Origin of the sequence: Paenibacillus zeirhizosphaerae (assembly GCF_030705605.1) — a bacterium.
Lineage (GTDB): Bacteria > Bacillota > Bacilli > Paenibacillales > Paenibacillaceae > Paenibacillus > Paenibacillus zeirhizosphaerae.
Genome location: NZ_JAPCKK010000006.1, coordinates 1 through 57,671, shown reverse-complemented (window position 1 = coordinate 57,671; position 57,671 = coordinate 1). Strand labels below are relative to the sequence as shown.

At 50.3% G+C, this 57,671-nt stretch carries 55 protein-coding genes, 2 rRNA genes, 2 pseudogenes and 1 riboswitch (1 of these 60 running past the window's edge); of the genes and pseudogenes, 16 read left to right on the top strand and 43 right to left on the bottom strand.

Annotation, left to right across the window (positions count from 1 at the left end; genetic code table 11):
* Positions 1 to 422 carry the beginning of an ATP-binding protein gene (locus OIN60_RS03115; protein ID WP_305753417.1) on the bottom strand. The gene continues 1,174 nt to the left of window position 1, outside the view, so the window shows 422 of its 1,596 coding nt (coding positions 1–422); the start codon lies at positions 420 to 422; the stop codon falls past the left edge of the window.
* 80 nt (positions 423 to 502) lie between these two features.
* A complete protein-coding gene (locus OIN60_RS03110) occupies positions 503 to 1,819 on the bottom strand; it encodes a DNA cytosine methyltransferase (RefSeq protein ID WP_305753416.1) in 1,317 nt (438 codons plus the stop codon).
* Between the two features lie 596 nt (positions 1,820 to 2,415).
* Here OIN60_RS03110 and OIN60_RS03105 point away from each other — a divergent pair.
* Positions 2,416 to 3,689 (top strand): annotated as a pseudogene (locus tag OIN60_RS03105) (IS1380 family transposase).
* A 182-nt stretch (positions 3,690 to 3,871) separates the two neighbouring features.
* Here OIN60_RS03105 and OIN60_RS03100 read toward each other — a convergent pair.
* Positions 3,872 to 5,001: pseudogene (locus tag OIN60_RS03100) on the bottom strand (IS3 family transposase).
* A 584-nt stretch (positions 5,002 to 5,585) separates the two neighbouring features.
* On the opposite strand from OIN60_RS03100, the gene OIN60_RS03095 reads away from it, so the two are divergent.
* Positions 5,586 to 6,035: a hypothetical protein gene (locus OIN60_RS03095; protein WP_305753415.1), complete on the top strand. Its 450-nt coding sequence runs from the start codon at positions 5,586 to 5,588 to the stop codon at positions 6,033 to 6,035.
* Between the two features lie 12 nt (positions 6,036 to 6,047).
* A complete protein-coding gene (locus OIN60_RS03090) occupies positions 6,048 to 7,208 on the top strand; it encodes a hypothetical protein (protein ID WP_305753414.1) in 1,161 nt (386 codons plus the stop codon).
* A 9-nt stretch (positions 7,209 to 7,217) separates the two neighbouring features.
* Here OIN60_RS03090 and rlmD read toward each other — a convergent pair whose 3' ends face one another.
* From rlmD to OIN60_RS03070, 4 genes are all read right to left on the bottom strand, one after another.
* Entirely contained in the window at positions 7,218 to 8,648 is a 1,431-nt protein-coding gene (gene rlmD / locus OIN60_RS03085) for a 23S rRNA (uracil(1939)-C(5))-methyltransferase RlmD (protein WP_370872358.1), read from the bottom strand.
* Between the two features lie 411 nt (positions 8,649 to 9,059).
* Positions 9,060 to 9,944, bottom strand: coding sequence for a diacylglycerol kinase (locus OIN60_RS03080; RefSeq protein ID WP_305753412.1), 885 nt, complete (start codon positions 9,942 to 9,944; stop codon positions 9,060 to 9,062).
* Between the two features lie 174 nt (positions 9,945 to 10,118).
* Positions 10,119 to 10,895, bottom strand: coding sequence for a sirohydrochlorin chelatase (locus OIN60_RS03075; protein ID WP_305753411.1), 777 nt, complete (start codon positions 10,893 to 10,895; stop codon positions 10,119 to 10,121).
* Position 10,896: 1 nt separating this feature from the next.
* Positions 10,897 to 11,187: a YerC/YecD family TrpR-related protein gene (locus OIN60_RS03070; protein ID WP_018885361.1), complete on the bottom strand. Its 291-nt coding sequence runs from the start codon at positions 11,185 to 11,187 to the stop codon at positions 10,897 to 10,899.
* Positions 11,188 to 11,402: 215 nt separating this feature from the next.
* Between OIN60_RS03070 and OIN60_RS03065 the strand changes: the two genes are divergently transcribed.
* A complete protein-coding gene (locus OIN60_RS03065) occupies positions 11,403 to 11,921 on the top strand; it encodes a tyrosine protein kinase (RefSeq protein ID WP_305753410.1) in 519 nt (172 codons plus the stop codon).
* Between the two features lie 14 nt (positions 11,922 to 11,935).
* Here OIN60_RS03065 and corA read toward each other — a convergent pair whose 3' ends face one another.
* From corA to OIN60_RS03045, 4 genes are all read right to left on the bottom strand, one after another.
* Positions 11,936 to 12,895: a magnesium/cobalt transporter CorA gene (gene corA, locus OIN60_RS03060; protein ID WP_305753409.1), complete on the bottom strand. Its 960-nt coding sequence runs from the start codon at positions 12,893 to 12,895 to the stop codon at positions 11,936 to 11,938.
* A gap of 139 nt (positions 12,896 to 13,034) precedes the next feature.
* On the bottom strand, positions 13,035 to 14,024 hold the full coding sequence (locus OIN60_RS03055; protein WP_305753408.1) for an inorganic phosphate transporter: 990 nt from the start codon (positions 14,022 to 14,024) through the stop codon (positions 13,035 to 13,037).
* Between the two features lie 14 nt (positions 14,025 to 14,038).
* Positions 14,039 to 14,653: a DUF47 domain-containing protein gene (locus OIN60_RS03050; protein WP_305753407.1), complete on the bottom strand. Its 615-nt coding sequence runs from the start codon at positions 14,651 to 14,653 to the stop codon at positions 14,039 to 14,041.
* 159 nt (positions 14,654 to 14,812) lie between these two features.
* Positions 14,813 to 15,916: a DUF3048 domain-containing protein gene (locus OIN60_RS03045; protein ID WP_305753406.1), complete on the bottom strand. Its 1,104-nt coding sequence runs from the start codon at positions 15,914 to 15,916 to the stop codon at positions 14,813 to 14,815.
* 195 nt (positions 15,917 to 16,111) lie between these two features.
* Between OIN60_RS03045 and OIN60_RS03040 the strand changes: the two genes are divergently transcribed.
* A complete protein-coding gene (locus OIN60_RS03040; RefSeq protein WP_305753405.1) occupies positions 16,112 to 16,621 on the top strand; it encodes a DoxX family membrane protein in 510 nt (169 codons plus the stop codon).
* A 189-nt stretch (positions 16,622 to 16,810) separates the two neighbouring features.
* Positions 16,811 to 17,434: a DedA family protein gene (locus OIN60_RS03035; RefSeq protein ID WP_305753404.1), complete on the top strand. Its 624-nt coding sequence runs from the start codon at positions 16,811 to 16,813 to the stop codon at positions 17,432 to 17,434.
* 71 nt (positions 17,435 to 17,505) lie between these two features.
* Here OIN60_RS03035 and OIN60_RS03030 read toward each other — a convergent pair whose 3' ends face one another.
* The 3 genes from OIN60_RS03030 to OIN60_RS03020 form a co-directional block, all read right to left on the bottom strand.
* Positions 17,506 to 18,288, bottom strand: a complete 783-nt coding sequence (locus tag OIN60_RS03030; protein ID WP_305753403.1) for a DODA-type extradiol aromatic ring-opening family dioxygenase — start codon at positions 18,286 to 18,288, stop codon at positions 17,506 to 17,508.
* A gap of 76 nt (positions 18,289 to 18,364) precedes the next feature.
* Positions 18,365 to 19,189 (bottom strand): alpha/beta hydrolase, encoded by an 825-nt coding sequence (locus tag OIN60_RS03025; protein ID WP_305753402.1) that lies wholly within the window; start codon positions 19,187 to 19,189, stop codon positions 18,365 to 18,367.
* 204 nt (positions 19,190 to 19,393) lie between these two features.
* The gene (locus OIN60_RS03020; RefSeq protein ID WP_305753401.1) at positions 19,394 to 19,600 is read right to left on the bottom strand and encodes a hypothetical protein; all 207 of its coding nucleotides are present in this window, start codon (positions 19,598 to 19,600) and stop codon (positions 19,394 to 19,396) included.
* Positions 19,601 to 19,782: 182 nt separating this feature from the next.
* Between OIN60_RS03020 and OIN60_RS03015 the strand changes: the two genes are divergently transcribed.
* Positions 19,783 to 20,280 (top strand): hypothetical protein, encoded by a 498-nt coding sequence (locus OIN60_RS03015; protein WP_305753400.1) that lies wholly within the window; start codon positions 19,783 to 19,785, stop codon positions 20,278 to 20,280.
* A 76-nt stretch (positions 20,281 to 20,356) separates the two neighbouring features.
* Here OIN60_RS03015 and ilvA read toward each other — a convergent pair whose 3' ends face one another.
* Positions 20,357 to 21,631, bottom strand: a complete 1,275-nt coding sequence (ilvA, locus tag OIN60_RS03010) for a threonine ammonia-lyase IlvA (RefSeq protein WP_305753399.1) — start codon at positions 21,629 to 21,631, stop codon at positions 20,357 to 20,359.
* A gap of 256 nt (positions 21,632 to 21,887) precedes the next feature.
* Positions 21,888 to 22,499 carry an alpha/beta hydrolase gene (locus tag OIN60_RS03005; RefSeq protein ID WP_305753398.1) on the bottom strand — a complete coding sequence of 204 codons (612 nt, stop codon included), beginning with the start codon at positions 22,497 to 22,499 and terminating at the stop codon, positions 21,888 to 21,890.
* 426 nt (positions 22,500 to 22,925) lie between these two features.
* Here OIN60_RS03005 and OIN60_RS03000 point away from each other — a divergent pair, with 426 nt between their 5' ends.
* Positions 22,926 to 23,924, top strand: coding sequence for an aldo/keto reductase (locus OIN60_RS03000; RefSeq protein WP_305753397.1), 999 nt, complete (start codon positions 22,926 to 22,928; stop codon positions 23,922 to 23,924).
* Positions 23,925 to 23,934: 10 nt separating this feature from the next.
* Here the strand turns inward: OIN60_RS03000 and OIN60_RS02995 are convergent, their stop codons facing one another.
* The 15 genes from OIN60_RS02995 to OIN60_RS02925 all read right to left on the bottom strand — a co-directional run bounded on the left by OIN60_RS02995 (position 23,935) and on the right by OIN60_RS02925 (position 38,809).
* Positions 23,935 to 24,120 carry a winged helix-turn-helix transcriptional regulator gene (locus OIN60_RS02995; protein ID WP_305753396.1) on the bottom strand — a complete coding sequence of 62 codons (186 nt, stop codon included), beginning with the start codon at positions 24,118 to 24,120 and terminating at the stop codon, positions 23,935 to 23,937.
* Positions 24,121 to 24,172: 52 nt separating this feature from the next.
* Positions 24,173 to 25,438, bottom strand: coding sequence for a phosphoribosylamine--glycine ligase (gene purD, locus OIN60_RS02990; RefSeq protein ID WP_305753395.1), 1,266 nt, complete (start codon positions 25,436 to 25,438; stop codon positions 24,173 to 24,175).
* A 25-nt stretch (positions 25,439 to 25,463) separates the two neighbouring features.
* Entirely contained in the window at positions 25,464 to 27,011 is a 1,548-nt protein-coding gene (purH, locus tag OIN60_RS02985; RefSeq protein ID WP_305753540.1) for a bifunctional phosphoribosylaminoimidazolecarboxamide formyltransferase/IMP cyclohydrolase, read from the bottom strand.
* A gap of 271 nt (positions 27,012 to 27,282) precedes the next feature.
* A complete protein-coding gene (purN, locus tag OIN60_RS02980; protein ID WP_305753394.1) occupies positions 27,283 to 27,900 on the bottom strand; it encodes a phosphoribosylglycinamide formyltransferase in 618 nt (205 codons plus the stop codon).
* Positions 27,900 to 28,940: a phosphoribosylformylglycinamidine cyclo-ligase gene (purM, locus tag OIN60_RS02975; protein ID WP_305753393.1), complete on the bottom strand. Its 1,041-nt coding sequence runs from the start codon at positions 28,938 to 28,940 to the stop codon at positions 27,900 to 27,902. Before purM ends, purN begins: the two co-directional genes overlap by 1 nt.
* A 52-nt stretch (positions 28,941 to 28,992) precedes the next feature.
* Positions 28,993 to 30,474 (bottom strand): amidophosphoribosyltransferase, encoded by a 1,482-nt coding sequence (purF, locus tag OIN60_RS02970; protein ID WP_305753392.1) that lies wholly within the window; start codon positions 30,472 to 30,474, stop codon positions 28,993 to 28,995.
* Positions 30,459 to 32,702: a phosphoribosylformylglycinamidine synthase subunit PurL gene (purL, locus tag OIN60_RS02965; RefSeq protein ID WP_305753391.1), complete on the bottom strand. Its 2,244-nt coding sequence runs from the start codon at positions 32,700 to 32,702 to the stop codon at positions 30,459 to 30,461. Before purL ends, purF begins: the two co-directional genes overlap by 16 nt.
* Positions 32,680 to 33,369: a phosphoribosylformylglycinamidine synthase subunit PurQ gene (purQ, locus tag OIN60_RS02960; protein ID WP_305753390.1), complete on the bottom strand. Its 690-nt coding sequence runs from the start codon at positions 33,367 to 33,369 to the stop codon at positions 32,680 to 32,682. The genes purL and purQ overlap by 23 nt, the downstream gene beginning before the upstream one ends.
* Before the next feature lie 4 nt (positions 33,370 to 33,373).
* Positions 33,374 to 33,619 (bottom strand): phosphoribosylformylglycinamidine synthase subunit PurS, encoded by a 246-nt coding sequence (gene purS / locus OIN60_RS02955; RefSeq protein WP_305753389.1) that lies wholly within the window; start codon positions 33,617 to 33,619, stop codon positions 33,374 to 33,376.
* Positions 33,620 to 33,684: 65 nt separating this feature from the next.
* Positions 33,685 to 34,563 carry a phosphoribosylaminoimidazolesuccinocarboxamide synthase gene (locus OIN60_RS02950; protein WP_305753388.1) on the bottom strand — a complete coding sequence of 293 codons (879 nt, stop codon included), beginning with the start codon at positions 34,561 to 34,563 and terminating at the stop codon, positions 33,685 to 33,687.
* Between the two features lie 52 nt (positions 34,564 to 34,615).
* A complete protein-coding gene (purB, locus tag OIN60_RS02945; protein ID WP_305753387.1) occupies positions 34,616 to 35,911 on the bottom strand; it encodes an adenylosuccinate lyase in 1,296 nt (431 codons plus the stop codon).
* The gene (gene purK, locus OIN60_RS02940; protein WP_305753386.1) at positions 35,908 to 37,071 is read right to left on the bottom strand and encodes a 5-(carboxyamino)imidazole ribonucleotide synthase; all 1,164 of its coding nucleotides are present in this window, start codon (positions 37,069 to 37,071) and stop codon (positions 35,908 to 35,910) included. The genes purB and purK overlap by 4 nt, the downstream gene beginning before the upstream one ends.
* Positions 37,068 to 37,553, bottom strand: coding sequence for a 5-(carboxyamino)imidazole ribonucleotide mutase (gene purE / locus OIN60_RS02935; protein ID WP_305753385.1), 486 nt, complete (start codon positions 37,551 to 37,553; stop codon positions 37,068 to 37,070). Before purE ends, purK begins: the two co-directional genes overlap by 4 nt.
* 162 nt (positions 37,554 to 37,715) lie before the next feature.
* A riboswitch (purine riboswitch) is annotated at positions 37,716 to 37,817 on the bottom strand.
* Between the two features lie 182 nt (positions 37,818 to 37,999).
* On the bottom strand, positions 38,000 to 38,431 hold the full coding sequence (locus OIN60_RS02930; protein ID WP_305753384.1) for a universal stress protein: 432 nt from the start codon (positions 38,429 to 38,431) through the stop codon (positions 38,000 to 38,002).
* 114 nt (positions 38,432 to 38,545) lie between these two features.
* On the bottom strand, positions 38,546 to 38,809 hold the full coding sequence (locus OIN60_RS02925; RefSeq protein WP_305753383.1) for a DUF1294 domain-containing protein: 264 nt from the start codon (positions 38,807 to 38,809) through the stop codon (positions 38,546 to 38,548).
* Positions 38,810 to 38,979: 170 nt separating this feature from the next.
* Between OIN60_RS02925 and OIN60_RS02920 the strand changes: the two genes are divergently transcribed.
* Positions 38,980 to 39,108: a DUF4023 family protein gene (locus tag OIN60_RS02920; protein WP_305753382.1), complete on the top strand. Its 129-nt coding sequence runs from the start codon at positions 38,980 to 38,982 to the stop codon at positions 39,106 to 39,108.
* A gap of 272 nt (positions 39,109 to 39,380) precedes the next feature.
* On the opposite strand, the gene OIN60_RS02915 is transcribed toward OIN60_RS02920, so the two are convergent.
* Positions 39,381 to 39,518 carry a hypothetical protein gene (locus tag OIN60_RS02915; protein WP_305753381.1) on the bottom strand — a complete coding sequence of 46 codons (138 nt, stop codon included), beginning with the start codon at positions 39,516 to 39,518 and terminating at the stop codon, positions 39,381 to 39,383.
* Positions 39,519 to 39,606: 88 nt separating this feature from the next.
* Positions 39,607 to 41,745 (bottom strand): DNA topoisomerase III, encoded by a 2,139-nt coding sequence (locus OIN60_RS02910; protein ID WP_305753380.1) that lies wholly within the window; start codon positions 41,743 to 41,745, stop codon positions 39,607 to 39,609.
* Between the two features lie 255 nt (positions 41,746 to 42,000).
* Between OIN60_RS02910 and OIN60_RS02905 the strand changes: the two genes are divergently transcribed.
* Complete coding sequence (locus OIN60_RS02905) at positions 42,001 to 43,590, top strand: amidase family protein (RefSeq protein ID WP_370872356.1); 1,590 nt, start codon at positions 42,001 to 42,003, stop codon at positions 43,588 to 43,590.
* Between the two features lie 74 nt (positions 43,591 to 43,664).
* Here OIN60_RS02905 and OIN60_RS02900 read toward each other — a convergent pair whose 3' ends face one another.
* Complete coding sequence (locus OIN60_RS02900; protein ID WP_305753379.1) at positions 43,665 to 44,660, bottom strand: ketoacyl-ACP synthase III; 996 nt, start codon at positions 44,658 to 44,660, stop codon at positions 43,665 to 43,667.
* Positions 44,661 to 44,887: 227 nt separating this feature from the next.
* The gene (locus OIN60_RS02895; RefSeq protein WP_305753378.1) at positions 44,888 to 45,859 is read right to left on the bottom strand and encodes an aldo/keto reductase; all 972 of its coding nucleotides are present in this window, start codon (positions 45,857 to 45,859) and stop codon (positions 44,888 to 44,890) included.
* Between the two features lie 325 nt (positions 45,860 to 46,184).
* Between OIN60_RS02895 and OIN60_RS02890 the strand changes: the two genes are divergently transcribed.
* From OIN60_RS02890 to OIN60_RS02875, 4 genes are all read left to right on the top strand, one after another.
* Positions 46,185 to 46,466, top strand: a complete 282-nt coding sequence (locus tag OIN60_RS02890) for a hypothetical protein (RefSeq protein ID WP_305753377.1) — start codon at positions 46,185 to 46,187, stop codon at positions 46,464 to 46,466.
* 239 nt (positions 46,467 to 46,705) lie between these two features.
* On the top strand, positions 46,706 to 46,993 hold the full coding sequence (locus tag OIN60_RS02885) for a hypothetical protein (protein ID WP_305753376.1): 288 nt from the start codon (positions 46,706 to 46,708) through the stop codon (positions 46,991 to 46,993).
* 29 nt (positions 46,994 to 47,022) lie between these two features.
* Positions 47,023 to 47,913: a Tle-like phospholipase domain-containing protein gene (locus OIN60_RS02880; RefSeq protein WP_305753375.1), complete on the top strand. Its 891-nt coding sequence runs from the start codon at positions 47,023 to 47,025 to the stop codon at positions 47,911 to 47,913.
* A complete protein-coding gene (locus OIN60_RS02875; protein ID WP_305753374.1) occupies positions 47,891 to 48,163 on the top strand; it encodes a hypothetical protein in 273 nt (90 codons plus the stop codon). Before OIN60_RS02880 ends, OIN60_RS02875 begins: the two co-directional genes overlap by 23 nt.
* Positions 48,164 to 48,288: 125 nt before the next feature.
* Here the strand turns inward: OIN60_RS02875 and OIN60_RS02870 are convergent, their stop codons facing one another.
* From OIN60_RS02870 to OIN60_RS02845, 6 genes are all read right to left on the bottom strand, one after another.
* Entirely contained in the window at positions 48,289 to 48,834 is a 546-nt protein-coding gene (locus tag OIN60_RS02870) for a GrpB family protein (RefSeq protein ID WP_305753373.1), read from the bottom strand.
* A 28-nt stretch (positions 48,835 to 48,862) separates the two neighbouring features.
* Positions 48,863 to 49,357 carry a DUF6933 domain-containing protein gene (locus tag OIN60_RS02865; RefSeq protein WP_305753372.1) on the bottom strand — a complete coding sequence of 165 codons (495 nt, stop codon included), beginning with the start codon at positions 49,355 to 49,357 and terminating at the stop codon, positions 48,863 to 48,865.
* A gap of 544 nt (positions 49,358 to 49,901) precedes the next feature.
* On the bottom strand, positions 49,902 to 51,227 hold the full coding sequence (locus OIN60_RS02860) for an MBL fold metallo-hydrolase (protein ID WP_305753538.1): 1,326 nt from the start codon (positions 51,225 to 51,227) through the stop codon (positions 49,902 to 49,904).
* Positions 51,227 to 52,849 (bottom strand): ABC transporter permease, encoded by a 1,623-nt coding sequence (locus OIN60_RS02855; RefSeq protein ID WP_305753537.1) that lies wholly within the window; start codon positions 52,847 to 52,849, stop codon positions 51,227 to 51,229. The genes OIN60_RS02860 and OIN60_RS02855 overlap by 1 nt, the downstream gene beginning before the upstream one ends.
* A gap of 104 nt (positions 52,850 to 52,953) precedes the next feature.
* A complete protein-coding gene (locus tag OIN60_RS02850) occupies positions 52,954 to 54,018 on the bottom strand; it encodes an ABC transporter substrate-binding protein (protein ID WP_305753371.1) in 1,065 nt (354 codons plus the stop codon).
* A 21-nt stretch (positions 54,019 to 54,039) separates the two neighbouring features.
* Positions 54,040 to 55,068, bottom strand: coding sequence for an ABC transporter ATP-binding protein (locus OIN60_RS02845; RefSeq protein ID WP_305753370.1), 1,029 nt, complete (start codon positions 55,066 to 55,068; stop codon positions 54,040 to 54,042).
* 183 nt (positions 55,069 to 55,251) lie between these two features.
* Between OIN60_RS02845 and OIN60_RS02840 the strand changes: the two genes are divergently transcribed.
* Entirely contained in the window at positions 55,252 to 56,139 is an 888-nt protein-coding gene (locus tag OIN60_RS02840) for a LysR family transcriptional regulator (RefSeq protein WP_305753536.1), read from the top strand.
* Between the two features lie 120 nt (positions 56,140 to 56,259).
* Positions 56,260 to 57,120, top strand: a complete 861-nt coding sequence (locus OIN60_RS02835) for a hypothetical protein (RefSeq protein ID WP_305753369.1) — start codon at positions 56,260 to 56,262, stop codon at positions 57,118 to 57,120.
* Between the two features lie 155 nt (positions 57,121 to 57,275).
* Here OIN60_RS02835 and rrf read toward each other — a convergent pair.
* Positions 57,276 to 57,392 (bottom strand): 5S ribosomal RNA (rrf, locus tag OIN60_RS02830).
* A 196-nt stretch (positions 57,393 to 57,588) separates the two neighbouring features.
* Positions 57,589 to 57,671 (bottom strand): 23S ribosomal RNA (locus OIN60_RS02825); the annotation flags it as partial.

The following is a 57,671-nucleotide window of genomic DNA, read 5'->3' as shown; positions in this document are numbered from 1 at the left end:
TTTAATTTCTCTACATCAACAGTAGCACTATATGCAAACTCTGATCCTAATTGGGTCGAAATAACACTCCACTTCTTCCCAAACCAACATGCAGCAGTTTTTAATCCCATTCCAAATTCATTACGACCGTCTCTATTTTGGGGCGCCTTATCCAATATAATGGCTCTTTCAAAATCTTCCCATTCCATTCCGTACGCAGTGTCTGTAATCGTTAGAACATCATTACCATCTATATTGTTTTCATATGAAATATTAATTACTAATTTTTTGAAGTCTGGTAATGAAAGCAACTCTTCTCTATGGTCAAAATAACTCTGTGTAGAATTATCTACAAATTCTGCAATAGCTGTCCAAGGCTGATAGCTTAGCCGTTTATAAGTTGCATACACAGCGCTTGAGGGACGAATATTTATCTTCGCCATAATTAAGATTCCCTTCTCTCTACATTACAAAATAAAAAAGCAACACACTTTTCAAATAATAATGCTAATTTCAAAGATGTTTATACTACCTCTACTTCATGCTCTAGCTTCGGAGTTTTATTTTCGTTCTTCTCGTCAATTATCAATGATTGAGCGATTCTATTAACGATTTCAACATTCAATGCATTACCTAATGCCTTGTATGCCGAAGTCAGCCCTTCGGGTAAACATCGTAAGGTGTCCATACTTTGAAGCCGTGCGCATTCTCTTGGAGTCATGTATCTATTTTCCCAAGTAATAATAGGGACTTGCGTTGCAGTCATTGCAACTAGCGATGGAGAGGTAGTCGGCCACTTAGCCCTAAGCCCAGATGCTCTACATTGTAAAACTAATTTAGTTAAATTCCTCTCTGCCCCTTTACAGTTCCATTCAAACTTTTGAAAACTAGATGGGAAGCTTAAAATATTGGGCAACCACTCATCAATCCATTCTTTATTATCTTCATAAAGCTTTCTGTTTTGTTTAATGAATCTTATTTTCCAATCAGGAAATTTATCTTCTTTGGTTCTTGCATAAGATGGAAGAGCTAAAAAGAGTTCTTCGTCCGTTAAATTTTCTAGAGATTTACCATGAGAGCCCAAATACTTCCTAAGTTTTTCAGGGCCAATTTTCCAAGGAGTCTCTTCCTCAAAAGGATAAGTTGCTCCAAATTCCATAGACCAGATAGGGAACGAGGGGAGGTTCATGTCCTCAGGGTAATTATCAAGAAATAGCTGCCAAGCATCAATACAATTAACCACCTGCTCCGATAAATATCTGGCGTCATCAGGAAACCGATCTAGTACTGAAGTTATAGACATATCCCCATTTACTAACTGCTTTTCTGGCCATTTAAAATGAGCAAGCCCCTTCCTACTACCTACTATAAAAACGCGTTCACGTATTTGAGGTATTCCAAACCAGTGAGGTGATAATTTTTTTATATCCACTTCGTAACCTAAATCAGTCAGTATATTTTTGGCTATCCTCCAAGTTCTTCCATCATCATGTCTTTCAAAGTTTGCTACATTCTCAAGCATAATAAACGTTGGCTTATGTAGTCTTAATATCTTAATGATATGATAGAACAGATCTCCTGACTTTTCATCTTTAAAGCCATTTTGTTCCCCTGCCTTTGAAAAAGGCTGACAAGGAAAACCACCGCATAAAATATCATGTTCGGGTACTTCCTTAGCTTTTATAGCTCTAATGTCACCCTGGGGTAATAAACCATGGTTTTGCAAATAAATTTTTCTTAAACCTGCATCTATCTCTGACGCAAATACGCATTCATGCCCATTACGAGTAAGCGCTAAGTTGAATCCTCCCAAACCTGCAAACAAATCTATAAATTTCATTTATTTCCCCCACCACTAATTAATTTCGGAACAAGTTAAATATAAATTAACCTTTTTTTCTCTTACTCAAAAAAACAGGTCGGAAGTATGGAAATGAATAACTATACCTTTCTACATATTTCGTCAAAACCCTGTGTGATTATTAAACTTTTTTATCCTAATATTTGAATCCACATATTCCGAACTTAAGTTCGTGTGTTTTATTTTATAAAACAATTCAATTACAATCAATTAATTATATAAAAAAGGAGAATAGGCACTGAAATACCTGTGTCCAACGTCTGTTCACCAACTTTAGCAGAGCAAAAATTAATTCAAAACTTTGTAGTAACTGGGGGCTGAAGGATCAAATACCCTTCTTGCAAAATAGAAAAACACCATTTCGTTTGGCAAAGTGAGAGTGTCGAGCAATCACTACCAGACAAAGAGGTGCCTTCTATCATGATAGATCATCAACCCGACCTAAATCAACGGCCGAAAGAATTGAACCTAAATTTCGAAAGTACAATCCTCTAAAAACGTGAAAAGGGCTCCGAATCTCTGGTAGAATGGTGTTTGTCAGAACAACATCACCCAGAGAGAGGAGCACCTTTTCGGTGAAGTCTACCACATCTATCAGTAAAATCAAGCCTGAATTTTCCTTGCAATATGCCACGAGCTTTGGCGGCATCAAAATCTTTCTGACCTATCTCGAAAAAAATCAAGCTATCGGAGGCCATGCTAGGCCTCTCCGGTGGCAAAGCGCACAATGCGCTCTTCCCTCTGTATCGCATTCTGCTGTATCTCATGGTCGGCTGGATGCTTGGTTGCGAGCGGATTTTTCATTTTCGCTAGTTGCAACATGACGCCCTCCTGAAACGATTCCTTGGCGGTCGCTGTCCACATCATACGTTGCTGTATAAAGAACTGGGTAGGCTCAACTCTCGACCTGAACTGGTTAGCGGTCTACGGACGCTGAACCATGAAATCCTCCGGCCCTGTTTGCCGACGGATCTGATTCTCGACCTGGATTCCACCGTGGAGACCGTATACGGAAATCCGTCCGGCGCGGCCAAAGGAGTGAATTCACATAAGCCTGGACGCAAAAGTTACCATCCCCTGCTGGCCTTTGAAGGTAAGACCCGCTTGAATCTGAATGCAGCGCTCCGGCCGGGCAACACGCATTCTTCCACGGATTCCATCGCCTTCCTGCAGCAAACGTTTGAACCTCTCGGCAAACGCCAGGTGAAGTACGCCCGGTTCGACAAGAGCTTTGGCGGCGAAGAGTTCTACAGTCTCTGGGAAAGCAAGAGGATCGGTTATGTTGGCAAGATGAAATGGACTCAGCGGCTAGCTCAAGAAGTCCAGACCTGCCGTTATTGGACGCGATCCGTCGACGAAGACCGGATCATCGAAGGGATTACTTTGATCTACCAAGCAACGTCCTGGAAGAAGTCGCGTCGCGTGGTCGTTATTCGCAAAGCGCAAGTGTTCGATGACGGCCAGGGCCGGATCGTGTTCGATACCGACTGGCAATACGAAGCCATCGTCACGAGTTTGACATGGGAGCCCATCGATCTGTGGCGCTTCTATAATCAGCGTTGCTGCATGGAGAACTTCATCAAGGAAGCCAAGAACGGGTTTTCCATAGACCGCATTGCGACCCGTGATTTTAAAGCCAATGAACTGGACCTGCTCCTCAAACTGCTTGCCTACAATTTGTTCGAGCGATTCAAACGGGATTGCTGCGAATCGGTTCCGTTTGGAATTTTTTCATTGCGCAGCGACACTCATTCAGCACAGTCGATCGGTTACGCTCAAACTGGCAAAGGACTTCGCGGGTCGGTACGCTTGGAAGCGATTCGAAATTCGAGTAGCCCAGTTGGAATGATAACTTCCATAATCTAACACAGAAATCACAACGCCTCTTCATTGGGGGAGAGGGAAGAATTAGCCTCTCTGCTTGCAATTGGGATCATCTCACTGGAGAATCTCTCTTTATTTTACAGGGTGACGCCCCTCAGCTTCCCTCCCCAGCCTTCCTATTATGAGCTTTGGATTGTCAACAGTAAATCAGGCAGCTTTTTTAAGGGCCTCTTGGCGGTACTGAACAGGTGTCATGTATCCGAGTGTTCCGTGAATGCGATGGTTATTAAACCAGTTGACGTAATCGTATAGTTCGATCTCCAAATGGCGAAGGCTCTGAAATTCCATCTGGTTGACGAACTCGGTTTTCATCACCTTATAGGTGGCTTCCGCTACGGCGTTGTCATAGGGGCAGCCTTTCATGCTCAGAGAACGACCGATCTCAAAGGTTTCCAGAAGCTCGTCCATCTTTTCATTTTTAAATTCACTGCCACGGTCGGTATGAAACCACTGAATTTGACGCAGGTCCCCCTGTACGGTAGCAAAGGCGCGTGAAATCAGAGCAGCGTCCTTGTTCAGACCTGCACGATGACCAATCATCTCTCGATTGAACAGGTCAACGAGTACGCAAATGTAGTGCCACTGGTGCTGAACCTTCACATAGGTCAGGTCGCTGACGACGAAGCGTTTGGTCACGGTTTGGTCAAATTCACGATTCAGGATGTTGGCTGTCGCTTCTTCGTTGCATGCGGCTTTATGCGGCTTTATGCGGCTTATACTGCGCCACCGTGTATGTGGAAACCAGTCCTTGTTCTTTCATGATTCGGCCAATTCGACGTCTGGACACGACGAGTCCACGTTCGTGGAGCTTGCACTTGATCTTGCGTGTGCCGTAGGCTTTTCGGTTCTTGCGAAAGATCTCCACAATGGCTTTCGTAAGCTCGTCTTCGTTCGGTTGTTCTTTCGCTTCATAGTAAAAGGTACTTCTTGCGATTTGCAGGACGTCACACCTTGCTGATACCGAGTATTGATCACGGTTGTTCTGGATGATAGCTACTTTCTCCCATGATCAGCGCGGCTTGCTTTAAAATATCATTCTCCATCCTCAGGCGCTGGAGTTCTTTGTGCAAAGCGATGAGCTCGTTTTCATCTGAAGAACGATTGTCCTTCTCCTTGAAGGAGCCTGACGTCTGAGCTTGCTTGATCCAGCGATATAAGGCTGAAGCTGTAAGGTCGTATTCCTCCACAATCGCTGCTCTGGATTTCCCGTTTTCATAGAGTTGCACCATTTGCTTTTTAAATGCTGAGGTGAAGGTACGCCGTTGTTGTTTTGGCATTGTAGAGATCCGCTCCTTAACATGATAGGTTTATTCTACAAGCCCTTATTTTTATTGTCCAACTAAGTGTAGCCGATCCACTTTCGAAATTCAGGTTGAAGCCCGTGTTTTAAGGAACTGAACGTCTTGAAATATCTAAACCAAGCGGGATTTCGTAAACGATTAGGCTTTAGCTGTGCTCTTGCTACCGCGTCCATATTCCGATTTTTCCCTTTGGTCACAACCTTTCTTTATATCACTATCTTACTGTTTTCGTTTCATTTCGTTCCCCTTCACCTTTTGGATTGTTGGAGTAAAGGGATGCTATCCTAATTCAAATGAGGGCTAAATAAAGTTTGTGAAATATCCCTATACGATTATCGATCACCTTTGCGTCAGATTCTGAGTAATCAACTTCTTTAGTTCAACCTATATAGCTACTATGATTTAATGCTCTAGGCTCAAATCCAATTCTAGGGCTTAAGATATAGCAAACCAAGCTACACCTCATTTCTGTTTGACCACTTAAATAACTCAAGATACAATTGGTAAAAATGAACTATATAAGCTATAGTAACTAGTCTTTTATGAAAGGAGGCGACTAATTGATAAACTTATTTTTAGGAGTAGTGCTTCTGTTAGCTGCAATATTGAATATTTTCGGAGTAGTTGAGATTACCAAGCCCTATGTTTTTGGCTTCTCACTGAGTGTCTTATTTATGTCGCTTGTCAGTTACTCCGAAGACCCAATAAACGAAGTACAGAACAAGCAAAGCTTCAGTACAGTTCTAAAAAATATTTTTCTATTCTGCAGCATTTTATCCTTTGTACTGGTTCCATTAACATATAACACAAAATTAGTTCAGGAGATAATCAATTCAATTGATGACGTAACATTTCTATTACTAGGAATTGCAATTAGTTTTCTCACACTCTTTTCTAGCAAGAGAACATCTTATCAGCTAAAAAAATTAATTGAGATGGAGAAACAAAATGCTTCAAATGAGAAGATTAAAGAAATTCTTAATAGAATTGAAAATATCAAAAAAGAATAAGGAGAATGCTCATTGTTTAACGAGAATATTGACACCAAACCAAATCAGAAAATTCAAATATTTTTTCAGCGCAATAATGATGAACTACTAAGTCCTTGGGAAATTTCACATTTTATTAATCAGTTTTCTAGTAATTACTACAAAAATGAATTGTTGATCTCTATATCCAAAGCCCTCAACTCCGACATCCCTGCTGAAAATATCTTCATTCTCGACGATTCCTTTAAAATAAATAATAGTTACTCAAAGCTCGATATCATTGACCTAAATAATGGACAAGATATCAAGCAACTTTATCATCTTGGAAAACCGATTAGCTTATATCCAAACAAAAAGATATACTCAATTAATCTTATTTTTTATTTCTTCAGGACTCTAAACGAAATAATTTATAAACTGGTTCATAAAAGAATCTCCAAGAATTCACTTGAAAAGTTCATAAATTCACCTGCAAATAAAGATTTATCAGAGATAATAAAAGAGCTAAGGGATTTATCATACTCATTTTTGCAAAAACGCGGGATAAAAGAAACTATTGAGGATATAGAAAAAAACTACAATTCCGTACTAAACAGACTTACTACTTTTGAAAAGGAACAAGTTGAGGTTGATATACTGAGAGATAGTTTTTTTGTGAATGACTATTCATTACTAAAACAAGATAAATACAAAAGACTGGAATCTAGATACTTTACAGCATTTTTCCGCGAGTTTAACAGTAATTCTAGACCTATTGTGGGTATTTACTACCCTGAAATTAATCAAATGCAGATTCTATGTGTAAATCACATCAACAAAACTAAACGTGATTCTAGGTTTCTAGACTTAAAACAGTTTTCTCATAATAGTCCTTATATTGTGGAAATTTTAGTCGGAATAAGTATAGCCATGCCTTTAATGAAAGAAATTAAGTTTCACTTAGACGAATATAAACTCAAGAAAAAGCGCATGCGTCTTGATGATGAAACGGCTATACTGGATCGAAAGCTTGAGGAAATATATAAAGGATTAGAAACCATATCAATTGATAAAGGTCTTACAGTTATAGAAAATGTTCAAGATGAGTATTTAAAAACTAAAATTGAAGAAACCAAGAATAATAACGATATGAAAATTAATGAGCCAATAAAAAAATACAACTTCCTATTGGACAATATTGTAATCAAAGAGTAAGGAGTCCCCTTACTCTTTTCTGTTCCTGACTAACAGTGAACAACACTCCACATGCACCGTATGCGGAAACATATCCACCGGCTGCACCTCAACTGTCTTGTACCCACCATCCTCCAACACCCTTAAATCCCTTGCCAGAGTCGAAGGATTGCACGACACATACACCACCCGCTCCGGCTTCATCTCCAGAATCGTCTCCAGCAGCCTCGGATCACAGCCTTTACGCGGTGGATCGACAACGATCACATCCGCCTCAATACCTTGCTCCTTCCAGCGTGGGATGACGTCCTCGGAGGCGCCGACCTCGAACTGGACGTTGCGCATGCCGTTCAGTTCGGCATTGCTGCGTGCGTCGTCGATGGCTTCCTTTACGATCTCGACGCCGTATACCTGGTCGGCGTGCTGCGCCAGGAAGAGCGAGATTGTGCCAATGCCGCAGTAGGCGTCGATGACGGTCTCCTTGCCGGTTAGGCCGGCATACTCCACCGTCTTGCCGTACAGTACTTCCGTTTGTACCGGATTGACCTGATAGAACGAGCGGGCCGAGATGGCGAACTGTACGTTGCCGATATAGTCATAAATGACGTCCCGCCCCCACAGTACCCGTGTCTCGTCGCCAAAGATGACGTTCGTCTTCTTCGTGTTGATGTTCTGCACGATGCTCGCCACAGCCGGAATTTGCTCGCGGATGCTGCCGATCCATGCGTCGCGGTGCGGGATGTCACGGCCGTTCGTCACGAGCACAAGCATAAGCTCGCCAGTGCGGAAAGCCGTCTTCACGACGACATGGCGCAGCAGGCCACGCCCGGTCTCCTCGTTATAGGCGCTGATGCCAAGCTGACTGCCGATTTCCTTGACGCGGGCGACCACCTGGTCGTTGCGCTCATCCTGGATCAGGCACGCCTCCATGTCGATGATGCGGTGGCTGCCGCGTGCGTAGAAGCCGCCGATGAGGCCGCCTTCGGCCGTGCCAATCGGCACCTGCGCCTTGTTGCGGTAGCGCCACGGCTCACTCATGCCGAGTGTCGGGTGCACGACGACGCCCGCAGTACTCCCCAACTCAGCACCCGAGCCGCTGCTGCCCACTACCGTCAGCTTCCCGATGCGCTCCAGTACGTCCACGACATGCTGGCGTTTCCAGGCCAGCTGCCCCTCATAGCTCATATGCTGGAGCTGACAGCCGCCGCACTGGTCATAGATTGGGCAGGGAGCCGCGATTCGGTCAGGGCTGGCCTGCACCACGTCCAGCAGCTTGGCGTAGCCGTACTGTTTCTTCGTCTTCAGGACTTTCACGCGGACCTTCTCACCGGGCAGGGCTCCGCCTACAAACAGCGCATACCCCTTAACCCGGCCCACGCCTTCGCCGTCATGGGTCATACCGATGATGTCGATCACTGCTTCATCGTTCTTCTGCACAGGTAACCCAGCCAGAGCCGCCATATCCCGCCCATTTGCAGACGAAGCCCGACCTCCAGGAGCCGACATATTCGCCTTGCCTTTAACGCCTACGGCTTCGGGTGCCACTGCCCGTCCAACGGACGCACTCTTGCCCCCATGAATCGGCGTATTAGCTCTTTCTCTACCTCCAGCGGCAGCCTCCGAAGCTCCTTTATCCCGCTGCCCGCTTACCGACTTCCTTCCATCAACCCGCATATCTGCTGCGCTATTCCGGCGGTTTTTTCCACGACCGCTGCGGTGGTTACTCATCTCTCAGGTCACTTCTTTCTCCATCATGATATATACAGTATTTCCCTACACCTATCTTCAACTCGAAAAATGCCGTCCTCCACAATGGAGCAACGGCACAGCTTCATTCTTCCAACTTCCGTACTGCTTGACGACTCCCAACCATTAACGAAAAACCTTCAGATGCCGGGGCAGATTGCGGAAGGTAGCAGGCAGCGTTCCGCCAAGCTCGCCATCCAGGTTAAGCTGTACATGTCCCGGTGAAGTGACTTCCATATAATCCGTCTTGAAATGGATAATCTTCTTGTCGCTCAGATGCTCACCACGCAGCGCCAGGGTCACCAGCCGGATCATTTCCGCCAGATTGCAGTTGCGTACAGCGAGCACGTCAAACAATCCGTCATCGATCATCGCTCCCGGTGCCAGCTTGTCGAAGCCGCCGACCGAATTCGTGTTGGCGATGAGAAACAGCATGAACTCGTCATGCAGCACCTCTTGCCCTGCCGCCCGGATGGTCAGCTCCTGCGGTGCCAGACTTACCATCTTCTCAATGCCCTTCCAATAATAGGCCAATTGTCCGATCATCGTCTTCAGCTTGCTCGGCACCTCATAGGTCAGCTCCGTGAGTGAGCCGCCGCCGGCGATGTTAATAAAATATTTGTCATTCGCCTTGCCGATATCAAGCGGCTTAGCCTCTTGCTTGATGACGAGATCGCAGTAATCCTCCCATTGCCTGGGGATGCCCAGCGCACGGGCGAAGTCATTGGTCGTTCCCATAGGAAACACGCCCAGCGGCAGACGGTTCTGCTTCTCCGCCATACCGTTAATCACCTCGTACAGCGTGCCATCTCCTCCGGCGGCAATCACCAGATCGTAACCACCGCGCTCAACTGCATCTGCAGCAGCGGCCGTAGCATCGCCTTCGCCGGTCGTTGCATGAACCGAGGTCTCGATCCCCCCCGCATCCAGGCGCTGCAGTATATCGGCCAGCCGACGTTTCATCTCCTCGCGCCCCGAGGTGGGATTATATATCAACCGAGCTCTCTTCATTCGCGTTACTCCACCTGTGTATTTTTTAGCAAGAAAAACTCCGCTAAGCGCGGTCTGTTTTCTTTGAAATTACCATTTGAACCTTAATCATACTGAAAAAAATCACATTTTACAATCTGCATACCCTTGAATCCATCCAAAAAAAGACACCCATACACGCTCCGGTTCAGACCGTTACTGCTGCCCTGCCTCCTCCGCCTCGCGCAGAAGTCGGGATATTTGCCGTTCCAGCCATGTCTTCAGCAGCGGATGGGGCAGCAGCGCTTCCCCTGAATAACGGTAATCCAGCCCTTCCAGCCTCCCTGGAATGACCTGGGCAGTGAAGAAACCGGAGCTGAGGAACAGCGGGGAGACGATCACATCAACGCCTTTTTCCCTGCCCCAATACTCGGCTTTGTTCCGCACGCTGTCCGGATTGAGCAGGGCGTAATCACACGCTGTTCCGCTGATCGCGCTGACACTTGCGGCCAGGGACGACATGCCCCGTTCCCAGCGCTGGCGGAAGCCGTCGTGCACACTGCCGTGCCCTACCAACAGGACAACCTCGCGCTCTGGATGTGCAGACATGGCCCGTACCTTGTCCCACACCATAGCCGCCACGTCGGGACCGTCATCGATGGGACTGCCGAAGTGTACACGGGCCTGAACCCGAAAAGGCTCCAGATCCGTCTCCTTCTCTGGAACCTCCTTAGCACCCAGTGCATAGCTGATCTCGTCCACATGTGTACTGCCTGAAGAGACGAATAAAGGCACGGCCAGCAGATCCGTAACACCCGCTTCCTCCAGCCGGTCAATGCCGTCCTGGATAAGCCTTCCCTCCACATGCTCCAAAAAAGACACAGCTACCGGCCAACCGGCCGATAGCTGCAACTGCCCGGCGACCTCATCCACCAGTCTTACCCAATCGGGCGCAGGTGAACCGTGGCTGATGATTAGAACGCCCGGCTTCATTTTAACGGCCCAGCCGTTCCAATGTCATTTTATAACCGTCATTGCCGTAATTCAGGCACCGCTTTACACGAGAGATCGTGGCCGTGCTGGCGCCTGTCTCGGCTTCGATCTGATTATATGTGCTGCCTTTGCCCAGCATACGCGCAACCTCTAAGCGTTGGGACAGAGACTGAATCTCATTAATGGTGCACAGGTCGTCAAAGAAAACATAGCATTCTTCCAAATCCTTAAGCGTCAAAATAGCCTCAAACAGTTGGTCAATACTCTTATCATTAAGCTTCTTCAGCTGCATAAATTATCATCCCCTACGGATTACTTGTAGCTTCATTGTAACTGAGCAGTGCACGGTTTTTCAAGCGTTAACGATTTCACGCATTACAGAGCCGAACCATGAAGGCCTTGATCGCCCAAATCCGCTTTTATCCCGCTTCTACGGACAGGTGCCTAAACGTGCTGTGCGCTTGTTACATATAATGGACCATCAACCTGTAAAGGACTGTGATCTGAATGCCTCAAAATTATAATAACCGGAGGGCGCACCCGCATCGTTCCCTAACCGATCCCTATAACTCATCCGCTTATCCCGGGGCAGGCCCTACCCTGGACCCGATTACGGCTGAGGCTGCTGCGCTCGTGCCCTATAATCCGCCTTACAATTCATCGGGTCCTCCTGGAGCAGAGTCCACGGTCAATCAGCCTTCTTCCTCTAGCGGAGGCCTGCTGAGCAATCTGCCTAGTCTCGGCGAAATCAAAGGAATGATTGACCGCATGGGCGGCATTGATGGCATGCTCAACACCCTCGGCAAGGTCCAGAAAGTGATGTCAGGCATCCAGCAATTCGCCCCGATGGCCAAACTCCTCATGGGCGCACTGCCATTCGGTGCAAAGACATCCAATAAATCTACGAATTCAGGATATTCAGACGAATATATCCCTCGCCGCAGAAGAAGAAAGAAATCCGTAACCAAGCGTAGACGGAGCACGTCCAAATCCCGTCGCCCTTCGGCAAAACGCAGAAGACGCTGAGATTATATTGTCAATCATTTGAACCAGCCTCTCCTTGAGAACCAGTAGATCATGCCCGAACCGAGCAGAATCATAAGCACAAGCACAGCGAAATAACCGTGTTTCCAGCCCAGCTCAGGCATGAAGCTGAAATTCATCCCGTAAATCCCAGCGATCAGGGTCAGGGGCATGAATATCGTCGTGATGACCGTTAATGTCTTCATAATAGTGTTCATCCGGTTGGAATTCAGCGAAATGTAGCTATCCCTGAGATCGGCCGTCATTTCGCGGTCAGCGTCAATCATATCGGAGAGCTTAAGCAGATGATCATAAATGTCTGTGAAATACGCCTTATGCTCCCCTTGTCCCTGAATGTGCTCAGAGTTAACAACACGGTACATTAGATCCCGCATCGGTACGATCGTGCGCCGCAGCTTTAATAACCGGCTCCGCAGTTCGAACACCTGATTCATCAGCTCTTCCACCGACTCGCTGCGGCTCCGGTTCTCCAACTCGGCAAGCTCGTCTTCTATCTTGAACAGGCAGGGGAAATAGCGGTCGACCAGCTTATCCATAACCGTATATGCCGCTCCCAGCGTACCTCTCGCCCATATTCTTCCTTCCCGGGCATACTGTACAATCCGTTCCCACGCCTGGTCGATCTCCTCCAGCCGTGTCTTATGGTAGGACACCAGAAAGCGGCGGCTCATGAAGAGATCCACCTCCTCTACCGTCAAGCGATCGGGATCAAGAGCATGCAGCACCAGAAACTGCACATCCTCATAATAATCCAGCTTGGGCCGCTGCAGCACGTACAGGCAGTCCTCCACCGCCAGCGGATGGAAGTGGAAATAGATTTCCAGCAGGGCAGCCTCCTCTTCCGTAGGCTCGCTGAAATCCGCCCATATCCATTCATATTCATCCAGCCGCAGATCGGTCAGTGGAATATCAAGCTGTAACTGATGATCCTTCCCGATTGCAAGCGTCCTGATCAATGCGCCCACCCCCTTAATCTGTGCCGACAGAATCCCGTCCTTGGCCTCTATTGTACATAGCTTTACCAGCAAAGCAAAAGAAGCCCACGGGGGCTTCTTAAATTGAACGGCACTCGGAATCCTGTCCGCCTGAGCAGTACTAGAACAGCAGCTTGAAGATTAAGCCTGCCAGCAGGGCAGAAATCGGAATCGTAATAAACCAGGTCACTACAATACGACCGGCAAGAGACCAGCGCACGGCACGGAACCGCTTGGCAGAGCCGACACCCAGGATCGCTGAAGTGATCGCGTGGGTCGTGCTGACCGGGAGATGCAGGAGCGTACAGGTGAAAATAACGGAGGCCGCCGAAAAGTCGGCCGCAAACCCGTTAATCGGCTCAATTTTAAAAATTTTGGTGCCCATGGTCTTGATGATTTTCCAGCCGCCGATTGATGTCCCCAAGGCCATAGCTGTCGCTGCCGAGATTTTGACCCACAGCGGAACCTCAAGATGGTCCTGGAACCCACCCGACACGAGCGCAAAGGTGATGATCCCCATGGCCTTCTGCGCATCATTCGTGCCATGCGTGAAGGATTGGAGAGCCGCAGTAAGGACCTGCATCGTACGGAAGCCCTTGTTCACCGTATGCGGACTTTTGCGTGCGAATATGAACTTCAGGATCGTCATCACCACGTAACCGATAGCAAAAGCGATCAACGGGGAGAAAATCAACGCCTTCACGATATCAATGAATCCTGTCCAGTTGACCTTGTCCGAACCGGCGCCAACGAACACCGCACCCGCAAGGGAGCCGATCAGCGCATGGGAAGAGGAAGACGGGATGCCGAACCACCATGTGACCAGATTCCAGATAATGGCCGCCAGCAGCGTAGCGATGACGATGTCGATCCCGTTCGACAGCTCCGCCGGATTAGCCACGCTTCCGCCAATCGTTTTGGCTACCCCGGTGAACATCATGGCACCGACAAAGTTCATCACAGCCGCCAAAATAATGGCGCGCCGCGGTGTCAGAGCTCTTGTGGAAATCGACGTGGCGATAGCATTGGCGGTATCATGAAATCCGTTAATGAAATCAAAGGCCAAAGCAAGAAATATAACAATGCCTAGAATAAGTAAACTTGTATCCATGAAAATAGGACCCCTTACGAGTTGCGCATAATGATGGATTCCAGCTTGTTGGCTACATGTTCGCAAGAATCAGTAGTCGTTTCCAAGCGTTCGTATATCTCTTTGCGCTTGATCAGCTCGATCGGGTCATTAACTGTCGCAAACAAATTTTTAATGCAAATACGGAGCAGCTCGTCCCCCTGGTTCTCCAGGTCGTTCAGACGAATCGTGTGCTCACGGAGTGCCAGCAGTCTCTTCTGAGACAGAAGATGAACAGCCTTTTGAATTTCATAGGCAGACTGGCGCAAAATATCCGCAAACTGAACGATATATTCGTCAGGCTCGGTAAGCTGGTACATATAGAACCTTGATGCAGTCGCTTCAAGTCCGTCCAATACGTCATCCATGGTGGTTGTCAGATCCATGATGTCGTCGCGTTCCAGCGGCGTAATAAATGTTTTGTTCAGTTCCTTAATAATGGTGTGCGTAAATTCGTCACACTTGGACTCGTATTTCTTCATTTCTCCAGCAAATAACGTCACGTCCTGCAGATTCGCAATATTCTGCGCGAAATAATCCGCAGCCTGCACGATCGTATCCGCCATATTTTCCAACGTCTCGAAAAAGATATCCTTTTTCTTCAGTCTCATACGATTACCCCTTTACCAAAAATTGCCGTCTGACTGTTCGACTATATTAGACAACCTTTGCTATCTTATCATAGGTTATATCTGTTTTGTAAAGCCTTTGTAAAGATTGTAAACGCTATTTCAACGTTTCTTCCGTTTTCTGTCCATTCCCTCCTGCAATCACCCTTGATTTTCCGGATTTAAGTGGACCGGTTCGGTGATCGAAACATGTCCTTCCAAGGGCTGCTCTGCCGGAACAATGTGAATATACGTCTGGCCTGGCAGCAGCGGAATTTCCGTGCTTCCGTCATAAAAGCGGATAATATCTCCATTAGCATGCTTCCATTTCCCCTCGATCATCCGCCCCTCACGGAAAATCAGCGCCTCCCCGCCACTGTTCAGGTCTACAGCGAGCCGTCCGATATCGTCCAGCACCCGGTGGCTCGTGCTCATGACAATCACATTTGCAGCGCTCAATTGACCGTTATTATTCAAATCAATGTGCGGCTCCCCGTTCACCGATCTCAGGTAAGTCTGCTTGTCTTCATCATATGTATAGGATACGCGGTAGCTTTGCAGCATAAAACGAATATCGAACGCTGTCACCTGTTCACCGTCTGTCATTTGCTCCGGCTTCTCAAAAACATATTCCGGAACGTCAGAGGTTATCGGGTATCCCCGCTTGTCCGCCCCTTCGAGCAGCTTGGGCAGGCTGGTATACAAATTATGCGGTGCCTTGCGGTCCGGGCTGCGCCAGAAGGACGTCCCCGCATTTGTAATTTCATCCAGGTGCTGCTTGCCCTGCCGCTGAAAGATAGCATAAGCATCATTACTTCCTCCGGCATGAACAGGCAGTGCCCCATAGCTTTCAGCCAGCTCGATCAAATAAGGTCGGATGCTGCGCACAGGGCCGATGTTGACTTCACCGCCTCCGCTCTGATAGAAAGCCACAAGACGCGTGATACCTCCCTCAGCAAGCACCTCATAGACGATATCCGCCTCACTGAGTCCTGATTGGGGGCGTGCGGCAGGCGCATTGTTAACCATTACGGCCAGCGGCCTTTGGTCTGAGGGCTCAGCTATGCCGATTCCTGTAAGAGGCGCGGTATACTCCGGCTCATGCTCCACCAGAGGCTCGACAGGCTCGGGAGCAGGCGGCTCCTCCATGACAACGGGCGAGACCTGCGGCGGCGCCTCCTCCGCCTGAGGGGAGCAGGATACCAGACCAGCACAGCCGAGCAGAAGCAGCGCACTGCCGACTGCGTTTTTGCTTAACCTGATCAAAAGACATTCCTCCTGGGTTCGTTTTTTTACATTATAAGCAATGTCGGCTGGATTGTCCTGGTAACAAAATGAATGAATTTGTGATTTTTATCACAAACAAAAATGTCGAGCTAATCTACAATAAAGACATGAAAGAGATGATCATCTTACAAAACAAAACAGCAAAGTAACATACCTTATGAAGGAGTGGTTAATATGTTTAACACTTGGCTTAGAGAAAACCCGGTTGCAATGTGGATACTGACAGTAATAAGGGTTGTTATAGGATGGACCTGGATGACTCATGGATGGGAGAAGCTGACGGGGGGCTTTGCAGCAGACGGCTTCCTGACAGGTGCCATTGCCAAGGCAACAGGTGAGCATCCGGCGGTTCAAGGCTGGTGGGCAGCGTTCCTTGAAGCCTTCGCCCTGCCGAATGCAAGCCTCTTCAACTTCCTGATCCCTGTAGGTGAATTCTTAGTGGGTGTCGGCCTGCTTCTCGGCACATTGACCACACTCGCCGCATTAATGGCCATGGTCATGAACTTCGCCTTCCTCTTCTCGGGCACTGTAAGCACCAACGCGATTCTGATACTGTTCGAAATCTTCATCGTGGTCGCAGGCGCTAACGCCGGTCGCATCGGATTGGATCATTGGGTGCTGCCTTACCTGCGCGGCCTGTTCCGCAGACATGACGGAAGCGGGCAGAAAGCTAAGCTCGTCTGACCAACTGCACGAATAACCTAACCAACCTATACAGAAGGAGCGTCGATGAATATCGGCGCTTTTTTTGTTGTCAATAACGCTGCTTCTGCCATCCTGCTTATTCCTCCTATAACTTTAGGCCAGGAGATTCTCAGTCTCTGGTACGGTGCGAACTCCTAGTTCTGCATATATAATAAGGAGAAGATCCAGTTGAAGGGCGGAAGCGGAAGTATGGCCGAGGCAATGGTTGACATATTAGAGAGATGGGGAATTTGGGGCATCCTTGTCTCATTGTTCATGGAAGGAAGCGCCTTTCCTTTTATCGGCACTTTCTTCATCGTGACGGTAGGTTTTTTAATGGATTTGACCTGGCTTGAGATAACCTGGATCTCCGTGCTGGGAAGTCTGTTTTACGCGGTCGGCAGTTACATTCCTTATTATATAGGCTATTTCCTGGAAAGCAGTCTGATGAAAAGGCTGAGCCCTGCTACGCAGGATCGTTTGGGTCAAGCCCAGGCTGCTTTCAGCAAATATGGAATTTGGAGTGTGGCGATATCCAGCCCGCTTCATCTCGGGAATGTAGTCCCCTTTGTAGCGGGGATGTCCCGCATGGATCTGCGCATCTACACCTTGCTGACCATGCTGGGGATCGCTCCCTCTACCTTCCTTCTGCTCAGCATCGGTCTGTTCTATACCGGTGATACCGAAACTGTCCTGAATACCATTGAAGAATACCAGGGAATCGTACTGGCCGTATTTATTGTAGTTACGGTGGCCTACATTGCATGGAAAATTCTTAAGCGCCGCAAGCAAAGCAAGGACCTGCAAGGTTAATCATTAAATGACGATGAAAAAGGGGTCTCCAAAGGTCAATTGACCTATAGAGACCCTTTGTTTATCCTAATTTAGCGTGCGCCGAACATCCAGCAGTTCAGGCTGAGACATCCATGCTCATAGGCTTGAAACAGCTTTTGCGCCTTTCTGTCATTGTCCGCTGCGCCCATCGCATAAAACAGAGGAATAAAATGCTCCACAGCGTACGAAGGAACAGCCTCCTTGACAAAAGGGGCCTTTTTGCCGTATTCGAACAGTTGCTTGAGGTTCCAGGTCTGCAGCTGCTCCCCGATCCAATCATCAAAGGCTGTCGCCCAGCTTTCGGGTTCTTCGGTATTCCGCAGCAAACGCAAATTATGGACAAGCCCCCCGCTGCCGATAATCAGAATGTCCTGTTCACGCAAGGCAGACAGCATACATCCAATATCGTACTGTTCCTTAGGTGAACGCCTGGAATCGACGGAGAGGGTAATGACCGGGATATCTGCTTGGGGATACATGTGGCGCAGAATGACCCACACGCCATGGTCAAGTCCCCTGTTCTGAACGGGTCGGGCAGACAAATTATGCAGCTTGAACATGTCTATAATGTCATTATGAATTGCCGGATCTCCGGGGGCAGGATATTCGATCGTATACATTTCTTCAGGAAAGCCATAGAAGTCATGCAAAGCTGCATGCTGTTCATCGACATCAATGCATTGATCGGGACTGTCCCAATGAGCGGAAAAAACAACAATTCCGCGGGGTCTGGGCAGCCGTGATCCCAGTTCCTTCAAAAAACGGGTATACGCATTGTCCTCTACAGCCAACGCAGGCGAACCATGCGCAACAAATAATGCAGGTACTGTCATCGCTGCCACCTCCACACGCCAATTATATTCGGTATACTTCTATTTTACTCCTGCGCGTGGGGATTTTCCAATACTGTCAGATCATCCAGTGCTGCCATTCTTTCTCGATGCGCTCACGCTCATCCAGCCATTCCAGTGTTCTCTCCATCAGGCGTGCACGTTCCGCACCCGACGAGTAGGTATGATCCGCCTGAAAAATAATCTCTTTATCGCACCGGTTATCCGAACGCATCCAGAAAACCTTCTGATACAGGAAGGCATAGTCCACTGGAATCATATCGTCCGACGTGCCATGGACGACGAGCACGTCCCCGCTGAATTTTACAGCTTCCTGGAAAGGCTGGAATTGGGCCAGAGATTCAAAGAAAGCAGGCGTGAACCTGTAGCCCAGGTAATCCGCCGCTCCTTCCTTAACCGCTTGATCATAGACACGCCGTTCTGTGATTTTGACGATATCATTGAACGGATAGCCTACCGCCGACCAAAGGATGAGATTTTTAACCCGCTTATCCCGCACCGCCGTCAGGACCGAGACCGCACCGCCGAGGCTGTGACCGATCAAAGTAATCTTCTTCGGGTCCACATCGGCACAGCTCACAGCATAGTCCAGTACAGCGCGCGTCTGATTGATCATGGATTCGATACCTTGCTCACCATATTCGCCGGTACTCTCACCGCAGCCCGCATAATCAAAACGGATCACCATATGTCCTGCATGCGCAAGCTTGCGCGCAGTATTGACGAACAGCCTGTCAACTCCGATGCGGCTGCCGACAAACCCATGGCATATGATCACCAGCGAATTACGGTTCTGGCATCCCGTCTTTTCCACCCCACGCGGATAATGCAGTGTTGCCGCCAGCTCTTCGCCCTCAAAACGTATCCCAATCTGTCTTTCCATTCGCCTCTCCCCCTGATATTTGATCCATATTCATTTAACCTTTAATTCCGATCAATTTAATAAGATTAATTGTACACATCGTCCTTCTTGGTGTCAATGCACCTGTTCACAGCACAAAAGACGCCTGCTCCCTTGAAAAAGGAAATCTCCTTTCTCAGGAAGCAAGCGCCACCGGATGTCGTCAGAGCAAGTGCTCAGATCACGTTAATCGTAGCTGTTGCGGTACATCGCATGGGTCTCGCTGCGACCTTCCCATCCCTTTAACACAGAATTGCCATGCTGATCGTCCAGCATATGATCTCCCTGTTCTTCATCCAGCTCATCGCCGAACTCCGTATCATCTACACGGTAACGCGGAGCATTACCTTGAACAATATGTCTTACTTTCCCGTGATTCGGCCTGCTGTTCATATGCTGACACCCTTCCTCTCCTGTAAATGGATAGTGAAACCCGAAGCAACCTTCATATTTTGCAGCAGGAAGCGTTGCCAATATACATGAGTAGGAGATAAATCCCGCGACATGACTTTGCCTTAATCTCCCCGCTCACGTATACTGGATTTCATATGGATTGTGTGCAGGAGGCCTAACGAATGAATCAACCTATTTCCGGAAAGCAGGGGCATGACAAGCCTGAGTCCCGGCTCAAATATTTTGCCATGATTGCCTGGATTGCTTTGACCTTCTTCTTCACAGCGCTTGCGCTCATTGGACTGGTTGTACTTGCCGCTGGCGGCAGTACAAGCCCCTATGAGAAAATCAGCACCTCGACACTGCTTATTGTTGCAGCCGGGGGCATTCTGCTGATTGAGGCATTAACTCGATTTATGGACCGTCCGGATGACGGAGCTGCAGAGGATGCTGCCCCCGAACATAACAGTCGCCAGGGGCGTGTACCCGAGAAGCCGCGACTCCGCTTGAAATCGACGCTGCTGTATGTGGTGCTCGTCGTGGTCATCCTTGTCGGCGGCATTATGCTCAACAGAAGCCTGCCTGTGTTCACCGTATCCCCATGGACGAGCCTGATTATCGCCGTTGTCGGCTGGGCTGGGCTTAAACCGCTGTTTTTGCGGAAGAAAAAACAAGCTTGAGCCCCTAACTTAACCCAGAAAGTAGAAGAAGAGCCGTGCCGAAGCAGCGCTCTTCTTCTACTTTCTATATTCCAGATCAGATCAGCATATTAAACAGGTTCACGTCCTTGTTCAATTCGATATACCGAATCCCCTTCCGGTTCATCCGCTCGACCAGCGGCAAATAATCCTCTTTATGCATGAGCTCGATTCCGACCAGTGCCGGGCCGTTCTCCTTGTCGTTCTTCTTCGTGTATTCGAAACGGGTAATATCATCGTCCGGTCCCAGCACATCCTGCAGAAATTCGCGCAGGGCGCCTGCACGCTGCGGGAAATTGACCATAAAATAATGCTTAAGCCCTTCATACATCAAGGAGCGTTCCTTAATCTCCTGCATCCGATCGATGTCATTGTTGCCGCCGCTGACGATACATACGACCGTTTTACCCTTGATCTGCTCCCGGTACATGTCCAGTGCGGCGACAGGCAGCGAGCCTGCCGGCTCCACCACGATGGCACTTTCGTTGTAGAGCTCCAGAATGGATGAGCAGGCTTTTCCCTCCGGCACCTTCACAATGTCGTCCAATACGTTGGAACAAATGCTGTAGGTCAGCTCCCCGACACGCTTGACGGCTGCACCGTCGACAAATTTATCGATTTCCTCCAAAGTTACGACACCGCTACGGTCCAGCGCCTCACTCATCGAGGCCGCACCCAGCGGCTCCACACCAATGACCTTGGTTGCCGGGCTGACGGTTTTGATATAAGTACCTACACCGGCTGCCAGACCGCCGCCGCCGATCGTGACAAACACATAATCCGCAGGAACATCCAGGCTCTCCATGATCTCCATGCCGATCGTACCGTTGCCGGCAACAATTTTCGGCTGGTCAAAAGGATGAATAAACGTCATGCCCTGCTCTTCACACGTCTTGATGGCTTCTTCGTATGCGTCATCAAAAGTGTCCCCCGTCAGAATGACCTCAACGCTGGTACCGCCGAAACGGCGCACCGCTTTGACCTTCTGGTTGGGTGTAGTGCTGGGCATGTAGATCTTGCCATGGATACCGAGAGCATTGCAGGAAAAAGCGACTCCCTGGGCATGGTTGCCTGCGCTGGCGCAGACAATGCCTTGGCTTAACTCCTCTTCCGTGAGGCTGCGGATCATGTTATAGGCTCCACGAATTTTGAAGGAACGAACAACCTGCAAATCCTCACGCTTCAAATAAACGTCACAGCCATATTTGGCCGACAGCATCCCATCCCGCTGCAGCGGCGTCCGCACAATCACCTCGCGCAGCATATGATGCGCACGCACGATATCTTCCATTCCCACCGATTGCTCCCGCCGGGTAGTATGCTCAGTTTTCATAAAGTTTCCCCACACTCCACTTACTTATATGTCTATTTTATAAATCAGTTATGCTAGAATACCGTTTCCGTTATCATACCACGTTTATCACCAGAATGCGTAAAGACAACGCGCCTTTTTGGGGCAGCAAAAAACGGGCCGGGTCGTGCAATCGCCAGCTAGGGAGTTACAGCGAACCCGTAACAGGAAGCAATTGTGCAGAAAACCGCCTATCGGCTGGCATGTGCTGCCTGATCGGCGGTTCGGATATTTTTCGTTAAACTGAATAATTGTCTGCAAACCAGCGTGCGGCAGCTTCCACCTCTGTGCGTGTCAACTGATGGCCGTGGCGTTCCCAGTGCATATGCACGTCAGCGCCCGCGCCTTCCAGCATTGCATGCAGCTCCTCCGTGCCCTGCTTCGGAATCATCGGATCATTCTCCCCTGCGCCGATAAACACCGACAAGTCCTTCAGATCCGGGAGCTGAATATCACGGAGCGGGACCATCGCATGATGCAGGATTGCGCCGCGCAGCACCTCCTTCTCATGGAAAATCATGCTTGCCGCGATATTCGCGCCATTCGAATACCCGATGGCCACCACGTTGCGCCGGTCAAACGCATAACGTTCCGCAGCTTCGTCTACAAAAGCCGACAGCTCCTTCGTCCGTTGGACGAGATCCTCCAGATCGAATACTCCCTCAGCCAGCCGACGGAAGAAACGTGGCATTCCATTCTCCAGCACATTTCCTCTTACGCCCAGGACGGATGAGCCCGGTGATACCAGCTCCGCCAACGGCAGCAGGTCATGCTCGTTACCCCCAGTTCCGTGCAGCAGCAGCAGGACAGGCGCATCAGGGTTGTTTCCTTTGCGGAATATATGATTCATAACAAACGGCCACCTTTCAATTCGTTTTAATATTAAGATTCTTATATTTGTATTATACATGAGATAAGGCAGCGAAACAAACACAAATCCTATTCTCCCCGAAAACAAGCAAAAGCGTCCAGCTCCGGTTACTTTCTTCAATAACGGAAGTGAACGCTTTGTTATAAAGCCCTGTTCAAGGTGCCAGCGCTGCAGGCCTGTCGGGATTATGCGCCGCATCCTCTTCATCAGCAGTTGCTGCAGGACATTCGTCCTTGGATAGAAGACGTCGTTGTACGTGCTTAACAATCTGCAGTAAGTCACCTGAAGGTGACTTGATGAAGAAATAGTGCCTCCTTGTGGGAGTCTGACGCGGGTTTTATACTGGGGCCATACCCGGGTTGAGCTAATCGCGATTAGAATTATAATCTTTGGAGGACAAAAAGGATGCACACACGCAAACTTGGAAATAGCAACGTGGAATTGTCGGCCGTCGGTCTGGGCTGTATGGGGATGTCGTCAGGCGTGTATGGAAATGCTGATCGGCAGGAGAGCATTGCAACGATTCATGCCGCGATGGAGGCTGGTATTACGCTGCTGGATACCGGAGATTTCTACGGGTCCGGTCATAATGAAATGCTGATTAGCGAAGCGCTGCAAGGGAAGAAGCGAGAGCAGGCTTTTATCGCCGTGAAATTTGACGTTTTGCGCGATCCCCATGGCGGTTTTGGCGGTGTCGACGGCCGGCCGGCGGCCGTGAAAAACTTTCTGACCATGACGTTGCAGCGCTTGAACACTGATTATATCGATTTGTACCAGCCAGCCCGGCTGGATCCGAATGTGCCGATCGAAGAGACGGTTGGTGCGATTGCTGAAATGGTACAGGCAGGATATGTGCGGCATATCGGACTATCTGAAGTAGGCGCAGATACGATCCGACGCGCGCATGCTGTACATCCGATATCCTGGCTGCAAATTGAATATTCACTCTTCAGCCGTGGCATTGAACGGGAGGTCCTGCCCGTATTGCGAGAGCTAGGGATTTCGCTGAATCCCTACGGAGTTCTGGACCGTGGACTCCTAAGTGGAACATGGACGAAGGAGCGCTCCGCCAATCCGGGCGATTTCCGGGTGTCTGGCCCGCGCTTCCAGGGGGATAATTTGGAGCGTAATCTAGAGCTTGTCGAAAAGCTGCGCAGAGTGGCTGAAGCACGCGGAATGAATGCTGCGCAGATGGCGATCGCTTGGGTGCTCGGACAAGGGAAGGACATCATTCCGCTGATTGGCGCTCGCAAACGACTCCAATTGGATGATGCGCTGCGGGCAGCGGAAATCGATCTTACCTCTGAAGAACTGCAGGCCATAGGCAGCTTGTTTGATCCCAAGGATGTGGCGGGGGATCGCTATGATAAGCATCAGATGGCATTGCTGGATAGTGAAAAATAAGAAGAAGCTCTCAGGATGGTTTTCCTGAGAGCTTCTTCTCGGATTGGGCTTTACGCCTGCGGTGGTTGGCACCCCATTCAAACATGGCGTCAAACATTGGAACCAGCGTTTCCCCGTAAGGAGCCATGGAGTACTCTACCTTAGGGGGGTTATCCGGAATAACATTCCGGATAACCAATCCGTCTTCTTCCAGCATACGCAGCAGCCTCTCTTCCGTGCCCGTGTCGGGTACTGGGACAAAGAAGCACTTACACCAATGCTTTCGCTGCAATATCCGTACGATTCTGTTTTCCTGCAAAAGTAATACGCTCCGCCTGTTCATACGCCTTGGCGCGAGCGGCTGCGATATCACGGCCTAATCCCACAACACCCAGCACACGGCCCCCGTTCGTCACCCATTCACCGGCCTCATTTACGGCTGTTCCGGCATGGAATACGATAGCATCATCCACCTGGTCGAGACCGTGAATCGGCACACCCTTCGGATAAGAGCCCGGGTAGCCGCCGGATGCAAGCACGACGCACACCGCCGCTTCGTCCTTCCACTCCATTTCCACATCAGCAAGGTTTCCATTCACCGCCGCCAGGAAAATGGACAACAAATCCGATTTCAGACGTGGCAGCACCACCTGGGTCTCCGGATCGCCAAAACGGGCGTTGAACTCTACCGTCTTCGGTTTGCCGTCAGGAGAGATCATCAGCCCGGCAAACAGCACGCCTGTAAAAGGTCTGCCTTCCGCAACCATCGCTTTGGCCGTTGGCTTGATGATCGTTTCAATCGCTTCCTCAATGATGGAATCCGCGATATGCGGCAGCGGGGAGTAGGTTCCCATGCCGCCTGTATTCGGGCCTTGGTCTCCATCGAAGACTGGCTTGTGATCCTGCGCGGCCACCATCGGACGCACCGTTTCCCCGTCAACGAAGGACAGAATTGACATTTCCTGCCCCTCCAGAAACTCCTCAATAACAACCTGCGTGCCCGCGTCCCCGAATACCTTGTCCACCATCATGTCGGAGAGCGCCTTTTCAGCCTCTTCCATGCTGTAGGCTACGGTTACCCCTTTACCAGCCGCCAGGCCGTCCGCTTTAATGACAATCGGGATCTTCTGTTCCAGCAAATAAGAGCGTGCCTCATCATAGCTGTCAAATTTACGGTACGCCGCGGTCGGGATATTGTATTTATGCAGCAGATCCTTCATAAACGTCTTGCTGCCTTCAATTTCGGCCGCATTTTTCCGCGGACCGAAGACCGGGATTGCCTTGGCTTCAAAAGCGTCTACAATGCCGACTGCCAGCGGATCGTCTGGCCCGACAACCACGAGACCGACCTGCTTTTCCTCCGCAAAGGCTGTCAGGCGGTCAAACTCGAATACACCAATCGGCACGCATTCAGCCAACTGCCCGATGCCCGCATTGCCTGGTGCGCAGTAAATCGTCCCTGCCTGCGGGCTCTGCTTGAGCGCCCACACAATGGCATGCTCGCGGCCCCCGCCGCCGATGACCAAGATATCCATTCGCTCATTTCCTCCCAGACCGCTTTTAGTGTTTGAAATGACGTACACCCGTGAATACCATGGCGATTCCGTACTGATTCGCCACCTTGATCGACTCCTCGTCCTTGATCGATCCGCCTGGCTGAATCACCGCTGTGATGCCTGCTTTAGCCGCCATTTCAAGCGTATCCCCCATCGGGAAGAAGGCATCTGATGCAAGTACAGCGCCTTTCGATTTTTCCCCAGCCTGCTCAATAGCGATCTTCGCAGCGCCGACACGGTTCATCTGTCCTGCTCCTACACCAACCGTCATATTGTCCGCAGCCAGAACGATCGCATTGGATTTCACATGCTTAACTACTTTCCAGCCGAACAGCAGCTGCTTCAATTCCTCCTCAGAAGGAGCACGGTCGGTTACAACCTGGAGGTCTGCCGGGTCGATGGCATGAACGTCGCTCTGCTGTACGATCATCCCGCCGTCAATGGAGGTCACAACAAACTGGCTGGTACGGTCATGGGCCGAATCGAGCTCTCCCGTATCCAGCAGGCGGATGTTCTTTTTCTTGGTCAGAATGTCTAGCGCTTCCTGAGTGAAGCCCGGAGCCAGAATGATCTCCAGGAAAATTTCGCTCAGCTTCGCGGCCGTATCTCCATCAATGATCCGGTTCGCTGCGACAATCCCGCCAAAAATCGAAGTCGGGTCTGCAGCATACGCCTTACTGTACGCTTCATAGATGCTTGCGCCGATGCCCACACCACAAGGGTTCATATGTTTAACAGCCACAACCGCTGGCTCCGTAAATTCCTTGACAATCTGCAATGCTGCGTTGGCATCGTTAATGTTGTTATAGGACAGCTCCTTACCGTGAAGCTGCTTCGCCGTCACCAAAGTGCCCTCGGCTGCAAGCGGCTTGCGGTAGAAGGCGGCCTGCTGATGTGGGTTCTCTCCGTAGCGCAGATCCTGGATTTTTTCATACGTAACCGTAAAGCGCTCCGGCAGCGGATCTCCCGTTACATTGGAGAGATAGTCTGAGATCAGGGCATCGTAAGCCGCCGTGTGACGGAATACCTTCGCCGCAAGACGCTTGCGTGTGTCCAGCTCCGTATCTCCACCACTGCGGATTTCGTCGAGCACGGTACGGTAGTCGTCGGCGTCCACTACAACGGTGACAAAAGCATGGTTTTTGGCGGCAGAGCGCAGCATAGTAGGACCGCCGATATCGATATTTTCAATCGCATCCTCATAAGTCACATCAGGCTTGGCGATCGTTTCGGCAAAAGGATACAGATTCACGACCACGAGGTCAATATAACCAAGCCCCAGGTCCTTCATCTGGCGCTGATGCTCTTCATTGTCACGAACCGCCAGCAAACCGCTGTGCACAGCAGGATGCAGCGTTTTGACACGTCCATCCATAATTTCAGGAAAACCAGTCACATCGGAGATCCCGATCACCGGAATACCCTCCTTCGACAGCAGGCTGCTGGTTCCGCCTGTCGAAATGATTTCCACACCCATATTGGACAATTCACGGCAAAAATCCACGATGCCCCGTTTATCCGATACGCTGACTAAAGCTCTTTTGATCACGATTTATCCTCCTATCTTTCCAACCCATTACCCGTCAGGAAAATGGGTTGGAAATGCAGCTTCTGCTGCTTTTTTTAAAATCCAAACCCATACCCCGCAAGGCAAAGGGTGAAAGGCAGCTTCTGCTGCTTTTTTTTAAAAAATCCTCACATAATCCCGCTCATTCAACCGCACACTATTTCCCGAGAAATATCGGAATATGACTTGCTTGACCTTCTTGTATTCTGACAAAAAAAGAGCCGGCTGACACAAGACGTCAGCCATGCACTGCGGATTAACGCCGGATGACCGTAACCTTTCTGCCCTCCAGCTTCACCCGTTCTTCCGCGAACCATGAGACCACTTCAGGATATAACGTTCTTTCTTCCGCTTGAATGGCGGCCGTCAGCGACTCCTGCGTAGCTTCCTCCGCGACGGGAACAGCACGCTGGGCGATGATGGGCCCTGTATCCATGCCTCCATCCACAAAATGCACAGTAACTCCGCTGAGCTTCACGCCGTATTGCAACGCTTGTCCGATAGCGTCCTTTCCCGGAAAAGCCGGCAGTAGAGAGGGATGGATATTAATTAGCCGGCCCGTAAAGGCCTCCACCATCACGCTGGAGAGCAGACGCATATAACCAGCCAGTACAACCAGATCGATCTCTTTCTCATGCAAAAGCGCTACCAGCTCACGTTCATAATCTTCCCGCACGGCATAATCCTTGGGTTGGAACGTGTAACATTCAATACCGGTAGCCTGCGCCCGTCCGACCACGGGTGCCGCAGGCTTGTCACATACCAGAAGCCCGATTTCCGCTCCACCGAGCCTGCCTTCTGCAGCGGCATCCGCCAGAGCCTGAAAATTGCTGCCCTGACCCGAGGCAAACACCGCCACCCGGTAAGCTCCCATTACACATCCGCTCCTGTGAAGGTCACCTGTGAGTCGCCCTCTGTCACACGTCCAATCACGTAGGCTTCTTCGCCCTGTTCACGCAGAATCGCCAAGGCGGACTCCACATCCTCCTGATTGACGACCATCACCAGACCAATCCCCATGTTAAAGGTCGTGAACATATCGCGGTTAGAGATGGCTCCCTTGTCCTGCATCAGCTTGAAGATCGGCAGAATCGGCCATGAGCCGTATTCGATATCTACGTTTACGTTATCCGGGAGCACACGCGGGATATTCTCGATAAATCCGCCACCAGTAATGTGAGCCATGCCTTTAACGGTCAGCTTTTCCAGCAGGGCGAGCACAGGCTTCACATAGATTTTCGTTGGCTCAAGCAGCACGTCTCCAAGCTTGCCGTTCAGCCCTTCCACCTCATCCTGCAGGCTGTATCCGCTCTGTTCGAGCAGTAGCTTGCGCACAAGGGAAAAGCCATTGCTGTGTACACCGCTCGACGCTAGACCGATGACAGCATCGCCAGCAGTGATCGTGCTGCCGTTAATCACTTTGCTCTTGTCGACAATGCCTACCGTAAAACCGGCAATATCGTACTCACCCTCGCTGTACATGCCAGGCATTTCGGCCGTTTCGCCGCCGATCAAAGCACAACCGGACTGGTGACAGCCCTCGGCAATCCCGGCCACAATCGCTTCAATCTTCTCCGGAACAACGCGGTCGCAGGCGAGATAGTCCAGAAAAAACAGCGGCTCTGCTCCCTGCACCACAATATCGTTCACACACATGGCCACCGCGTCAATGCCGATCGTGTCGTGGCGGTCCATAGCAAATGCAAGCTTCAGCTTGGTTCCGACTCCGTCGGTTCCGGAGACCAGCACAGGCTCCTCGTACTTGTCTTTATTCAATCCGAATAAGGCGCCAAATCCGCCCAAATCCGTCATCACTTCCGGACGGAACGTGCGCTTCACATGCTTCTTCATCCGTTCTACCGCTTCATTGCCGGCTGCAATGTCAACACCAGCCTGTTTGTATGCGTCGGACACCTCGATAACACTCCTTTTTTAGATCACAGAATTTATTAAACCCGTTAACCTTTTAACAGCTACAGCCGAATTTCTCCTCGCCGTTGAAGTTCACCTGTGTCGGATACTCATTGTCGAAGCAGGCGAGGCAGAGCCCTCCTTTGGGATCGGAGCTGTTATTGCCGCCGACCGCTTCGATCAACCCTTCGAAGCTTAGAAAATGAAGCGTGTCTGCATTAATTTCCTGCCGGATTTCTTCGATAGTCTTGGAGGAAGCGATCAGCTCCCTGCGGTCCGGTGTATCAATGCCATAGAAGCAGGGGTTTTTGAACGGCGGTGAGGTAATGCACACATGCACTTCCGTTGCGCCCGCATCACGCAGCATATTGACGATCCGGCGTGATGTCGTGCCCCGCACGATAGAATCATCGATCATCACCACGCGTTGACCCTCAACGACCCGGCGCACTGCGCTCAGCTTCATCTTGACGCCCTGCTCCCGCAGCTCCTGGCTCGGCTGAATAAACGTCCGTCCCGTATATTTATTCTTAATCATGCCAAGCTCATAAGGAATGCCCGTCTGCTCCGCGTAACCGATCGCGGCGGAAATGCTCGAATCTGGCACCCCGGTAACGACATCTGCATCAATGAAGCATTCCATCGCCATCTGGCTGCCCATCCGTTTGCGCGCCGAGTGCAGATTGGAGCCGTTCAGGTCGCTGTCCGGACGCGCGAAATAAATATATTCCATCGCACATAAGGCCTTGCGGTGCTTGCCGTGTTCGAAACGCTCTTCCCGCAGGCCATCCTGGTCCAGCACCAGCAGCTCGCCAGGCTCAATGTCACGGATCAGCTCCGCCCCGATGGTCTCCAGCGCGCAGGTCTCGGACGCGAAAATATACGCGCCGTTCAGTCGGCCCATCGTCAGCGGACGCAAGCCATGCGGATCGGAGGCAGCGATCAGCTTGTCATTCGTCATGACAAGAAACGCAAAGCCGCCGACAATCTTGTTAAACGCATCCTTGGTCGCTTCGACCAGGTCCTTCGATGAACGGGCAATCAAATGTGCTACAACCTCTGTGTCGCTGGTCGTCTGGAAGATCGAGCCGCTCTGCTCCAGCTCGCGCCGAATTTGCAGCGCATTGACGATATTGCCGTTCGTCGCTACAGCCAGATCACCGTCACGGTACTTGAACACCAACGGCTGGGCGTTGGTCAGCTTGCTGTCCCCGCTGGTGGAATACCGCACATGCCCGATGGCGATATCACCTGCCAAGGAGGCCATAATATCTTTGTCAAATACTTCCTTCACCAGTCCCATGCCGCGATGGTAGTGAAATTCGCTGCCGTCGCTGACGCACATGCCGGCGCTTTCTTCTCCACGGTGCTGCAGTGCATGCAGACCGTAATAGGACAAAGAAGCGGCATCGGGGTGTCTGTACACCCCGAAAACTCCGCATTCCTCTTTTAATTTATCGAATAATCCGTCCTTGCCGGATCCTTCGTTATAATAATCCCCTGTCCAGAGCGTCTGTGCTATTAGTTCATCAGACATGGAATGACATCCTCCCAGGTTTGCTTCAGGCTTTCCACAGATTCTTGTACCCCTGGCTGTCCGTTTACCTCAATCGTCAGGTTAGAGCCTTCTACCTTACCAAGGACAGACACCGGAATGTCCAGCCCACGCAGATACGATTCCAACGCTTCCGCTTGATCAGGCGCGGCTGACAGCAGAATCCGGGATTGGCTTTCGCTGAACAGCGCCACATCCGGGCGGAGATCGGTCGCTACGTTAACCTGTGCGCCCAAACCGCCACTGATGCAGGATTCCGCCAGCGCTACGGCCAAGCCGCCTTCCGCCAGATCGTGGGCGGAACGCACCAAGCCCTGCTGGATTGCGCCCAGCACGCCTTTCAGCAGCTTTTGCTCCGCCTCCAGGTCAAGCTGCGGCGGGCGTCCTTCCGACACGCCATGCACCACCGCCTGGAACTCACTGCCGCCAAGCTCAGCTTTGGTGTTGCCGAGCAGCAGAATGATGTCGCCTTCCGCCTTGAAGCCTTGTGTCGTAATATGATCTGTATCATGCACTAGACCGACCATGCCGACAACCGGTGTCGGATAAATCGCGCCTTTGGCATTCTCGTTGTACAGGCTGACGTTACCGCCGATGACCGGCGTATCCAGCACACGGCAGGCTTCAGCCATGCCGTCCACCGCTTTTTCCATCTGCCAGAAGATATCCGGCTTCTCCGGGCTGCCAAAGTTCAGGTTGTCTGTAATGGCCAGCGGCTCGCCGCCAGAGCAGACGATATTGCGCGCAGCTTCGCTGACCGCGATTTTACCACCGACTTCAGGATCAAGGTAGACATAACGTCCGTTACAGTCCGTTGTCATCGCCAGCCCCTTACGAGTCCCGTGAATCGTCACGACAGCCGCGTCCGAGCCCGGACGAACAGCCGTGCTTGTGCGCACCATGTAATCATACTGCTCATATACCCATTTTTTGCTCGCTACACTCGGAGAGGACAAAATCTTATTCAGCGCTCCGCCAAGATCCTTCTCTTCTTCGTAACGCAGCGTATCTACAGCCGCATTCTGTTCATAATAAGCAGGCACTGCGGACGGCTTGTCGTAAATCGGGCACTCGTCCACAAGCGCATTGACCGGCATGTCGCCGACCACCTCACCGTGGTGGAACAGCCGCAGACGTCCGTCATCGGTCACTTTGCCGACCTTGGCGCAGATGACGCCCCAGCGCTCAAAAATTTCACGCGCCTGTGCCTCATCCTTCGGCTCAACGACAAACAGCATCCGCTCCTGGGACTCGGACAGCATCATTTCGTAAGGCGTCATGCCTTCTTCACGCTGCGGCACCTGATCCAAGTACAGCTCCAGACCGTTGCCCGCCTTGCTCGCCATTTCCGCGCTGGAGCAGGTCAGACCAGCCGCCCCCATATCCTGGATGCCAAGCACGATGCCGCTGTTGATGAGCTCCAGGCAGGATTCCATAACCAGCTTTTCCATAAATGGGTCGCCGACCTGCACCGCCGTACGCTTCGCCTCGGATTCCTCCGTCAGCTCGACGGAAGCAAAGGTCGCACCGTGAATACCGTCACGACCAGTAGGCGGACCTACATAGAACACTGGATTGCCTACACCTTTGGCTACACCACGCTGGATTTTATCATGATCAATCAGGCCGACACACATCGCGTTCACGAGCGGGTTGCCCTCATAGCTCTCGTCAAATACAACTTCGCCGCCGACGGTTGGAATGCCGATGCAGTTGCCGTAACCCGCGATGCCGGATACGACATGCTCAAACAGATATTTGACACGGTCGCTTTCCAGCTTGCCAAAACGCAGCGAGTTCAGCACCGCCACAGGTCTTGCTCCCATCGAGAAAATATCACGGATAATGCCGCCCACGCCTGTAGCTGCCCCTTGATAAGGCTCAACCGCAGACGGATGGTTGTGGCTCTCGATTTTGAATACAACGGCCTGATTATCACCGATGTCCACGATGCCCGCGCCTTCGCCGGGTCCCATCAGAACACGCGGTCCGCTTGTAGGAAAGCGGCGCAGCAGCGGCTTGGAGTTTTTGTACGCGCAATGCTCCGACCACATCACGCTGAACACGCCGATTTCTGTGTAGTTGGGCTTGCGTCCCATGAATTCGCAAATCAGGTCATACTCACTGTCGGATACGCCCATTTGCTGATACAGTTTATGCTCGGCCACCTGTTCTGCCGTTGGTTCCTTAGCGGACACTTGCTGCGCCATGCTTATCCCTCCATGCGTTCAAAATCGATGTGAACATGCGTTTGCCGTCTTCAGAACCGAGTAGCTGATCCACCGCACGCTCAGGGTGTGGCATCATGCCAAGCACATTGCCCTGTTCGTTGCAAATGCCTGCGATGTCTGTAAGTGAGCCGTTCGGATTGCTTTTATACGTAAATACGATCTGGTTATTCGCCTGCAGGCGGGCCAGCGTCTCTTCATCACAATAATAATTGCCCTCGCCATGGGCGATCGGAATGACGATTTCTTCACCTTCCGCATAATCACGGGTGAATGGGGTTGTATGGTTAGCCACCTGCAGCACCGTATCATGACACCGGAACTTCATGGACATATTCCGTCTCAATGCACCCGGCAGCAGACCCGCTTCCGTAAGAATCTGGAAACCGTTGCAGATGCCCAGGATGTACTTGCCCTGCTCAGCCGCCTTGGCCACCTCATTCATAACAGGTGCAAAACGGGAGATCGCTCCACAGCGCAGATAGTCACCATAAGAGAAGCCTCCCGGAACGAGAATGCAATCATAAGCGGACAAATCTGTAGCGGTATGCCAGACATAATCCACCGGCTCGCCCAATACATCTTCAACCGCTTTATAACAGTCAATGTCACAGTTGGAGCCCGGAAATACCAGAACAGCAAATTTCATGGATTCAGTCCTCCAATTCATAACGGTAGTCTTCAACCACCGTATTGGCCAGCAGCTTCTCGCACATGGCAGTCACCCGCTTCTCCGCCTCCGCACGGTCAGCCGTGTCCAACTGCAGCTCCATATACTTGCCGATGCGCAGGCTTTCAACCTCTGCAAAGCCCATCGAATGAAGAGCTCCCTGCACAGCTACCCCCTGAGGGTCGAGTACGCTTTGTTTAATAGTGACATAGACCTTTGCTTTTAACATATTCCTTGAGTTCCTCCTCTGAATGGTGAATCAGAATGTATGAATCGGTATAAGCGTGCCGGTCCTCAGGACGGCGTGGTCAATCGTTTTAAAATATCGGTGTATCTGGCCGTAGTTTCCGCTACAACCGCAACAGGCAGCGGATCAGGCGTGCTGTTTTTGTCCCAATCGGATGCGGCTAGATAGCTGCGTACCGGTTCCTTGTCCATACTGTCGATCTCTATATCCAGCGCATAGTTTTCCTTCGCCCAGAAGCGGGAGGCGTCCGGTGTGAAAATTTCGTCGATCAGGATCACTTCCCCTTCAATCAAGCCGAATTCAAACTTGCAGTCTGCCAAAATAATGCCGCGCTCCTCGCAATACGCTCTCGCAAACTCGTACAGCTCAAGGCTCTTCTGCTCTAGCGCCTCGGTCAGCTCCGCGCCGACCAGCTCCTTCATGCGGTCAAGAGAGATGTCCTCGTCATGTCCGACGTCGTTCTTGGCCGCAGGCGTGAACAGCGGCTCCGGAAAACGCTCGTTCTTGCGCATGCCCTCCGGCAGCGGAATGCCGTTAATTTCGCCGCCCCTCTCATACTGCCGCCAGCCGCCGCCCGTAATGTAGCCGCGCACGACACATTCGATATCGATCCGTTCCGCCTTGCGGGTCACCATGATCCGGTCTTTCAATAGCTCCCGGTCCTTCACAACCGCCCCCAACTTATCAACATCAGTGTGAACGACATGATTGTCTATGATGTGCCTCGTTTTGTCGAACCAGAAGCTGCTGAGCTGATTCAGCACATTGCCCTTCTCCGGAACCGGCGGCTCCAGGACATAGTCAAATGCCGAAATTCGGTCCGTCACGACGATCAGGTAATGCTCGCCCAGATCATACAGTTCACGTACTTTGCCTTTGTACAGCAGAGGTGCGTCAATCAGGTCTACGGCTGTAGACAATGCCATATTTTTACCCTCTTCCCCAAGAGAATTCATATTTCAATCCGCCAGCGCTTTATTAGATCAGGCCAAGCTTCTTAAAGATCGTGTCCACATGCTTCAAATGCCATGCCGGGTTAAAGGCATCCTCGATTTCCTCCGCACTCAGCAGCTCGGTGATCTCCGGCGTGGCTTCCACGATATCGCGGAATTGACGCTGCTCCTCCCATGCCTGCATAGCACGCGGCTGCACCGTATCATATGCCTGCTCACGGCTCATACCTTTGTCGATCAGCTTTGTCATGACACGGCCCGAGAATGGAACACCGAACGTGCGCGACATATTGCGCTTCATATTTTCCGGGAAAACGGTCAGGTTCTTCACGATATTGCCAAAGCGGTTCAGCATGTAATTCAGCAGCATGGTCGCATCCGGCAAAATAATCCGTTCCACGGAGGAATGGGAAATATCGCGCTCATGCCACAGCGGCACATTTTCATAAGCGGAAACCATATGTCCGCGAATGACGCGGGACAGTCCGGAAATGTTCTCGCAGCCGATCGGGTTACGCTTATGCGGCATAGCGGACGAGCCTTTTTGTCCCTTCGCGAAGGCTTCCTCCACCTCACGGAACTCGCTCTTCTGCAAGGCGCGAATTTCTGTGGCGAATTTATCGAGCGATGTAGCGATTAAGGCCAAAGTCGCCATATATTCAGCGTGACGGTCACGCTGCAGGGTCTGCGTGGAGATTGGCGCAGGCTTGGTGCCCAGCTTGCGGCATACAAACTCCTCGACGAACGGATCAATGTTCGCGTAGGTGCCCACAGCACCGGAAATTTTCCCATACTGTACGTTATCCGCAGCATGGCGGAAGCGCTCAAGGTTACGCTTCATTTCTTCATGCCACAAGGCCATCTTCAAGCCGAAGGTCGTAGGCTCCGCATGCACGCCATGCGTCCGGCCCATCATCGGCGTATCTTTGTAGGCCATCGCTTTTTCTTTCAAAATATCGATAAAACGGATAAGGTCCTGCTCCAGAATCTCGTTCGCCTGCTTCAGCAGGTAACCGAGCGCCGTATCCACCACATCCGTGGAGGTCAGGCCATAATGCACCCACTTGCGCTCCGCCCCCAGACTCTCCGACACGGTACGGGTAAAAGCGATCACATCGTGGCGGGTCTCCTGCTCAATTTCGAGAATACGATCGATGTTAAAAGAGGCGTTCTCACGCAGAGCCACCGTATCTTCCTTAGGAATGACGCCCAGCTCAGCCCAAGCTTCGCACGCGCATAGCTCCACTTCCAGCCACGCCTTGAATTTATTTTCCTCCGTCCAGATTGCTCTCATTTCCGGTCTGCTATATCGTTCAATCATAACTGATGATTCCTCCAGATCTTGGTTTGTTCAATCCATTTCAGGCCGTTCTCCACATCATCGCAAAGCAGATTGATATGCCCCATCTTGCGCCCTGTCTTCGCCTCGCTCTTCCCGTAGATATGGAGCTTCGGGATCACGTTCAAGTGTTCGGCGTCAGGGTCCGGCTGCACGGTCCGCGCCACCGCCTGCTCCAAATGCTCGCCGAGCAGATTGACCATCACCACAGGCGTCAGCAGCCTCGTATCCCCGAGGGGCAGCCCGCATACCGCCCGCAGGTGCTGTTCAAACTGCGAGGTGACGCAGGCGTCCATCGTGTAATGGCCAGAATTGTGGGGACGGGGAGCCAGCTCGTTGACGTACAGCTCACCGTTCTCCGTGACGAACATCTCCACTGCCAGCAGCCCCACGGCATCCAGCGACTCGGCAATCGCTGCTGCCAAATGTTGTGCCTGTTCTGCCACCCCGGCCGGTATCCGCGCCGGCACGATGGAAGTGTGCAGGATATTGTTCACATGGATATTTTCCGCAGGTGGAAAAGTACGAATTTCTCCCTGCGTACTCCGTGCGGCAATAACCGAAATTTCGCAGCGGAAATTGACGAAGCCCTCCAGCACCAACTCCGCTCCTGCCAAATCAGCATATGCTGCATTCACTTCTGCTTGGGACCGGATCACCCGCTGACCTTTGCCGTCATATCCTCCTGTAGCTGTTTTCAGCACACAAGGCAATCCAAGCTCCTTAACAGCGGCTTCCATAGACTCCTGGGATGTCACTTCCCGGTATGGCGCGACCGGAACACCCGCGGCTTCAATCGCTTTTTTTTCCCGGATACGATGTTGGGTTGTATACAGCAGCTTGCTGCCTTGTGGGACGTAGGATTCTCGTTCCAGCATTTCGGCAACACCCGCATCCACATTTTCAAATTCATAGGTGATGACATCGCATTGCTCCGCCAAACGACGCGCCGCGCCCATGTCATCATAAGCAGCCGTAATCTGGTTCGCTACCTGACCGCAGGGAGAATCGGGGGCCGGGTCCAACGTAATAAAACGGTAACCCATCGCCGCACCGGACAATGTGATCATTCTCCCTAGCTGTCCACCGCCCAGAATGCCCACGGTTGATCCGGGCTTCAGCACTTTGCCGGCTTCCTTCATAACGTATCACTGCTTTCCAGCACTTCTTGTTGTATGCGGTCTCGTCTGGCCTGCACTCGGCTTCTCACCTGCTCATCGAATGAGCCGATCATCTGCGCGGCCAACAATCCCGCGTTCGTCGCACCCGCTTTACCGATAGCTACCGTAGCCACCGGAATGCCGCCAGGCATCTGTACGATGGACAGCAGCGAATCGAGTCCGTTCAACGCCTTGGACTGTACCGGTACACCAATCACCGGCACCGTCGTTTTAGCTGCTACCATGCCTGGCAGGTGGGCCGCTCCCCCTGCACCGGCAATAATAACCTTGATTCCCCGCTCAACAGCCTGCTCCGCATATTCAAACATCAGATCCGGCGTCCGGTGGGCCGAAACCACTTTTTTCTCATAGCTGATCTGCAGCTCATCCAGTATTTCGCATGCATGCTGCATCGTATCCCAGTCTGATGTGCTGCCCATGATGACGCCTACCTGCACCGACATATCCTTCCACACTCCTATTCATGGCTCCAAAAGGGCAAAAAATCCGGCATCCTCGAAAATATTGCTTCTTCAAGATACCGGACTACTGAAAATAACGCCGAGAGGCACCTTTGCCGAAAGCAACCTGAAAACAAGACAAAGGCAAGCCGAAAAACCGCAAATGCGGTCAGCTTTATTTCCCGTAGTCCAGAAATTTAAGGTTCCCGGGTAGAGACTTCCGGGCCATATTCCCGGATTTATACGAGTTTTCTAAATCAAATTTTAATTAGACCAATCTTCAACAATTCTTTATCTAGTGTACCAATCTGCTACACCCTATGTCAACTTAAAAGGCGAACATTTCCGTTTTACATGTATTTAATGTTCGCCTTCATCTCCTACAAAAAATCCCCCGAATCGTTATACCACAAAGATTCGGGGGAAATGGCATTCTAGCGTATTACTGTTTACTTCACAACCAGTACCGGAATTTGGGCATGCTGCACAACATTATGACTGACGCTGCCCAGCACGAATTCCCGAATACCACCCAGTCCACGGCTGCCGATAATAATGACATCCGACCCGTGCTCTGCCGCATAATCGAGGATGACCTCAGCCGGTGATCCCTGGATGACATCCACAGTGGCTTCTACTCCAGACTGGGTAATTCTATTCTTGACCTCCTCAGACGTCTGGTTGGCCAGGTCATAGTATTCCTTGTTAACCGATGCCGGGATCGGAGCCAATCCCTCGCCAATATAAATACGCGGAAAATCAAAGGCATGCACTACTCGCAGTTCTGCTCCTTCTGTCAGTCTAACTAGCTGCACTGCTTTTTCCAGCGCTTTATTGGCTGCTTTCGAACCATCATACGCCAACAGGATTTTATTAAACATAACCAACCAGCTCCTTCTTTATATAGGTCGCATTGTCCGGTTTTACTATATTTACCCGCAGCGGGCGCTTGTAACCCATCCACTACTCATTCAGAAGATCCATCCTCTGCCCGTTTATCTTAAAAAATAACCATAAAGCAGCGCATTCAGGAACAACAGCAGCGGAATGCCGTATTTGAAGCTGGCATGCTTCGTTTTATGCCTCTTCCGATACATGCCGACCAGAATACCGAGTGCGCCGCCAATGAACGCCAACAGAAATAAAGTTTTTTCCGGAACTCTGTCGCGCTTGCGCCGGGCCCTGTTTTTATCATCAGACATCACAATATAAGCAATGCAGTTGATCACAAAAAGCCAGATAACCAGTGCCGTATGCAATCTTTCCCCTCCCCGAGCGCCATTACGGCTTCCGTTTGTACAAGCTTATTATACTCCTGGGCGGTGAAATGGAACAATGACCCTGTGCACGGTAAAACCGCTCATGATCCGGTATAAACATGGTTATAGTAACAACGAGCCGCGTTTCTCAATTAAAGGAGGATTATTGCATGGACAACACACATGATTATGTAGAAAAGCTGCACGAAAACCAGAAGAAGCAGGCGCATAACCGCAAAAAAGGACATGGTACACCGAGCGAAAAGCTGTCGACCAAGCAGCATTCGAAAAATCCGTGAACGCCTCAACCTTCATCTATTTTATCCAGTGATTGGATCAGACGCTCCGAGAACGAAGCATTCCTACAATCCCTGTTGACCCTTCGGGCCAAAGGGGACCGCTCCGCTTTTCCGGAATTGCTTCGTCCTCTCCGCTGCTTTTGTGCATCCCCCAACTTTTAAAAAAAGGGCCTCAATCTCCACTGTTCAGTGGAATTTGAGGTCCTTTCGGCTGTAAATCGGGCTGTTCCCATGTCATACGAGCACTTGGGGGACAGCCCCTTCATACAAAATTAGGACTCCCGCTTGGGAATGCCGTTCAGGCTGGGAGGGCGGTGAGCTGCCTTCTTCGGATGTACCGTGGTGCTCTCCTCTAGAATGCTCGATTTATTTTGCTGCTCTTTGATCGTTAACGATTTGCGGTGCGGCACAGTAATCACCCCCTGGCTCTTACCATGCCATTTTCCAAGCCGCTTTATACCTTCTCAAGAGCTCGCGCTTATTTGTGCTTGTTTTGTGTTACTTGTCTTCTTTTTCGGCCAGCGCCGCTTTCAGCAGCTCCCCGAGATTGGAGCCAATGGATTCCTGCTTTGCATACTGTTTGACCAGTTGCTGCTGTTCGCGTTTATTGACTCTGGATTTGTCCTTATCCAGCACCTCGGTAAGCCCGCAAGGCAGACACTGGACGTAAAGCCCCGCCTTGCCCTCCTTCATCTCCATTTTCTTATGGCACTGCGGGCAGCGGCGGTTGGAAAGACGTTTTTCATTGGAACGGCGGTAACCGCAATCCTGGCTCGGACAAACGAGAAACTTGCCCCGTTTCCCCTTCTTCTCCAGCAGCTTGCTTCCACAGTCCGGGCAGTGGCTGTTCGTGACGTTATGCGGTTTGTATTCCGCCGCGCTGTTCTTGACCGTGCTTACCAGCTCACGTGTCATGTCCCGGATTCCATTCAGGAAGGAATCCGGGCTGCCCTGGCCACGGGCGATCCGCTCCAGCTCCGCCTCCCAGCGAGCCGTCAGTTCTGGCGTCCGCAACTGCGGTGCAGCCAGCTCAATCAGTTGCTTGCCTTTACCTGTCGGATGCAGCAGATTGCCCTGACGCTCAATGGTATCAGAGCTTACCAGCTTTTCAATAATATCCGCACGCGTAGCTGGGGTGCCCAGCCCATGCTTCTCCATTTGTGACAGCAGGGCTGCTTCTGTGTACCGTTTGGGCGGCATGGTACGGCCCGGCTTCACGATACAGCGGACCAGCTTGACCTTTTCCCCCTGCTTCAGCTCAGGCAGCATGATATGCTGCTCTTTGTCCCGGCTGTCCTCATCTTCGTCTTCGTCGGAATCGTCCATGATCTCCCCGTCATACACAACCCGCCAGCCGCTATCCTTCATGACGGTACCTTTCACATGGAACATTTCACCGGCTGCCTCCACCGTAACCGCAACCGCATCATATTTGGCTGGCCCGTAGAAAAGGCTGATAAAGCGCCGGACGATCAGGTCATAGAGCTTGCGCTCCTCCGCACTGAGCTTGTTCAGGAAAACCGTCTCTTCCGTAGGAATAATGGCATGGTGGTCCGTCACCTTGCTGTCATCGACAAAACGCTTCGTCACCTTGAGCTGCGTTCGCAGCAGCGGGCGGGCAGTTGCCGCATACGGACCTACTGCCACGCTGTTCAGACGCTCTTTCAGCGTTCCCGTAATGTCCGCGGACAGGTAACGGCTGTCGGTACGCGGATACGTGACGAGCTTGTGCTGTTCATACAAGCGCTGCAGCACATTGGACGTCTGTTTGGCGGAAAAACCGAAACGGCGGTTCGCATCTCTCTGCAGCTCGGTCAAGTCGTACGGCAGCGGATGTGGCTCGGCCTTCTCGCTTTTTTTCACCTGCGCAATCGTGCCTGTGCTGCCTTCCAGCTTACGCTTCAGCGTCTCCGTTTCCTGCCTGTCAAAAATACGGGCATCCCCGTTACTGCCGCGGCGGGTTGCCTGGAACGATCCGAAGTCCCCTGCGATCGTATCGTATTCCTGTGAGCGGAAGCCGGTAATTTCTTTCTCACGGTCCATGATCATACCCAGCGTCGGCGTCTGCACCCGTCCTGCGGACAATTGGGCATTGAATTTGCAGGTGAGGGCGCGGGTCACATTCAGACCGACCATCCAATCGGCTTCAGCACGGCAACGGGCCGATTCATACAGCCGATCGAACTGCTTGCCAGGCAGCAGCTTCGCAAAACCTTCCTTGATCGCCTTGTCCGTCTGCGACGAGATCCACAGTCTGCGGAACGGCTTTTTCCAATGGGCCATTTGCATAATCCAGCGGGCAAGCAGCTCCCCTTCTCTCGCGGCGTCTGTCGCAATGATAAGCTCCCCGATATCCTGGCGCTTCATCAGCTGCTGTACTGCTTTGAATTGCTGGCTGGTTTCCCGCAGCACCTTCAGCTTGGTTGTTTTCGGCAGGATCGGCAGCTCTTCCAGCTTCCATGTAGCATATTTATTATCGTAATCCTCCGGCTCCGCCAGACCGATAAGATGGCCAAGCGCCCAGGTTACTACATATTGAGGTCCTTCAAAGTAGCTTTTATGCTTTTCACGGCTTCCCATCACACGAGCGATCTCGCGTGCTACCGACGGTTTTTCAGCTAGTACCAGTACTTTCATAACGCTCCCCTTTCTGTGGATTTCATTATACCACTACCATTACATGTTCCGCACACTCCGTTAATGTCATGTTTTATATCATAAATAAAAAATCTATCAAACCACTAGAATGAATGAAATAAATAGTATTATCGTGAAATAAGGCTGTTTCTAAGACTAAATCACCATTTACAAACTTGTAAACTTATCTATCACCAAACTATGATATTTCTAGATTATACATAACACGACGAATACAAAGGAGTGTGAACCCATTTGCAGAACCCATTGAAGTTTCTTCGAGGTGGAAGCATTGCACTGCTTAGCGGAGTGCTGATTGCAGGAGCTCTGGTGTGGACAAGCCCTACTGCTGCTGCAGCGTCGGTCGAAAAAAACGTTTCCGTGGCCTCAAAAGCCTTCATTCTGGAGGAAGCTACAATTGCAGAAATGCAACAGGCTATGGAGGAAGGAAATCTCACATCAAAAAAGCTGGTGCAAATGTATCTTGACCGTATCAAGACCTATGATGACAAAGGCATGAACTTAAATGCAGTGCTTACGCTTAACCCGGATGCGCTTAAAATTGCAGAACAACTGGACCGGGAACGGCAAGAAAAAGGGCCGCGCTCCCCTCTGCACGGTATCCCCATTCTGGTCAAGGACAATTTTGATACGTCCGATATGCCCACCACAGCAGGGTGCTTATGCCTTAAAGATTCCGTTCCAGCCGAGGATGCGCACCAAATAGCCAAACTGAAAGAGGCTGGTGCGATTGTTTTAGGCAAAACCAACCTGCATGAATTCGCATTCGGCATTACCACCTCCAGCTCCCTTGGCGGACAGACGCTGAATCCGTATGACCTTACCCGCTATCCGGGCGGCTCCAGCGGGGGCACTGGCGCTGCCATTGCCGCAAACTTCGCAGCCGCCGGGCTCGGCACCGATACTGGCGGCTCCATCCGCATTCCGTCCACCTTCAACAGCCTTGTCGGCATCCGGCCCACCATCGGACTTACGAGCCGGGACGGCATTATTCCGCTGGCCCTTACTCAGGATGTCGGCGGACCTATGGCGCGCACCGTTGCTGACGCCGCCCTTCTGCTTGATGCTACAGCCGGTTATGATCCGGACGATGTGGCCACTGCCTACAGCATCGGGGAGACTCCCGCCAGCTATACGGATTTTCTCCAGATCGACGGTTTGAAGGGAGCACGGATCGGGGTAGCAGTAGAGTTATTTGGCAGCAAGCCTGAAGAGATGGCGGTTACAGACGTTGTTTACAAGGCAGTCGATGAGCTGAAAGCGCTCGGTGCAGAAACTGTGCCGGTTCCAATTCCGAATCTGTCCGAGATCATGAGCTATCCGAGCCTCAGCAGCTACGAATTCAAATTTCAGTTAAATGATTATCTGCACGAGCTGGGGCCCTCCGCTCCTTATGACAGCCTGTCCGCTATCATTGAATCCGGTCAATTCGACAAAAAACAGGAAGAGTCCATGAAAACACGGAATGCCCGTGAATCCCTCAATACGGAAGAATACAAGGATATCGTGCTGAAACGCACTAAAGTGACGCGGGAAGCTCTGCTTAAAGTGATGGCTGACAATCATCTGGATGCCATCGTGTATCCTTCCACCACACAGACCGCGGCTGTAATCGGACAAGAACAAAACGCAGGCGGCAACAACAGGCTCAGTCCTTTTTCCGGCTTCCCTGCCATAACGGTGCCTGCCGGATTTACCCCCGTTGGACTGCCTGTCGGCATTGAATTTTTGGGCAGGGCCTTTGACGAAGAGACGTTAATCAAATTGGCCTATAGCTACGAGCAGGGCACACATCATAGAAAAGCTCCACAGCTAACCCCCTGATCCATTCACTTTTACAGAAAAAGCAACCCCGGGCACTTCATCTCGTGAAATCCCGGGGTTCAATAAGGTTATATTCATTGTAAGTCAGGAGCCCCCCATGTCAGCAGCAGACCAGCATAGGTTAACCCGCCGCCAAAACCGTACAATAGGATTTTGTCCCCCTGTCTCAGCTTTCCTTCGTTAATGCCTGTCTGTAATGCCAGGGGAATGGAAGCAGCCGAGGTATTGCCGTTGTACTCCACACTTGTCAATGCTTTTTCCATTGGTATGGCTGCTTTTTCCGCAATCGACTCGATCATGCGCAGGTTGGCGCTATGGGGAACGAACCAATCCAACTGTTCCGTATGGATGCCTCCTTGCTGCAAAAGCCGCTCCACTCCGGCTGGTACGTTTCGCACCGCCCATTTGTAAACTTCTCTTCCGTTCTGCACCAGATGGCCGCTGTCGTTAAGCTCGGTTTCATTCATTTTTTTGGACAATGCTGTTTGGTACAAATGGATGCCTCCCGAGCCGTCTGTACCGATATCTGACGTGATAAAGCCCGGATTCTGCTCATCATACTCCACCAACACGGCCCCTGCTCCGTCGCCGAACAAGATACAGGTTGTCCGGTCCGTATAATCCGTTATTTTGGACAGTGTTTCGGCTCCGACGACAAGGATTTTCCGATGCAGGCCTGCCGTAATCAACCCGTTAGCTACATGAAGCCCATAAGTGAATCCTGCGCAGGCTGCTCCAAGATCAAGCGAGCCCGTGTGAGCGATCCCAAAGGCATCTTGAATGCGTGAAGCGACATTCGGGAAATGATAGTCAGGTGTGCTGGTGGCGACCATGATCATATCTACATCCTGCACCTGAACATTGTAGGCTTGCATCATGTTTTGAACCGCACGGATAGCCAAATCAGAAACAAACTGATCGGGAGCGGCAATCCGGCGTTCTCTCATGCCAGTCCGCTGTACGATCCATTCGTCACTGGTATCCACCAGCTTCTCCAGATCCTCGTTACTCATTATTTTATCAGGCACATAAGTTCCAATGGCAGCTATTCTCGCTGTAGATTGCAGCATAGTATTTCTCCTCTCGAATGCAGGATTTGAATGTCCATGCGTTCAGCTCAACATGTACATTCGTTATTATAACACTTGGTATTAGTACCTGGTACTATTTTTTTTACTGAGGGTGTACAAATTCTGTACTTCAACAAAAATAGAGCCGCTCCGAGGTCGAATGCAGACCTCCAGAGCGGCTCTGTTATATAAAAGATTTTGCTTGATATCCAGACCTCGTGCCAAAATTACTGAAAGCTCGGGAAACGCCCTCCAGCCGCGACGCCATGCGGCGAAATGCGTTCGATCTCCGCCAGTTCCTCTGCGGAAAGCGTTACTTCCAGTGCACCTAGGTTTTCACGAACTCGATCCAAACGTTTCGTACCCGGAATCGGAACGATCTGCTCACCCTGCGCAAGCAGCCAGGCCAGAGCAAGCTGAGACGGTGCACAGCCTTTGCGGGCGGCAAACTTTTCGATTAGAGCGGCAACCTCCAGGTTTTTGCTGAAGTTTTCACCCTGGAAGCGGGGGAAAAAGCGGCGATAATCATCTGCAGGCAGATCGTCGAAGGTCCGGATTTGCCCTGTAAGGAAACCACGGCCAAGCGGGCTGTACGGAACAAAACCGATGCCCAGCTCACGAAGAACAGGCAGCACCTCGTCCTCAACTTCGCGGCTCCACAGTGAATATTCCGTTTCCACCGCAGTTAACGGATGAACCGCATGCGCACGGCGAATCTGATCGGCTGAAGCTTCAGACAGACCGATATAACGTATTTTTCCTTCCTGAACGAGGTCCGCCATAGCACCTACCGTTTCCTCGATGGGCGTATTCGGATCCATGCGATGCTGATAGTACAGATCGATATAATCCACACCAAGCTGCAGAAGGCTGGCGTCTACCGATTTTTTCACGTAAGCAGGGTGCCCGTGTGCTGTCATATCCAGCCCAACGATGCCAAATTTGGTCGCAATCACAGCTTGGTCCCGCCGTCCCTTCAAGGCTCGGCCAACCGTTCGCTCGTTGCCGCCGAATTTTCCTTCCATGGATTTTTCGCCATAAATATCCGCCGTATCGAACATTGTAACACCCAGATCCAACGCGCCATGAATAGTATACACCGACTCTTCGTTGTCCGGCATCATCATCGTACCCAATCCTAATGCCGACACTTCAAGCCCAAGCCCACCCAGTTTCCGTCTTGGTAATCTATTTTCCATCGGTTAGTCCCCTCTTTTCCGTAGTTTCGAATATGGATTGTTAAAGCATGATCTTATTCTAAACCGTAGTAGTGGGAGCAACCACAGTACGCTTTTACTAGTAATGGCGCTAACAGGCTAATGCGATGAGTTCACTGTGAAAACAATACATTGGCCCAAGAAAAATGCCCCATTGGACCATGTTAGTATTTCCCTTTTTACACTAATATAACTTATGTATGCTTACTTTTATTCGAAAAAGGTGATTGCGATCAAAATTTTTTATAATGGTTTATTTCTAATATTTTCAATAATCTTAACTGCTGCTTTGCTAGGGGGTTGCCAGATGAATGAAACAGATAAACAAGCTTTATTTAATGAAGCTGATCCCTTTGCGGTCGATTATTTCAAAGAGAAATTCAACATAGAAATTGTTATTACAGATCATAAACTATTACCGACGATGGCTGTTTCAGAGGTTTCAGTAATAGGACATGTCAAGGGTCATGAGGATCAGAAATTTAATTTAACTTATGACTATAAAAAGAACGTCGTGACCGGGGGTTCAGTTAGTCGGGAGTTTAGTCAGGCTCTTAAAGATAAAGGGTTTGACCCTGACATGAAATAAGTTTATTTGCTACTGCAGTCAGGAGACACTGGGCCCCTCGCCATTAGAAAGCTACTTTCAGGGCAGGACGAGTTCACTAGGAAGATGATACATTAGACTATGTTAGTATTTTCCTTTTTACACCAATATAATCTATATATATTTTGAAAAAGGTGATAACCATCAAATATGTTTATAAGAGTTTATTCTTGATTTTTTTTATAGTCGTCATCACTTCTTTGCTAGGGGGATGCCAGAAGATGAAAGACAGCGAAAAAGAAGCCTTATTTGAGGAGGCTGAAGCGACTGCTGTTCAATATTTTAAAGAAAAATTTGATATGGACGTTGTAATCACTAAACACAAGTTACTACCTGAGATGGCTCTTTCACAAATTGCTATGGAAGGATACGTAGTAAATCATGAAGAACAGCGCTTTGATATCTCCTACGACTATAACACTAAAAAAGCCCTTGACTTTGTAATGAGCCAGGAACTTAAAAAAGCTATTATTGCCAAGGGCTATGACCCATTTAATGAGGAAATGTAGCATTATAATTCCAAACGGAGGTAAATTCAATGAGTGATCCTTCAAAAATAAATGATGAGACTTATAAAAAGATGTCCCAACTAGCATATAAAGATAGAACGACGGAGGATGAACTGGGAAATCTTCCTGGCTGGAAGGTGCTTGAAGACACTATAAGTAATAACATTTCTGGCTTCAATGCAGTAACCTTCTACAATCCTGAAACCAAGCAAGCCGTGATCGCCTATAGAGGAACGGAAGGCAGCGCACCAATATCGACATCCCTCCCCGACTTCATCATGGATGGCCGAATCGGCATACCTGAAATCGGGCGTAAAATTGACCAAAGTCTGGATACCACCCCTGAATGGTTGGACAAAAGCACGCAAAAAGTCAGGGATGTCACTGGAGCAACCCATGTGGAAAATTGGCTGGGTGAACTGGACAAAAAACTGGATAAGACCTCTATTGCTGGCAAAAACAATCAAATGTACGAAGCCGAAAACTACGCAAAAGAGATGCAGAGTAAATATAAAGACTACAAATTCTCTCTTACAGGGCACTCACTCGGAGGCGGAAACGCACAGTATGCTGCAGCTTACACTGGAATGACGGCTGTAACCTTTAGCGCGCCTTCGGTAATATCCAGTCTGACACCAGAGGTGCAACGTAAAGCCGAAGAAGGCGAATTCGATAACCAGATTACTAATTTTGCTCATCCAGGGGACTTTGTGGCCAGTGGCCTTTTCGGAGGATATGACCGGCATGTTGGAGCTACCTACTACATAGATTCCAATTATGAGAATGCAAATAAAGATATCGGTATTGTCGAAAAGATCAGCAACTCCTTTGGCGGACCGAATTATCATAGCCTGAATCAGTATGAATTTAAAAACGGATTACATGGGGGAAGCATTTATGGGCGGAAAGCTGCTGGTTGAATTGCATGATCTAAGGAGGGCTGAAAGGGAGCTGACCCGTCTACTGGAACGGCTGCGGGCGGATGAGATCGAAGCCAAAAGCTTGTACAAGCGACTCGGTGACTGGAAAGGACACGCCGCAAATACAACAAGAGCACAGATTGAAGCTTTCTTTTCGGGCCTATCCCAACGCATACAGTCCATCGAGCTGCAGAAACAAAGCTTGTTACAGTACATAGAAGCTATGGTCCAGGCTGACCAGGCTCGTTAAAGCAGCCTTGAATGACGAAATCACTACTATGCCTGACGGCATTATCCAGCAGGTTACGGATGGCACGCCGCTAAATAATCAATATTATCTGAAGGATTACCCATCTCTGAGAAACATAAATATCATCATTCTGATTCTAATACCCTCTTTACAAAATCAGTTTTTGCATAAGTGTAAGCTTCTCTATCATCATGGTTCTCTTCTGCTAACTTCCTTTTTAGTTCGGCATATTGTCTAGCCAATAAAGGATTTTCACGAAGTTTATCTCGGAAAATGATTTGTTTTCCCCACCGTTCTTCATTCTCCAACATAAGATGAAGATGACATTGTCTTTTATCGCCTTTAACCTTGACAAAAAATCTTCTCCACTCTCGTCCATCCAGTTCCGGTGGCACATAATTCCAATTATCGGCTTTTAGTTTTTCAACAATCTCTTCTAAATCATCATAGGATTTAATCTGTGCCATCATATCAATAATGGGTTTTGCAGGGAGATTCGGTATCGATGTGCTTCCAACATGCTCAATCTCACTAACTCCGAAAGGAGAAAGATGTTCTCTTAATTGATTAACTTCATATCTCCCCTTCTCTAACCATGCAGGATCAGGAGTCTTTATTTCAACCGGTTCTGTAGCCCAAACCGGCCAGTTGTTATTATGGTTTTCTCCCATGCATGTACCTCCAAAATTTTATTGCTCATTACCCTCTATAGTTTTCTTCCATCGCCTTCTTAAACGCCTCGATGGGATACTCGTATTTTATAGCTTTATAGATGAATCGATTATTCCACTGATTTCTTTCTATTGCTTCAGCAAATTCTTGCTCTGTGATTTTCATTACATAGATAATTTCATTTAATGTTCCTATCACACTTCGATTGTTAGTAGTTGTGATGATCATACCTTCATTTTCTTTGATATACCTGCTGATTACCTTTTCTTCGATTTCCTCACTCATTAAATAATTTCTTAGTTCATTAACGAATAGCTCTTCTATGTTTTTTAATTGTGCCTTTTTAACTCCTACGATCGTTAAACTTAATCTTGATAAGTCATTCATGAATACGATTGTTTTTCTTCTATTCAAAGTGAACATATTGGCATGCCATGTATTTAACGGAACAGATATATCTGTTTTTGGCACTTTACAATCCATTTCTTTTAGCAGTTTTTGTGTCGCTCTTATAACGTACATTATTGTTCTCCTTGTTGTTGATTTACAGGGTTTGAATATTATGTTATCTGCTGTTGCTACTACTTAGAATCTGCATTCAATTCATTAACCTGTTGTTTATTTTCTTCTGACTTCATTATCTATTGTCCTTCTCCTATTGGGTGAAGCAAGATACTTTCCTCGTATTATATCTGTTTAGTCTTCGACAATTGCAGATAACTTTTTGTATCTATGAACCCGAAAGCGCCGTATCGCTCCAATCGTACACTGATCGTTCTTTCATCCAAGTAGAGTAATCTTCACCTCATTTGCCTCCTCAGTATATCAGTCATTCAAAAAAATGAAAAATGCAATTTAACAAAAAGAACAGAACGAAGCTGCCTCGTCTGTCCTTTCAACGGTTTAACTTATCTATCTACAAACACAAATCATCAGCCATGGAAGTGCGCCAGCCAACCAAAGTGATCGGTTGCCTCCTCAGGGACTTGCTGACGACACTAGTACAGTGTGTCCTAGAGCAGTACCTAAGTATACCCCTTAAATGCTCTCTGGGTTCATTATTCGCCTAGAACGGCAATTCCTCACCTGCAGACATCGAATGAATCTGCACTTTAGCATGACCAGACTCACCCTCTTCCACCAACAGGCTTCGCAGACGGTCGGTTTCTTCTTTGGCGGCATGTACCAGCACATTGTGCCGTGCCGGCATCACGGCCATCATCCGCCGGACATCCTCGCGGCCTTGATGAACCTTATACCTGAGCTTTTTTACATCACAGGCTCCGTATAAGTCCGGCTGCCGCAGTAGACGGTCGGCAAAGGTCCCCTTAGAGGCATGGCCAGTCAGCAAAACAAGGTTCCCCGGATCCCCGGATAACTGGTCATAGTACCACCTGGCGTACTCCGACTGCATCATGCCGTCGGTAATAAACCATATCGAAGCCCCCAATTCCGCAAGCAGGCGCAACCGATCATCTTCGCTTACCGGGATGAGCAGATCGTCTCGACCAAGGAGCCATTCCACCTCGCCTTTTGCGTCCCCGCCTGTACCGATATCGCGTTTACGTAGCCATTCCGGACAGAGCAAGAGCCGCTCCAGCCCACTGAGCAGGCCTGGCTCCATCACGATCGGCGTATCCCTGAAGTTTCGATGTACCCACAGCAGCATTTCCTGCCCCCGGCCCGCAGCCGGTACCGGCAGCAGAACTTTGCCGCCCTGCTGCACCACACTCCGGATGGTCTGCCCCAACTGCTCCAGCTTGTCGGCTTGGGTCTCCGCATCCGTGCCGTAAGCTGCATCCATAATAGCTAGGTCCGCAGCACTTTCGGTCTGCCCATCCGCTTGGCCGGGGCAATCCTCCTCAAGCAGCAGGGATTCTGCCGTGTAATCACCGGAATAGAAAATAACTTTCCCTTCCGTTCGGATTAACAACCACACCGCCCCGGCCATATGCCCGCTTCGTCCCCACATCGCCTCGACGCCCGGGATCACCTCAAACCACGTCAACCTTGATGCGACTTCATCCATGTACCGGTATCGGATCGCCCCACGGTCCGTCTCACCATAAGGAAGCAGCCCCCCTGCTCGTTCAGTGAATGCCTTCCAGCTCTCCAAATAAGAATCCACCTGGGCCGCAGTCTCCTGCGTCGTCCATACTTCGCCATGATAACCAAGTCTGTACAGCAGCGGAAGGGCTACCGAGTGATCCTCATGAGCGTGGGACAAGAATACAGCATCCAGCTTGGGAACCACATCAGGTTCAAAGAGGGGATATTCCCCGGTCCCTTCCCGTTTAACGCCGCAATCCAGCAGCAGATGCACTCTGCTGCCCCTCAATAAATAAGCGGAGCGGCCATGCTCACCCGCGCCGCCCCAAACTTTGAGATTCATCACGATGCATTCCACTTTCTTTTAGAGTTCAATGTTTCAACCAGCAGCAGCAGCACCACCGTCATACCGACGGAAACGACGGCCATAGCCATACCAAGCGATACTTGCCCCTGTTCAAACTGTGCAAATATATAGGTTGCCGACGTCTGCATCGACGGTGGAAGGACAAGCAAGGACCCGACCAGCTCCCGCGCTGCGATTGTAAACGTCATGATCCAGCCCGCCAGCATACCCGGCGCAATAAGCGGGAGCAAAATACGCCGCAGAATCATCAGAGGGCCTCCCCCAAATACTTGACCAGCTTGAAAAAGGGTCCCGTCGATCTGCGTAAAGTTAGCCTTCACATATTGGACCGTATAAGGGAGAAACAGAATCACATAAGTAAGGACAACCATCCCATAAGTGTTATAAAGCGTCGCCGGCAGCCAGGGCGAATTCCAGAACAGAATCAATCCCACTACCATTACAATGCCCGGCACGGTATTAGGCAGTAGACTGAACAAGTCAATGACTCGCTGCATCCGTCTCTGGGACTTCCCGACCGCCAAGGCAAAACCGCTGCCCAGCAAAACTGCCACCGTTGAAGCGGCGAGTGATAAGCCCAAGCTGTTCCCGAGCGCTCTCAAGCTTACTGAACCCCAGGACAACAGCTCTTTGTAATGATCCAGCGTCAAGTTGTCCATGGACAAGCCCGTGCCGCGAAGCTTCATTAAAGAAGCCGCGATGACCGAAAAGTAAGGAATGCCTACGGATAATACCAGCAGCAGCCCCATGTACGACACGCAAGCCACACCGGCAGCTCCGCGGAGGGTATACCTTTTGGTGCGTTGGCCTTTGCCCCCGACCAAGCGGTAAGTAAACCTTCGGCTCACGGTGGATTGCATATACCACATGACCAGACATACCGACAGCAGAATCGATGCCAGCGAGGTTGCTTTTCCGAAATCGATTGGCCAACTGGATATGTATTTATGGATCTCTGAGGTCATCACATAATATCCGATTCGGCGGCCAAACGTTGCGGGTGTACCGAACTCGGCTATCGTTTTCACGAATACCAGCATGGCGCCCATGCCGTACGAGGACAACAGCAGCGGCAGCATGATCTTTCTGAAGCGGTATCCGGGGCCGGCACCGTGTACCGCCCCTGCCTCTTCCAGGTGGCCGCCGATGCGGATCATCGCATCGCGCAGCAGCAAATACAGAAAAGGAAACAAATGCAGGCACATGATCAGCACCATTCCGCCGAAGCTAAAGAAGGACTCGCTCCACACTCCACTCCCCGGCAGCCATTGCTGCAGGTATCCACCTTTTTGCATAAACAGAATCCAGCCCATTGAGCCGATATAGGGGGGCGTCATAAACGGGATCATAAGTACGACGTCCACCCACCGATGCCGTCCCATCCGCGTCTTGGCCATCATCCAAGCCAAGGGCAAAGCCAGCAGCGTCGTCCCCGCCACCACACAAACCCCGAGCCACAGAGTCTGCAGGAGCACGCCGAACAGATCATGACTGGCTATCGTACGTATGGGTGCCAGCCAGTCCCATCCTTGATCCGTGTACACACTTTGCCAGAAAATCAGCAGCAGCGGTATAACGATACCTATAACGAGCAGCATTAAAGCGAGTATGATTCCGACATTTCGAAAGAAGCTTGGGCTGTCCTTAACGGCAGACTTCACTGATGCTCACCTCACATTGCCTTTCCTGTGCTTCATATCGTTTATTTAAAAACTTCGGAAAAACGTGCTGCTACCTCATCCCCGTGGTCATTCATCCATGTCCAATCCACCGGTAGAAGAGGGATGTCTTTCAGGTTGGTCCGGCCTTCGGCTTCCACATCCTCGCGTCCAGGAATCAGATAAGCTTCTGCGACGAGCTTTTGCGCTTCATCCGAGAGCAGGTAATCGATAAATGCTTTGGCATTATCCACATTCTCGCTGGATTTCAAAATAGCTGCCGGTCGCGGGCTAACCACCGTGCCTTCGGCTGGATATACAATGTCCACCGGCTCACCTTTGGCTTTCGCTGAATAGGCCATATAATCAACCCCGGCTGCCACTACACTCTTGGCTCCAGTAATTACCGGGTCAAGTGCTTCCTGATTGGCTCCGGCCATGGCCATGCCGTTGGCTTTGTATTGCTCAAAAAGTCCCCATCCTTCTTCGCCCTTCACACTTAAATATCCCGTCATAAAATCAAGCGCAGAACCCGACAGCGTCGGATCTGGAATATTGGCAGCATCCTTCCATTCCGGCAGCTCCAGGTCGCTCCAGCTTTGAGGCGGTGTCGATACCAGGTTGGTATTATAGACGATTCCGAGCGCCGATGCGCTCGTGCTGAAATAGTGTCCCTCCGCGTCCGACCACTCCTTATTGAGCTTATCGCTATTCACGGCATCCGGATACGGCATGGTCAGTCCCTCCGCTTTCAGCGCTTGCGCCGTCGGGAGAGAAGCCAGAATGACGACATCCGCTACCGGATTTGCCTTTTCCGCTTCCAGTCTGGCTAAAATTTTACCCGTCGTCCCCTGGAACATTTCGACTTTCACCCCAGTCTTGGCTTCAAAACCGCTGACGATATTATCCGCCAGCTTCTGGGGACCCGCGCTGTACAGCACGAGTTTCCCGCCTGTTGAAGCGTTCCCTGAAGCCGGGGCTTGTCCGCCTTCCGCGGGTGCAGTCGCTTGATTTCCTCCAGACGTGTTGCCGCACCCAAACAAACCGATACTCATTACGGACGCCAATAGCATCAATGCGCCCTTTTTCCGTAGTGTCATTCTTTTCATCCTGACCATCTCCCTTTTTCCTTAACGTGAAACTGCGAGCACTCGTTTGGTATCCTTACGCTCTTCAGCAACCGTGCCTGTTCTGTCCTGCATCCGGCAGATCACTTTCGGAGGAATGTAGAGCGTTATACGCTCCCCGACGGCGATCCTGCTAACAGAATATGCGGTCCACTGATCCAGCCCGTCCACCTGCAGCCGAATCTCGTAACGCTCGCCGACATAGCTGACATGCCGGACCGTTGCCACATAACTTAAATCGTCCGCCGAGCTTCTGCTCCAGCGCACCTGCTCCGGCCGTACCATCGAACAGTTCGGCTCCAGCCAGTTCGACTTGCCGATGAACGAAGCAACAAAGGGATGCCTCGGCGCTCCGTATATCGTCTCCGGTGTCCCCTGCTGCAGCACTTCCCCCTTGCGCATGACCACGATTTCATCGGACATCGACATCGCTTCGACCTGATCATGAGTGACGTACAACGCCGTTAACCCCATGTCCTTCACAAGTGACATCATTTCGACCCGCATTTCCTCCCTTAACACCGCATCCAGTGCACTTAACGGTTCGTCAAACAGCACCAGGGCTGGACGAATCGCCACCGCCCTGGCAAAAGCAACCCGCTGCTGCTGTCCGCCGGACAGCTGATGGGGGTAGCGGTCTTCCATCCCTCTCAACCGAACCATGGCCAGTGCTTCAGTTACCTTTTCCCTGAGACCGGCATTCTGCTTTGCGGCTTTCAAGCCAAAGGCGACATTTTCAAATACCGTCATGTGCGGCCACAGCGCAAAATCCTGAAACACCATCCCAAAATGCCGCTTGTGCGCTGGCACGTCAGTCTTGTTCCCCGCCGAGTAGATACACTTGCCAGCCGAATAGATTTCCCCGCCGTCGGGTTGCTCCAAGCCTGCGATCATGCGCAGGAGCGTCGTTTTGCCGCAGCCGGAAGGTCCGAGCAATGTCGTGAACTGGCCTTGCCGCAATGTCAAATCGGTAGGAATCAGGGCGGGCGTGCCTTGAAACGATTTATGAATCCCTTTGATTTCGATCTCCATGCTGATCCCGCCTGTTCTTTTTTTGAGCTGCTTTTAGTGTAACGCTTGCGTTCAAGCGTTCTATTAGACTTATGTAAATACATAATTAACTTTTTATTTGAATTCTATTGATACTCATAGATTAAATCTATATAGAGAGCATATATAGGGAAGAATCAAGGGGGAGATCGTTACGTGAATCTGATGAAACTGCAAATTGTCGAATTGATCGACCGCCATCACCACATGACCAGCGTCGCCGAAATACTCGGCATCAAGCAACCTACAGTTACGTTTCATATGAAGTCGCTGGAGGAGGAGATGCAAGTCAAATTGTTTGAATCCCGAAGCGGCAAAACGTTTCTTACCGAGGCCGGGCAAGCCTTGCTCCATTACGCCGTCAAAATAAATGCTCTTGCCAAAGAGTCACACCGCGTCGTCAGGGAGTATGACAGCTTGTACCGCGGTACGCTGCATATCGGTGCGAGCTATGTTCCTGCGACCTACTTGCTTCCACTCATTTTGCAGACTTTTTCGCGGGAATTCCCGGGCATTCGGATCTCCTTGTCCGTCAAACCTTCACCAGTGATCCGGGATATGCTTACCCGGCATCAGATCGATCTGGGTATCGTCTCGTCAGAGCCTTTCACCGGACAAGGTTTGCTGGCCGAATCCTTGTGCTCCGATGATCTGGTCCTCGTATGCGCCGCCGGACATCCGCTGACAAAATCGGAATCGCCCGACCCTGAGCAGATTGCCCGCACGCCTTTTGCCCTTCATGGAACAGAATCAAGCACACGGCAGTTAACAGACCAATGGGTTAACCAACATAACATCCGTCTCCGCAGTACCGTGGAACTGGATTCTTTGGAAGCGATCAAACAACTGGTCCTGCTGGGAGATCATATTTCGTTTATGTCACGAATGGCCATCCGGCGAGAAAAAGAGCAAGGCTGGCTGCATATCCTCCCAATTCCCGGGCTCCGGGCATCCCGGTATATTTACAGTATTCATAATGCAGATCGCTTGCCTTCCGTGCAGATCGGACGTTTTCAGGAGGTACTACGGGAGGCAAGCGCCCTGAAAAAATGAAGCATGCTATTCAAAAATTCTATGGAAATTTGATGCAATTCCTTCTCTTTGTTAACAACTCCCGTTTACTTCTCATTTAGAGTGAAGCAGTGTTCAATAATCCAAAGGGAGTGGTAGATCTTGAAAAAATGGAAACAGATGACGATGGCAGCGGTGCTGAGCTTCACAGCGTTGGGAAGCGTATTCGCCGGAAGCGAGATACAGCCCGTGGCCGCCGCCGCAAATGCGGTGCCTTCCTACGAAGTGAAATTCATTGCCAAACCAGAAGCTGTATTAACCTCCAATGGACACGTCCAGGAAGACGTAATTCAGAAGCTCGGGCTTAACTCATCACCACAAGCAATCGGTGTAGCGTATTACGATACCGATCAACTGGAACTGAACGAACAAGGCTGGGATGTGCGATTCCGTAAAAAAGAGGACAAAAATAACTATGAGCTAACCTACAAAAAGCGGTATCCGATCATCAACGGTGATATTGATGCCGCCCTCAGCTTGGCTAATAAGGAGGGCTTTGATGCCTCAGACGACAATTATGAAGCCGAGATCGATTGGGGCTATGGCAAGCAGACGCTCAGTTTCTCCAACACCAAGAAGGTAAACACCAACGCAGCAGGTACACAGATGCCTTCCGAGCAGGAATCGCTGGCGCTGCTGCTGGACAAGCTGCCGGGCAAGCTCGAGAAATGGTCTTCCAAGGAATGGGGGAAGCAGAAGCTATCCCAGTCCCGAATCTATGGTCCCTTGACCTTTTACCGTTATGAGGGGAATTGGGAGGATCAGGAGCTTACTCTGGAGGTATGGCCAATCCGAAACAGCGAAGGTACAGGAATCGAGAACCTGATTGAAATTTCCTTTAAAACCGATGATCGGGAGACCGCCACCCGGCTGCGCTCCAAGCTGATGGACACACTGACCGCAAATAACTGGCTGCTTCCCGTAGACGGTTTGAAAACACAGCTGATTCTGGAAAGATATTAATGACAAACCAAGCCCATCATTGATCTCATGATGGGCTTGGTAACTAGGTTGAACGTATACATCGTTATGATTTGCTTCAGGATGATAAGGAGTCTGTAAGCCAGATAAAAACAAGCCTGTTATCGATAATTCGATGACAGGCTTGTTTAATGCTTGCCTGGCAACGTCCTACTCTCCCAGGACCCTTCGGTCCAAGTACCATCGGCGCTGGAGGGCTTAACGGTCGTGTTCGGGATGGGTACGCGTGGAACCCCTCCGCTATCGCCACCAGACAGGTTTTTTTCGGTCGAATTACTCCCCGAATCACTTCAGGAAAATAACCAACTACAGAAAAGACATGCAGCTTCATGTTGCCGCGAGAAATTCGGTACATCACGTACAGTGTGTATGAATTTCATAGCGTCTTTCTTTCAAGGCTATTACGCCCTGAAAACTGGATCCGAAACGTTCATTGCCTTTTAGAACCTTTAGGATAAGCCCTCGACCGATTAGTACTGGTCAGCTCCATGCATTGCTGCACTTCCACCCCCAGCCTATCTACCTCGTCGTCT

Coding starts and splice junctions, on each gene's coding strand:
- OIN60_RS02900 (WP_305753379.1), bottom strand. CDS start 44,660: ATGCTGCAATCTACAGCGAGAATAGCTGCCATTGGAACTTATGTGCCT.
- purF (WP_305753392.1), bottom strand. CDS start 30,474: ATGTCTGATGAACTAATAGCACAGACGCTCTGGACAGGGGATTATTAT.
- OIN60_RS02930 (WP_305753384.1), bottom strand. CDS start 38,431: ATGTTTAATAAAATCCTGTTGGCGTATGATGGTTCGAAAGCAGCCAAT.
- purL (WP_305753391.1), bottom strand. CDS start 32,702: ATGGCGCAGCAAGTGTCCGCTAAGGAACCAACGGCAGAACAGGTGGCC.
- OIN60_RS03000 (WP_305753397.1), top strand. CDS start 22,926: ATGCACACACGCAAACTTGGAAATAGCAACGTGGAATTGTCGGCCGTC.
- OIN60_RS02885 (WP_305753376.1), top strand. CDS start 46,706: ATGAAAGACAGCGAAAAAGAAGCCTTATTTGAGGAGGCTGAAGCGACT.
- OIN60_RS03080 (WP_305753412.1), bottom strand. CDS start 9,944: ATGAAGAGAGCTCGGTTGATATATAATCCCACCTCGGGGCGCGAGGAG.
- OIN60_RS03110 (WP_305753416.1), bottom strand. CDS start 1,819: ATGAAATTTATAGATTTGTTTGCAGGTTTGGGAGGATTCAACTTAGCG.
- OIN60_RS03005 (WP_305753398.1), bottom strand. CDS start 22,499: ATGAATCATATATTCCGCAAAGGAAACAACCCTGATGCGCCTGTCCTG.
- OIN60_RS02895 (WP_305753378.1), bottom strand. CDS start 45,859: ATGGAAAATAGATTACCAAGACGGAAACTGGGTGGGCTTGGGCTTGAA.
- OIN60_RS02875 (WP_305753374.1), top strand. CDS start 47,891: ATGGGCGGAAAGCTGCTGGTTGAATTGCATGATCTAAGGAGGGCTGAA.
- OIN60_RS03015 (WP_305753400.1), top strand. CDS start 19,783: ATGAATCAACCTATTTCCGGAAAGCAGGGGCATGACAAGCCTGAGTCC.
- OIN60_RS02920 (WP_305753382.1), top strand. CDS start 38,980: ATGGACAACACACATGATTATGTAGAAAAGCTGCACGAAAACCAGAAG.
- OIN60_RS02850 (WP_305753371.1), bottom strand. CDS start 54,018: ATGAAAAGAATGACACTACGGAAAAAGGGCGCATTGATGCTATTGGCG.
- OIN60_RS03040 (WP_305753405.1), top strand. CDS start 16,112: ATGTTTAACACTTGGCTTAGAGAAAACCCGGTTGCAATGTGGATACTG.
- purE (WP_305753385.1), bottom strand. CDS start 37,553: ATGTCGGTGCAGGTAGGCGTCATCATGGGCAGCACATCAGACTGGGAT.
- OIN60_RS02880 (WP_305753375.1), top strand. CDS start 47,023: ATGAGTGATCCTTCAAAAATAAATGATGAGACTTATAAAAAGATGTCC.
- purD (WP_305753395.1), bottom strand. CDS start 25,438: ATGGATATCTTGGTCATCGGCGGCGGGGGCCGCGAGCATGCCATTGTG.
- OIN60_RS03055 (WP_305753408.1), bottom strand. CDS start 14,024: ATGGATACAAGTTTACTTATTCTAGGCATTGTTATATTTCTTGCTTTG.
- purN (WP_305753394.1), bottom strand. CDS start 27,900: ATGGGAGCTTACCGGGTGGCGGTGTTTGCCTCGGGTCAGGGCAGCAAT.
- purQ (WP_305753390.1), bottom strand. CDS start 33,369: ATGAAATTTGCTGTTCTGGTATTTCCGGGCTCCAACTGTGACATTGAC.
- OIN60_RS02890 (WP_305753377.1), top strand. CDS start 46,185: ATGAATGAAACAGATAAACAAGCTTTATTTAATGAAGCTGATCCCTTT.
- OIN60_RS02865 (WP_305753372.1), bottom strand. CDS start 49,357: ATGTACGTTATAAGAGCGACACAAAAACTGCTAAAAGAAATGGATTGT.
- OIN60_RS02995 (WP_305753396.1), bottom strand. CDS start 24,120: ATGCTGGAAGAAGACGGATTGGTTATCCGGAATGTTATTCCGGATAAC.
- purK (WP_305753386.1), bottom strand. CDS start 37,071: ATGAAGGAAGCCGGCAAAGTGCTGAAGCCCGGATCAACCGTGGGCATT.
- OIN60_RS03070 (WP_018885361.1), bottom strand. CDS start 11,187: ATGCAGCTGAAGAAGCTTAATGATAAGAGTATTGACCAACTGTTTGAG.
- OIN60_RS02860 (WP_305753538.1), bottom strand. CDS start 51,227: ATGAATCTCAAAGTTTGGGGCGGCGCGGGTGAGCATGGCCGCTCCGCT.
- OIN60_RS03050 (WP_305753407.1), bottom strand. CDS start 14,653: ATGAGACTGAAGAAAAAGGATATCTTTTTCGAGACGTTGGAAAATATG.
- OIN60_RS03025 (WP_305753402.1), bottom strand. CDS start 19,189: ATGGAAAGACAGATTGGGATACGTTTTGAGGGCGAAGAGCTGGCGGCA.
- rlmD (WP_370872358.1), bottom strand. CDS start 8,648: ATGGCGGCTCTGGCTGGGTTACCTGTGCAGAAGAACGATGAAGCAGTG.
- OIN60_RS03030 (WP_305753403.1), bottom strand. CDS start 18,288: ATGACAGTACCTGCATTATTTGTTGCGCATGGTTCGCCTGCGTTGGCT.
- OIN60_RS03065 (WP_305753410.1), top strand. CDS start 11,403: ATGCCTCAAAATTATAATAACCGGAGGGCGCACCCGCATCGTTCCCTA.
- OIN60_RS02845 (WP_305753370.1), bottom strand. CDS start 55,068: ATGGAGATCGAAATCAAAGGGATTCATAAATCGTTTCAAGGCACGCCC.
- purS (WP_305753389.1), bottom strand. CDS start 33,619: ATGTTAAAAGCAAAGGTCTATGTCACTATTAAACAAAGCGTACTCGAC.
- purB (WP_305753387.1), bottom strand. CDS start 35,911: ATGATTGAACGATATAGCAGACCGGAAATGAGAGCAATCTGGACGGAG.
- OIN60_RS03020 (WP_305753401.1), bottom strand. CDS start 19,600: ATGAACAGCAGGCCGAATCACGGGAAAGTAAGACATATTGTTCAAGGT.
- OIN60_RS03075 (WP_305753411.1), bottom strand. CDS start 10,895: ATGAAGCCGGGCGTTCTAATCATCAGCCACGGTTCACCTGCGCCCGAT.
- OIN60_RS02870 (WP_305753373.1), bottom strand. CDS start 48,834: ATGGGAGAAAACCATAATAACAACTGGCCGGTTTGGGCTACAGAACCG.
- OIN60_RS02855 (WP_305753537.1), bottom strand. CDS start 52,849: ATGCTGCTCGTTATAGGTATCGTTATACCGCTGCTGCTGATTTTCTGG.
- OIN60_RS02840 (WP_305753536.1), top strand. CDS start 55,252: ATGAAACTGCAAATTGTCGAATTGATCGACCGCCATCACCACATGACC.
- ilvA (WP_305753399.1), bottom strand. CDS start 21,631: ATGAAAACTGAGCATACTACCCGGCGGGAGCAATCGGTGGGAATGGAA.
- OIN60_RS02950 (WP_305753388.1), bottom strand. CDS start 34,563: ATGGCATTGTCTACAGCCGTAGACCTGATTGACGCACCTCTGCTGTAC.
- OIN60_RS02910 (WP_305753380.1), bottom strand. CDS start 41,745: ATGAAAGTACTGGTACTAGCTGAAAAACCGTCGGTAGCACGCGAGATC.